Source organism: Blastocatellia bacterium, from assembly GCA_035275065.1.
GTDB lineage: Bacteria > Acidobacteriota > Blastocatellia > UBA7656 > UBA7656 > DATENM01.
In genome coordinates, this window is the sequence record DATENM010000130.1 from 1 (window position 1) to 57,671 (window position 57,671).

36 protein-coding genes and 1 tRNA gene (1 of these 37 running past the window's edge) are annotated in these 57,671 nt (G+C 62.1%); 18 read left to right on the forward strand and 19 right to left on the reverse strand.

Annotated elements, in window-relative coordinates:
* Both VJ464_24370 and VJ464_24375 read left to right on the forward strand, forming a co-directional pair.
* Positions 1-630 (forward strand): FtsX-like permease family protein (locus tag VJ464_24370; protein HKQ08283.1); only part of this gene is annotated, 630 nt, incomplete at its 5' end.
* Between the two features lie 116 nt (positions 631-746).
* The gene (locus tag VJ464_24375) at positions 747-2,399 is read left to right on the forward strand and encodes a M20/M25/M40 family metallo-hydrolase (GenBank protein HKQ08284.1); all 1,653 of its coding nucleotides are present in this window, start codon (positions 747-749) and stop codon (positions 2,397-2,399) included.
* Between the two features lie 141 nt (positions 2,400-2,540).
* On the opposite strand, the gene rpoN is transcribed toward VJ464_24375, so the two are convergent.
* From rpoN to rnr, 6 genes are all read right to left on the reverse strand, one after another.
* On the reverse strand, positions 2,541-4,106 hold the full coding sequence (gene rpoN, locus VJ464_24380) for an RNA polymerase factor sigma-54 (GenBank protein ID HKQ08285.1): 1,566 nt from the start codon (positions 4,104-4,106) through the stop codon (positions 2,541-2,543).
* Between the two features lie 93 nt (positions 4,107-4,199).
* Positions 4,200-4,922: an LPS export ABC transporter ATP-binding protein gene (gene lptB / locus VJ464_24385; GenBank protein HKQ08286.1), complete on the reverse strand. Its 723-nt coding sequence runs from the start codon at positions 4,920-4,922 to the stop codon at positions 4,200-4,202.
* Between the two features lie 97 nt (positions 4,923-5,019).
* The gene (gene lptC / locus VJ464_24390; GenBank protein HKQ08287.1) at positions 5,020-7,491 is read right to left on the reverse strand and encodes an LPS export ABC transporter periplasmic protein LptC; all 2,472 of its coding nucleotides are present in this window, start codon (positions 7,489-7,491) and stop codon (positions 5,020-5,022) included.
* A gap of 147 nt (positions 7,492-7,638) precedes the next feature.
* A complete protein-coding gene (gene recJ / locus VJ464_24395; protein HKQ08288.1) occupies positions 7,639-9,348 on the reverse strand; it encodes a single-stranded-DNA-specific exonuclease RecJ in 1,710 nt (569 codons plus the stop codon).
* Between the two features lie 99 nt (positions 9,349-9,447).
* Positions 9,448-11,835 (reverse strand): hypothetical protein, encoded by a 2,388-nt coding sequence (locus VJ464_24400; GenBank protein ID HKQ08289.1) that lies wholly within the window; start codon positions 11,833-11,835, stop codon positions 9,448-9,450.
* A gap of 143 nt (positions 11,836-11,978) precedes the next feature.
* Positions 11,979-14,171, reverse strand: a complete 2,193-nt coding sequence (rnr, locus tag VJ464_24405; GenBank protein HKQ08290.1) for a ribonuclease R — start codon at positions 14,169-14,171, stop codon at positions 11,979-11,981.
* A gap of 219 nt (positions 14,172-14,390) precedes the next feature.
* Here rnr and VJ464_24410 point away from each other — a divergent pair.
* Positions 14,391-14,473: transfer RNA gene (locus VJ464_24410), tRNA-Leu, on the forward strand.
* A 54-nt stretch (positions 14,474-14,527) separates the two neighbouring features.
* Here VJ464_24410 and VJ464_24415 read toward each other — a convergent pair.
* Positions 14,528-15,562, reverse strand: coding sequence for a hypothetical protein (locus VJ464_24415; protein ID HKQ08291.1), 1,035 nt, complete (start codon positions 15,560-15,562; stop codon positions 14,528-14,530).
* A gap of 218 nt (positions 15,563-15,780) precedes the next feature.
* Here VJ464_24415 and VJ464_24420 point away from each other — a divergent pair, with 218 nt between their 5' ends.
* Complete coding sequence (locus VJ464_24420) at positions 15,781-17,853, forward strand: S9 family peptidase (protein HKQ08292.1); 2,073 nt, start codon at positions 15,781-15,783, stop codon at positions 17,851-17,853.
* A gap of 28 nt (positions 17,854-17,881) precedes the next feature.
* Here the strand turns inward: VJ464_24420 and VJ464_24425 are convergent, their stop codons facing one another.
* Positions 17,882-18,157: a hypothetical protein gene (locus tag VJ464_24425; GenBank protein HKQ08293.1), complete on the reverse strand. Its 276-nt coding sequence runs from the start codon at positions 18,155-18,157 to the stop codon at positions 17,882-17,884.
* A gap of 294 nt (positions 18,158-18,451) precedes the next feature.
* On the opposite strand from VJ464_24425, the gene VJ464_24430 reads away from it, so the two are divergent.
* The 4 genes from VJ464_24430 (at position 18,452) to cydB (ending at position 23,337) form a co-directional block, all read left to right on the forward strand.
* Entirely contained in the window at positions 18,452-19,456 is a 1,005-nt protein-coding gene (locus VJ464_24430) for an SRPBCC family protein (GenBank protein ID HKQ08294.1), read from the forward strand.
* Positions 19,457-19,477: 21 nt separating this feature from the next.
* Positions 19,478-20,647, forward strand: a complete 1,170-nt coding sequence (locus VJ464_24435; GenBank protein ID HKQ08295.1) for a zinc-dependent alcohol dehydrogenase — start codon at positions 19,478-19,480, stop codon at positions 20,645-20,647.
* 232 nt (positions 20,648-20,879) lie between these two features.
* Positions 20,880-22,262, forward strand: a complete 1,383-nt coding sequence (locus VJ464_24440; GenBank protein ID HKQ08296.1) for a cytochrome ubiquinol oxidase subunit I — start codon at positions 20,880-20,882, stop codon at positions 22,260-22,262.
* 31 nt (positions 22,263-22,293) lie between these two features.
* Positions 22,294-23,337: a cytochrome d ubiquinol oxidase subunit II gene (gene cydB / locus VJ464_24445; GenBank protein HKQ08297.1), complete on the forward strand. Its 1,044-nt coding sequence runs from the start codon at positions 22,294-22,296 to the stop codon at positions 23,335-23,337.
* Positions 23,338-23,347: 10 nt separating this feature from the next.
* Here the strand turns inward: cydB and VJ464_24450 are convergent, their stop codons facing one another.
* The 6 genes from VJ464_24450 to VJ464_24475 form a co-directional block, all read right to left on the reverse strand.
* Positions 23,348-25,288 carry a protein kinase gene (locus VJ464_24450; protein ID HKQ08298.1) on the reverse strand — a complete coding sequence of 647 codons (1,941 nt, stop codon included), beginning with the start codon at positions 25,286-25,288 and terminating at the stop codon, positions 23,348-23,350.
* 3 nt (positions 25,289-25,291) lie between these two features.
* Positions 25,292-25,903: a hypothetical protein gene (locus VJ464_24455; GenBank protein HKQ08299.1), complete on the reverse strand. Its 612-nt coding sequence runs from the start codon at positions 25,901-25,903 to the stop codon at positions 25,292-25,294.
* A 37-nt stretch (positions 25,904-25,940) separates the two neighbouring features.
* Positions 25,941-30,338 carry a two-component regulator propeller domain-containing protein gene (locus tag VJ464_24460; protein HKQ08300.1) on the reverse strand — a complete coding sequence of 1,466 codons (4,398 nt, stop codon included), beginning with the start codon at positions 30,336-30,338 and terminating at the stop codon, positions 25,941-25,943.
* Positions 30,339-30,435: 97 nt separating this feature from the next.
* A complete protein-coding gene (locus VJ464_24465; GenBank protein ID HKQ08301.1) occupies positions 30,436-31,623 on the reverse strand; it encodes a GGDEF domain-containing protein in 1,188 nt (395 codons plus the stop codon).
* Between the two features lie 359 nt (positions 31,624-31,982).
* Complete coding sequence (locus tag VJ464_24470; protein HKQ08302.1) at positions 31,983-33,932, reverse strand: PEP/pyruvate-binding domain-containing protein; 1,950 nt, start codon at positions 33,930-33,932, stop codon at positions 31,983-31,985.
* A gap of 52 nt (positions 33,933-33,984) precedes the next feature.
* Entirely contained in the window at positions 33,985-35,544 is a 1,560-nt protein-coding gene (locus VJ464_24475; protein ID HKQ08303.1) for a radical SAM protein, read from the reverse strand.
* A 256-nt stretch (positions 35,545-35,800) separates the two neighbouring features.
* On the opposite strand from VJ464_24475, the gene VJ464_24480 reads away from it, so the two are divergent.
* The 9 genes from VJ464_24480 (at position 35,801) to VJ464_24520 (ending at position 48,171) form a co-directional block, all read left to right on the forward strand.
* Positions 35,801-38,698, forward strand: coding sequence for a tetratricopeptide repeat protein (locus tag VJ464_24480; protein ID HKQ08304.1), 2,898 nt, complete (start codon positions 35,801-35,803; stop codon positions 38,696-38,698).
* Between the two features lie 41 nt (positions 38,699-38,739).
* Positions 38,740-40,563 carry a CRTAC1 family protein gene (locus tag VJ464_24485; protein ID HKQ08305.1) on the forward strand — a complete coding sequence of 608 codons (1,824 nt, stop codon included), beginning with the start codon at positions 38,740-38,742 and terminating at the stop codon, positions 40,561-40,563.
* Between the two features lie 253 nt (positions 40,564-40,816).
* Positions 40,817-41,332, forward strand: coding sequence for a hypothetical protein (locus VJ464_24490; protein ID HKQ08306.1), 516 nt, complete (start codon positions 40,817-40,819; stop codon positions 41,330-41,332).
* A gap of 15 nt (positions 41,333-41,347) precedes the next feature.
* The gene (locus VJ464_24495) at positions 41,348-41,734 is read left to right on the forward strand and encodes a hypothetical protein (protein HKQ08307.1); all 387 of its coding nucleotides are present in this window, start codon (positions 41,348-41,350) and stop codon (positions 41,732-41,734) included.
* Positions 41,735-41,838: 104 nt separating this feature from the next.
* Positions 41,839-42,813: a hypothetical protein gene (locus VJ464_24500; protein ID HKQ08308.1), complete on the forward strand. Its 975-nt coding sequence runs from the start codon at positions 41,839-41,841 to the stop codon at positions 42,811-42,813.
* 179 nt (positions 42,814-42,992) lie between these two features.
* On the forward strand, positions 42,993-44,162 hold the full coding sequence (locus VJ464_24505; protein ID HKQ08309.1) for a galactokinase: 1,170 nt from the start codon (positions 42,993-42,995) through the stop codon (positions 44,160-44,162).
* 3 nt (positions 44,163-44,165) lie between these two features.
* Complete coding sequence (locus VJ464_24510) at positions 44,166-45,158, forward strand: hypothetical protein (protein HKQ08310.1); 993 nt, start codon at positions 44,166-44,168, stop codon at positions 45,156-45,158.
* A 127-nt stretch (positions 45,159-45,285) separates the two neighbouring features.
* Positions 45,286-46,281 (forward strand): polysaccharide deacetylase family protein, encoded by a 996-nt coding sequence (locus tag VJ464_24515; GenBank protein HKQ08311.1) that lies wholly within the window; start codon positions 45,286-45,288, stop codon positions 46,279-46,281.
* A gap of 12 nt (positions 46,282-46,293) precedes the next feature.
* Positions 46,294-48,171: a CocE/NonD family hydrolase gene (locus tag VJ464_24520; GenBank protein ID HKQ08312.1), complete on the forward strand. Its 1,878-nt coding sequence runs from the start codon at positions 46,294-46,296 to the stop codon at positions 48,169-48,171.
* A 90-nt stretch (positions 48,172-48,261) separates the two neighbouring features.
* Here VJ464_24520 and VJ464_24525 read toward each other — a convergent pair whose 3' ends face one another.
* Together VJ464_24525 and VJ464_24530 are read right to left on the reverse strand one after the other, a co-directional pair.
* Positions 48,262-48,519, reverse strand: coding sequence for a hypothetical protein (locus VJ464_24525; protein ID HKQ08313.1), 258 nt, complete (start codon positions 48,517-48,519; stop codon positions 48,262-48,264).
* Between the two features lie 60 nt (positions 48,520-48,579).
* A complete protein-coding gene (locus VJ464_24530; GenBank protein HKQ08314.1) occupies positions 48,580-49,053 on the reverse strand; it encodes a hypothetical protein in 474 nt (157 codons plus the stop codon).
* A gap of 323 nt (positions 49,054-49,376) precedes the next feature.
* Here VJ464_24530 and VJ464_24535 point away from each other — a divergent pair, with 323 nt between their 5' ends.
* The gene (locus VJ464_24535) at positions 49,377-49,805 is read left to right on the forward strand and encodes an OsmC family protein (GenBank protein HKQ08315.1); all 429 of its coding nucleotides are present in this window, start codon (positions 49,377-49,379) and stop codon (positions 49,803-49,805) included.
* A 70-nt stretch (positions 49,806-49,875) separates the two neighbouring features.
* Here VJ464_24535 and VJ464_24540 read toward each other — a convergent pair whose 3' ends face one another.
* The 3 genes from VJ464_24540 to VJ464_24550 form a co-directional block, all read right to left on the reverse strand.
* On the reverse strand, positions 49,876-52,398 hold the full coding sequence (locus VJ464_24540; protein ID HKQ08316.1) for a S8 family serine peptidase: 2,523 nt from the start codon (positions 52,396-52,398) through the stop codon (positions 49,876-49,878).
* 95 nt (positions 52,399-52,493) lie between these two features.
* Positions 52,494-56,774, reverse strand: a complete 4,281-nt coding sequence (locus VJ464_24545; protein ID HKQ08317.1) for a M36 family metallopeptidase — start codon at positions 56,772-56,774, stop codon at positions 52,494-52,496.
* Between the two features lie 110 nt (positions 56,775-56,884).
* Positions 56,885-57,671 carry the end of a M36 family metallopeptidase gene (locus VJ464_24550; GenBank protein HKQ08318.1) on the reverse strand. The gene runs 2,729 nt beyond the window's last position, so the window shows 787 of its 3,516 coding nt (coding positions 2,730-3,516); its start codon lies off the right edge, out of view — the gene reads right to left on this strand; the stop codon is at positions 56,885-56,887.

The window sequence follows — 57,671 nt, forward strand, 5'->3', positions numbered from 1 at the left end:
GTGGGCGTAGTGCGGGATGTTAAATCCTTCGGGCTGTCGGAAGAGACTCACATTGACATATACAGGCCGTATGACCAAGTGACGTTTCCGCTGATAGCATTCACCATACGCAGCGCCTCGGACCCTACGAGCCTGGTCGCCGCCGTGCGTAACGAGGTGTGGTCCGTGGATAAAGACCAGCCGTTTTTCAACAAGGTGCTCCCGATGGAGCAGCTTGCTTCGGACTCGATCACCTTGCGGCGCGTCAGCATGTTATTGCTCGGCGCTTTCGCTGCCCTCGCTTTGACGCTGGCTGCGATGGGTATATACGGCGTGATAAGTTATTCAGTCACGCAGCGCACGCAGGAAATCGGCATTCGCATGGCGCTGGGCGCGAGCCGTGGCGATGTCTTCAAGCTCGTCGTGCGGCAAGGCATGCTGCTCGCCGTCATGGGCGTCGCGATAGGGGTTTTAATCGCATTCGCCGTTACGCGCTTGATGTCGAGCTTGCTCTACGGGGTGAGCGCGACCGACCCGCTTACGTTCGTATTGATACCGCTCGTGCTGACAGGAGTGGCTCTGGTGGCCTGTTTCGTGCCAGCCCGCCGCGCTACGAGGGTAGACCCAGGCATAGCGCTCAGGTATGAATGAAGAGAAACGGTGAAGAGAAGCGATGACGCGGGACGACGAACGACGAATGGCGGATTTCAGATTTGAGATTCTTAAATCGTTCGTCCCGCGCTCATCCTTTTAAAAAGGGAGACAGCTTGAAAAAAATTAGTTTCACTCTATTAAGTCTTATACTGACCGGCGCGCTCGCGATGCCCGCCGGGAACGCCTACGCCCAGCGCAAAGGCGAGAAGCCCACTCCTGCCGCGACGCCTCACGGCAACGCCGACTATATCAAAGCAGAGCAGTTGAAAGACTACCTTTACTTCGTCGCCTCGGATGAGATGGAAGGCCGCGACACGCCATCGCGCGGGCTGGACACCACAGCGAAGTTCTTAGCGATGACGCTCTCGCGGTGGGGACTCAAGCCCGCCGGTGACGAGGGCACATACTTTCAGCGCATAATGCTCAGGCGAGAGAAGGTCGTGCCCGCGCAGACACACGCGGAGATAAACGGCCAGAATTTCAGTTACGGCGATGACTTCCTGGCCCAGCCCGTCAACGGGACCGCGAGCGGCCCGCTCATCTATGTCGGCCACGGGTTCATGTTCAAAGCGAAAGACGTGGACGCTTACAAAGGCATCGATGCGAAAGACAAGATCGTGGTCATAGCCGGGTCGGGGCTTCCAAAGGGGGTGAGCTTCAGCGATTTTAAGGGCAAGCAGGGCGTCGATTGGGAAGAGCCATTCACCAACGCGATCAAGCATGGGGCGAAGGGAATTATCTTTGCCGCCAGCTTTCAGACGATGGCGAACTGGGACAGATCCCGCCATCTCGATCTGGAGCGAGGCTCAATATCCGTAGAGAAATTCCGCACGCAGGGCGGCACTGCGATACCCGCGATCAACGCTTCGCCGAAGATGCTCACGGCGCTCTTTCAGGGGGAGAAGGAGTCTGGCTCTGTCGTCTTCAACCGGGCGGCAGCGGGCGACCCGGTCGAGCCATTCGATTTCGTCGCGACCAAGAAGGTGAGCTTTACCGTCACGACGGGGGCCGAGCAGGTGGGCACTCAAAATGTGGTAGCCGTGCTCGAAGGCGGCGACCCTGTGCTTAAAAGCGAGTACGTCGCCATCGGCGCGCACTACGATCACGTAGGCATCGGAAATCCCGTGGACGGCGACGCAATCTATAACGGCGCGGACGACGACGGCTCCGGCACGGTCTCCGTGCTTGCGATAGCCGAAGCCTTCGCGCGAGGGCCTCGCCCGAAGCGGTCGATTCTTTTCATCTGGCATTGCGGCGAAGAGAAAGGGCTGTGGGGGTCGAGGTACTTTACAGAGAATCCCACGATCCCGATCAACCAGGTCATCACACAGCTCAACATAGATATGATCGGGCGAACGAAGACGGAGAATGACAAGCCCGGTAATCAGCCGCTGCCAAGACCGGGTGAAGTTTTTCTCATAGGCTCTAAGCTGATGAGCACGGAACTCGGCGAGATAAGCGAGGCGGTGAACAAGTCTTACCTCAACCTCGCGTTCAATTATCGCTATGACGATCCGAAGGACCCTAACCGTTTCTTTTACCGCAGCGACCATTTCAACTACGCGCGTAAAGGAATCCCCATCATCTTTTACATGGACGGCGAGCACGAGGACTATCACCGCGTGACTGACTCCGTCGAGAAGATCGATTATCAGAACATGGAAAAGATTGCGCGCACGATTTACGCGACGGCCTGGGAGCTGGCCAATCGAGCGACACGCCCGCGCGTAGACAAGCCACTGGCGGATGAGGTCACGAAGCCATAGGGAATTGCGGATTGCGGATTATCGAGCATTGAATTAGCAAGAACTGCCGAATTTTGGCTTATCAAAGCTAACGGATGAAGTCTGCGCATCGACTTCAATCCGCAATCCGCAATCCGCAATCCGCAATCGAAACGTGGTTCATCATACGATGGCGCGGCGTTCGCGCGAGCCAGGGATGCGCATCTGGTCGCGGTACTTGGCAACCGTTCGGCGACTCATCTTCACGCCCTGTCTCGCCAGCCGCTTGGCGATCTCATCATCGGTGATCGGGTGGTGGGGATCTTCGGCCTCGATCATCTTCTTGATCTGTAGCTTGAGCACGCGCGTCGAGACGTCTTCGCCCGAATCGCTCTTCATGCCTTCGGTGAAGAAGCGCCGCAACTCGTAGACGCCTTGCGGCGTGTTGACGTACTTGCGGTTGACGACGCGCGATACCGTGCTCAGGTGCATGCCGATGTCTTCGGCGACGTCTTTGAGCATCATCGGGCGCAGGTACTCGATGCCCTTGTCGAGGAATTCTTGCTGGCGCTCGACGATGGATTGACAGACGCGGTAGATCGTCTGCCGCCGGTGCTCGATGTTCTTGAGCAGATCAACCGCCGAGCGAAAGCGCTCTTTGATATAGTCGCGCGTCTCTTTGGTGGCGTCTTTCGACTCCATCATCTGGCGGTACGTGCGGTTGATGCGCAGGTGCGGCATGCCCTCGTCTTCAAAGCGGATGACGTAGCTGTCGCCGACCTTTTCGATGGTGACTTCGGGGACGACCGGCTGCGCCTCTTCGGCGGAATACTTGCGCCCCGGCTTCGGGTCGAGCTGCTTGACGATCTCCATCTCGGCGATCACCTGTTCGAGCGGCACCCCCAGCGTCTTAGCCAGCTCCGGCAGCTTGTGCGTTTGCAGGCTCTCGAAATGGTCGCGCACCATGCGCGTCGCCAGCGTGTCGCCCATGCCGCGGACATCGAGTTGAATCAGCAACGACTCGCGCACGTCGCGCGCCGCGACCCCCACGGGATCGAGCCGCTGGACAATGTGCAGGGCGCGTTCGACGGTTTCTAGAGGCCACGGCCCCATGGCGGCAATCTCTTCGAGCGTGGCGTCGAGAAAGCCGGTATTGTCATCCAGATTACCAATGATGGCTTCGCCCGCCGAGCGCACATCCCCCGGCACATCCGTCAGGTGGAGCTGCTCGATCAGTTGCTCGTAGAGCGACTGTCGGCGGGTCAACATATTCTCGAACGAAACGTCGTCTTTGGCCTCGTACTCGTGCGTCTTGTAACCGGGATCGAGGTACTGCTCCCAGGTTTCGCCAAAGTCAATCTCCTGGAACGGGTCGCGCTCGCGCTCGGGCTCGACTTCCGCTTCACCGCTGATCGGCGCTTCGACGGCGTTAACGGTGGCGGTCTCGGCTGAGGTCGTGAAATCGCTCATCGCCTGCCCGTCAACCGGCCCGGCCTTGCTCGCCTCGGCGCCGGCGTAATCCGCCGTCACCGCGTCAATGGCGGCGATGTCGTCGGAAATCGTCGTGTGCTCGTCCGGCCCGTCGCCGGGCGCGACCTCTTCGAGGACCGGGTTGGCGGACATCTCAGTGGTGACCATATCCGACAGTTCGAGCTTGGTCATCGCCAGCAGCTCAATGCGTTGCCGCATCTGCGGCGTCAACACCAGCCGCTGTTGAAGACTCGTTGTAAGATGTGGCTTGACAGACATAATAAACCCGTTGCCAGTTGCCAGTTGTCAGTTGCCCGTTCTACAGAAAACATTCGCTTCTTGAACGGGCAACTGGCAACTGGCAACTAATAACTACATTTTGAAATTCTCTCCCAGGTAGACTCGTTTCACTTCTTCATCACCGGTTAACTCATCGGGCGTCCCCGCGCGAAAAATCTGTCCGTCATTTATTATATACGCTCTGTCGGTAATGGCCAGAGTCTCGCGGACATTATGATCGGTGATCAGCACGCCGATGCCGCGCTCGCGCAGCTTTTGCAAGATGCGCTGAATATCGATGACGGCAATCGGGTCAATGCCGGCAAACGGCTCGTCAAGCAGGATGAAACGCGGCTCGATCACCAGGCAGCGGGCGATCTCTGTGCGCCGCCGCTCGCCGCCCGACAACTGGTAGGCTTTCGTGTGCCGCACGTAAGCGATGTCTAATTCGTTGAGCAAGGCTTCGAGCCGGTGCTCGCGCTCGCGCCTGGTGAGCGGCAGCGTCTGCAACACCAGCAGGATGTTCTCTTCGACCGTCAGCTTGCGAAAGACCGAGGCTTCCTGCGGCAGATAGCTGATGCCGTTGCGCGCCCGCAGGTACATCGGCAGCCGCGAAATGTCTTTGGCGTTCAGGAAAATTTTGCCGCGGTCGGGCCTTTCCAATCCGACGATCATGTAAAAGACAGTCGTCTTGCCGGCACCGTTCGGCCCGAGCAACCCGACAATCTCTGCTTGCCTGATTTCCAGCGAGACGTCGTTGACGACCGTGCGCTTGCGGTAGGACTTGCGCAAGCCGATGGCGCCGAGCACGCTGATCGCTTTGGTCGGAGGGCTCGCCTCTGGGTCGGGCGCAGGCGTCGGGCTTTCGGGAGGCGACTCAATCACAGCGACATCTTCTACCATTGGCTTGTTGCTAATTCTCTTTGGATTTTGTCAAACGATGAGTAGATCGAACCCGGCCCGTGCCCTGTCTGTTTTCGACCTGAATCCTATCATCGCGACTATAGAAAGTCAATTCAGTGCCCATGGTCGAGCCCTGCTCGGCGTCGTCGACGCGGGCGTTTTTGCCGCTCAAAACCGCGCGCCCGTCGCTCGCGGTATAGACCAGATGATCGCCCGTGCCGCGACGCGCCGGCTGGGTCAGGGTGACGTTGCCGTCGGCCAGCATGCGGTCAACCTCGTTCGTCTCTTTCTGCAAGTAGACGTCTACCTTCGCCGCATCGATGCGGTCGGCGCCTTGCCGCGCATGGACGTTGCCTTCGTAGTGGACAAGGCGCTCGGTGTCCGAGTAATTCATGCGCTCGGCGGTGGCGAAACCAGGAACGGTTTCGCGCTTACCGGGCGTGGTTTCGCGCTGCGCCTGATAGAGCGCGCTTTCGACGTTGCCCGTCGCCACCATGCGCTTGTCATCTTGATAAAGTTCGATGCGGTCGCCTTTGACGAAGTTGTCGTCCTGCCAGCCGCGCGCCTTGCCGGTGTAGATGGCGATGCCCTCGTCATTGCGCGCATCGGCGCGCTCGGCGGTGATGAAGACCGGCGACTTGGTGTTCTTAAACGGCGTCGCGTCGTTCGTCGTTTCGCGGCTGTAGTAGGTCGTGCGCACGTCGCCGCGCGCGTGGCTCTCGTCTTTCTGGCGGTCGTAATCGATCTCGTCGGCCTGTGTGCGCGATTTGGCGTCCCATGCCTGCGGGCGCTTGCCGCGCAGGTTGAGAATCTCTTTCTGCCCGTCGTAGATGGCGCGCTCGGCAAGGCCGTGGCGGTCGCCTTCGTTGTACTTGAAATCGCCTTCCTGTAGCGCCTGATCAATGTCCTGCGAGTCGGCTAGAAAGTCGGCCTTCAAACTCTTGCTGGTGGTGACGCGCGGCGGGTGCGCGTCTTTAACGGTCGCTTCGATGTCAATGCGGACGCCGCCGGTCGCCGTGTAAGTCTTAATGCGGTTCTCCTGCTCGTAGAAGACCGCGTTCATCTGCGGCGCGTGAATCGTCTTCTTGTCGGCGCCTTTGACGGCGCGCACCGGCGTCACCGTCATCACGGCGTTTTCGCTGGCGTCGGCGGCGCGCAGGTTTTTGCCGTCGGGATGAAATTCTAACGTAATGTTGTTGGCGGTCAGTTGACGCTCGGTCGGGTTCTGCTGCGCGTTGGCGGGCTGCGGCGCATGCATTTTTACATCGGCGTTGCCGGTGGCTTTGATCGTTTCAGCCAGGCTGCCGGCGGCGGTCGGATTGAAGAGAGCTTCGAGCGTGTCGGCGCGCGCTTCGCGCAAAGGCTCCTGGCCGAGCGAGCGCGTCTGCGCGCCGCCCGTAGCGACGGCGCGTTCGAGTTGATGCGACGCGCCGAAGAAAAAGTCCATGTCGGGCGATTGCACCTCTGCGCGGTCGCCCTGTTTGAGGTAAGCGTTGCCGCGCGCTTCGGCACGCTCGATGTGATTGGTGTCGTCTGTGTGGGCGACGATCTTATCGGCGCGCATCTCGTCGGCCTTCTGCGTAATGTTGGCGCTGCCGTCGAGCGTGATGCGATGCTCTTTCTTTTCAAGCAAAGCGCTGCCGCAGCGCACCCGTGTCGGTTCTTTCGATTGAAATTGCGGCGCGCCACCGCGGTCGCCGGCTCTGGCGGTGGCGGCGGGCGCGGTGGGGTTGCCGGCGGCGGCATCAGGGTTGGCTTTGGCGAGCGCCGCCGCTTCGGCTTGCTTGCGAGCCAGCTTGCGAGCGCGTTTGCGCGCCCGCCGGGCTTCGCGCTCGGCGGCAGTCTCTTCGCGCTGCCCAGCCGGCGCGGCGCTCTTGCCGGTCGCCGGCTCTTTCTTTTCGTCGCCCGGCTTGATCGTGAAGTCAACGTCAGCGAGCAGGTGCGCGCGCTCTTCGGTGGCTTCAATCAGCGCGCCAGTGCAAGTGCCCGTGTAGTTGCGCCCCTCGAACGCCACCGGCTTATCGGTTTCCACAGTGTTCTTGACGCTGTCGTAGCGCATGTAGTCGGTCTTCACCGTCAAGCCATCTGAGGTTCGGACGACGACGTTGCTGATGAACTCGCCGATCAGCTTGTTGAGGTCACTGGTGTCGCTGACGTTGGCGCGCTCAGAGGTGACGAAGTCGTGGCGGTTGCCGTCGGCGCCGAACGATTCAAGCTGCACCTGTTCCAGCTCGTGCCCGCCGTTCTCGTAGGTCTTATCGGTGCCGGCGGTCAGCACGAAGCGCACCTTGCCTTCGACCTCATGGGCGTAGCGCGTGTTGTTGAAGACGGCGACGATCTTGCCGTCAATGAGATGTCCTTTGGCTTCCGGCTCGCTGCGCTTATGGCGCATCACCAGGTAGACGGCGAGCGCCGCGGCAATCGTGACGAACAGCGCCAGGGCTATCAATCTTCCTGCGGATAAGAGCTTGACTCGTAACATGGCTTAACAAAACTCGGAACGTGATAATGAAGCGATGGCCGCTCGCAAGGATTCTTACACGCCGGGCGCGGCAGTGTCGAACGAGAAAGAGAACAGAGATCAGAGGCCAGAAGTCAAAGGCACTGTTTCCCGACCTCTGACCTCTGGCTACTCGATCTTCAAGTCTTTGAGGATCAGTTGCGCCTGGGTGTTGCCGTTGTAGGTGTTTTCGGAAAGCGTGAAGGCGAGGCTGACGCGGTCACCTAAGAAAACGTCTTGGGCGCGATGGCCGGCGCCCCACCAGAGGCAGTCGAGCCAGCGGCTCGCTTGCTGCACGCGGAACTTCAGGTGCTTCTCTTTGAGGACGCGCGGCGACTGGACGATCTGCGCGCCGTGCGCTTCGAAGATCGGCTGGGGATTGCCCGGCCCGAACGGCTCTAGCCGCGCCAGCTCGGCCAGCGTTTCCAGTGACGCTTGCTTGAGCGGCAGCGTGTAATCGGTCTCGACGATGGGCACCAGCGCCTCGTCGTTTAAGACGCCGGCCGCATGATCGTTCAAGCGCCGCCGCAACTCATCAATGCGGTCGGCGGCTATCGCGAGGCCGGCGGCGTGCGCGTGGCCGCCAAAGCGCTCGAACAACTCGCCACAACTCTCCAGCCCATCGAGCAGGTGAAACGCTTCAATTGAGCGCCCGCTGCCATGCCCGACGCCGTTTTCAATCGAGATGACGATGGCCGGGCGGTGCAGGTGCTCGACGACCTTCGAGGCGACGATGCCGATGACGCCGCGGTGCCATCCTTCGCCGGCAATGACCGCGACGCGCGACTGGCGCACGCTGGGGTCGCGCTCGATGGCCGCCATGACCTGAGCCAGGATGTCTGCCTCGGCCTGCTGCCGCGCCAGGTTCTGCTCGTTCATCTGCATGGCGAGCTTCATGGCGGTCTCCAGATCGGGCGCGTCGAAGAGGTCAACCGCCGCGCTCGCGCCGGCCATGCGACCCACCGCATTGATGCGCGGGCCGATGCGAAAGCCGACATCCACGCACGACACCGGGCGGCCCGCGACGCCGGCGACTTCGAGCAGGGCGCGCAGCCCCGGATTATTCGGGCGGCTCAGGCCCGCCAGCCCATATCGAGCGATGACGCGATTTTCACCCGTCAACGGCACGATGTCGGCGATGGTGCCGATGGCGGCGATCTTGATGAACGGCTCGATCAGGTTGGTGCGCCCGGTTTCAATGAACAGTGCCTGCGCCAGCTTGAAGGCGACGCCGCAGCCGGCGAGGTTTTTGTTGGGGTAATTACAATCGCTGCGCTTCGGGTTGAGCACGGCGTTGGCGCGCGGCAGCCCCTGTTCCGGCAGATGGTGGTCAGTGATGATGATGTCGAGGCCGAGCGCGCGCGCATGTTCGACGACCTGGCGGGCGCGAATTCCTGTATCAACGCTGATGATCAGGTGATAGCCCTGCGCCTTGGCCATGTCCATCGCGTCTTCGCGCAGGCCGTAGCCGTCTTTCAAGCGCTCAGGGATGTAATACGCCACATCAGCGCCTACGAGCGTCAGCGCCTTCTTGAGAATGACCGTCGAGGTCGTGCCGTCAACGTCATAGTCGCCGTAGATGAGAATCTTCTCTTTGCGCGCCACGGCTTCGAGGATGCGGCGCACGGCCGCGCGCATGTCCTGCATCAGGAACGGGTCGTGCAGATCGTTGATCGATGGGTGGAGAAAGCTGTGCGCGGTCTGCGGGTCGGTGATGCCACGATTGGCGAGCACCGTCGCGAGAACGTCGGACAGGTGCAGGTCGCGCGCCAGCCGCGCAATCTGCGCGCTGTCGGCGTGTGTTTGCACCCATCGTTTGTTCGGGACTCTTGATGTCATTTGCGCTTGATGGTAACACGGCGGCAGACAAACGACGAAGGCGGAAGCCCATCCGTCGTCGGCACTGCCGAGTCGGGCTCGACGCTCAATCGCTCGATGTTAATGCGGCGCGGACGCGGAAGGCGCGGACGGCTGTAACAGCGATTTCGGGAAGAAGACAACCTCCTCACCCGTGCTGAAGGCGAACTGATCGTTGCCCCAGGCCCAGAAGCTCACGATGTTCTTCAGTCCATCAAGCGCCCTGTACGACGCTACCTCCATCCGTGTGCTCAGGTCGTAGGCCAGGACGTAGACGCCACCGCCCGAATTCGAATCGAGGGCGATAATGAAATAGACGCGGTTATGCGCCACGTCCGGCAGCACCATGTCGGTGCCGCCGATGTGCAGCGGCGAGAGGTCGAAGCGAAATCTGCCGAGCCGCGTTTGCGTTTCCGGGTCAATGATCAGTCCGGTGTTCGTAAAACAGAGGCCGCCCTGACAGCGCATCTTCGAGACGCCCTCTTCGCCAACAAACTCGCGACTGGCCGTGATGTGAGCCCCGCTCGAATCAAGCCCCATGCGCGTGAAGGTGTGGTCCGAGCTGTCGGTCGTCAGGCCATAGACGGCGTTGGCCGACGCCGACAACTGAATCGTGTTGATCCTTGGCGACCCAAAAATCCAGTTGGGCGTCGAAGCGGGGCGCTTGACGCCGTTATCGTAGATGGCAACGCCATCGGAATCGAACGGGTCGTGGTTATGATCGCCCCAGCGGGCGACGACGAGCGATTCAGGATGACCGGGCACGGTTAGAATGTCGGCGGCGGTCGTGCTCATCGGCCCCTGGAACAAGGCTCCGTCATTAAACAATGGGTAGCGCAGATCGAGCGCCAGGTCAGGCAGCCGCAGGCGTTGAACGGCGCGCCCGCCGAACAGCACCGTGTAGAGATACTGCCCGTCATCGGTGACCGCCATCTGCCAGGGCTCGCTGCCCGCCCAGACCGGCTCGCCGACCGTGCCGGCAATCGGATCAATCGGCACAATCGAATTGCCATACTTATCAAACACGCTCGGCACGCTCGCATAAAACCGTTGCCGGCTGGCGTCATAAGTGATCTCGTAATTCGGCAGCGGGATGCGCCGCACGCCGCCGTTGATCGGCAGCGGCGGCGGCGGCTCGTATGTCGGCCCCGGCTTCATCAGCGAGAGCGGGAAGATCACGATCCGGCCCGTGGTAACCAGCGGCGGGACCAGCAGCGCCAGGCCCGCCGAACCGCAGCTCACCATCTGCCCCAGCTCCGAGACCAGCCCGTAATAGGCTTTGTAATACCGGGTCAGGCGGTAGGTCCGAATATCAAATTCCGCAATGGCGAAATCATAGCCGTCGCGCTGCCCGAAGTAAGCGCGCCCGGTACTGGTATCCAGGGCAGAGGCGTTAGCGCCGAACGCCTCCTGGGTGAAAAATCGCCCATCAAAAGTGCGCAGCTCCGGGCGCACGACGCGGCCATTGGTCGCATAGATCAGCCCGTTGTGAAGCACCAGCTGCTGACGGGCGTAGGAGAGCAGGCCCTCGAACGGCTTGTCGACCAGATGGACGCCCTGCGCGTCAATTTGATACTGCGACACGTTGGTGCTGCCCTCCTCGTAGCCCCACAGCGTATCCGTGGTCGCGCCAAAGCAGAGTGTGCTGCCGGTGAATATCCCGGTGACGATGGCGGGTCGCCGGACACCATTATCAAAGATGGCAACGACCGCGCCAATGGTATATTGATTACATTGAAGCGCGACGGCGATGGTCTCCGGATGGCCGGGCATCACGCGCAGGTCTGTGCCCGCAAAAGCACAGCCGTCAACGCCGAACGCCGTCTTCAGATCAATCTGCAAATCCACGCGGCTGGTGCCGAGGTTGACGCGCTGCGCCTTCAGCCCCTCCTCGATCACGACATAAATGAAGCGGTAATCGTCAGAAAAAGCTAGCGTGCGCGGCTGGTGCCCGACGGCGATGGTCGTTTCGACTTGCGCCGTGCGCGCATTGACGATGGCAATTGAATTGGCATACTGCGCGGCCTGGCTGTTGACGCTGACGTAGAGGCGGTCGGTGACGGGCGAATAAGCCACGTCATTTGCCATAACAGAAATTTCGTAGGGCTCTTTATAATAGAGAAGCTCCGGCGAGGTGGTGCCGTCAGGATTACGCACTTGAAGGTTATCGCCGGGATGGATTCGCTTGCCGGATTTCTTCGCGGTCAACTGCGTCGGAGAATCAAACCGGGTCTTTTGCGGTTCGCCATTGAGCAGGATTTTGGCGCCACTGCTGAAATTCGCGCCGATAACGGTCAGAACTTTTCCATCGACCTCGATGTCGGTGATCACCGGCGCGATTGTTGGAGTCTCGGCTTGAGCCGTGACGCCGGCGCGCGCGCGGCTCCCGTTAATTGAAAGGATGAGAATGAAGCTAATCGCCGCTGCCCGTATCAAGTTTTGCGCACCCAACTGACGCTTGCCCATCATGCTGCTCTCCTATCCCATCGCGCACCGCCGGCTTGATCTCCTGTTATCTGCGTCTGACCGGTTACGAACCTGAGGTGACCAAGCTTACATCAAGCGCTTGCCGGCGTAAATCTTTAATCCTCCAGGGCGGCAGTCCGCTCGCTCTAATCCGAAAGCGCAAAGTCAATCAAGTGGCGCGTGCGGTCTACGCGGCTGACAACGACGCGCACGGCATCGCCGAGCCGGTACTTGCGATTCGTGCGCCCGCCACTCAACCGGTGCTTGCGCTCCTGGTATTCGTACTCGTCGTCCGTCAGCGTCGAGATATGCACCAGCCCTTCAACGAAGAAGTCATTCAGCTCGACATAAAATCCGTAATCCTTAACCGAGGTGATGACGCCGTCGAAGACTTCGCCGACCCGCCCGGCCATAAACTCGGCCTTGCGCCAATCCATCAGCTCGCGCTCGGCGTCGGCGGCAACGCGCTCGCGCTCGCTGGCGTGTTCACCGATGTTGACCAGCCGGCTGCGCAGCGTGGTTTCGCTCTCCTCGTCAAGCACCGGCGCGGCCAAGCGCTTCAAGGCGCGGCGCTCGCCAAGATCGATGGCAAAGTCTGCGGCGTTCGTGCGCCCGCGCTCGACCACTTCGCGCAGAACGCGGTGGACGATCAAGTCGGGATAGCGGCGGATCGGCGACGTGAAATGCGTGTAGGTCTTCATCGCCAGCCCGTAATGCCCTTCGTTCTTCGCGGCATACTTGGCGCGCTGCATCGAGCGCAGCATTAAGTAAGAGAGCATACGTTCTTCGGGCAGGCCGCGAATCTGTGTCGCCAGGTGTTGAAAGCCGCGCTGCGGCACCGGCCCGTGCATGGAAAACTTGTGGCCGAATGAGGCGGCAATCTCAGCGAACTCTTCGACCTTCACCGGGTTCGGCTCTTCGTGAACCCGGAACAGCAGCGGCACGCCGAGCCCATCAAGATGACGAGCGACGGTTTCGTTCGCCAGCAGCATGAACTCTTCGATCAAACGGTGCGCGATGTTGCGCTCCGAGCGCAGGATGCCGCCGATCTGGCCCTCGTCGTTGAACCACAGCTCGGCTTCGGGCAGATCAAAGTCAATCGCGCCACGCGCCTCGCGCTGCTCGATGAGCAGCAGCGTGAGCTGGTGCATTCTGAGGACCATATCGCGGATGTGAGCATAGCGCCGCGCCGTTTCGCCTTCGGGATGGGTGATGATCTCGTTGACCTGCGTATAGGTCATGCGCTCGCGGCTGTGAATGACGCTTGGCGCGAGCCGGTAATCTACGACACGCCCGCGCGCGTCCAGCTCGATGAGCGCCGACATCGTCAGGCGATCCACCCGCGGATTGAGCGAGCAGATGCCGTTCGACAATCGTTCCGGCAACATCGGGATGGCGCGCTCAGGGAAATAGACCGAGGTGCCGCGCCGAAATGCTTCTTCGTCGAGGGCGCTCGCTTCGCGCACATAATGGCTGACGTCGGCGATGTGGACGCCGAGCCGCGCCCGCCCGTTCGGTAAGCGCTCTAAAGAGACCGCGTCGTCAAAATCTCTGGCGGTTTCGCCGTCAATCGTGATCGTCAGCCAGTCGCGCAGGTCAACTCGCCCTGTGAGGTTTTCATTACTGATGCTTTCCGGTATGACTTCGGCTTGGGCGAGCGCCGCTTCCGAAAAGACATGCGGCAAGCGATGTTTGCGGATGATGATCTCGATATCGATGCCGGGCGTGTCGGGCGGGCCGAGGACTTCGACGACGCGGCCCCAGGGCGGGCGACCGGCAATCGGCGGGCGGGTGATCTCGACGTTGACGATATCGCCGTCGCGTGCGCCCCTGGCGTCAGCGGCCGCAACACTCACTTCATGGAGAAAGCGCTCGTCAATCGGGGAAACGAAACTCTCCGCCGGGAGCTTGATAAAGCGGCCAACGACCGTCGGCGCCGTGCCGCGCAAGACGGCTTCGATGCGGCCTTCGCGCCCGCGTGCTTTCTGTGCCGTGACGCGGGCGATGACCATATCGCCGTGCAGCGCCGCGCCCATCTGGCGCTCGCCGATAAAGAGGTCGCCGCGCTGCCGCTCGCGCTCATCTTCGGGCACGACGAAGGCATGGCCGGAGCGCGTGCCGCGCAGCGTGCCGATCAACAGCCCGTCGAACGACTTGCGCCAGTAGCGATGATTCTTCATCGCCGCCAGGCCGGTTCGCGCGAACTCTTTCAAATACTCGCGCAGCCGCGCCGTTTGGGTTTCGCTTAAGCCGAGGGCTTCGGCCAGGCGATCTACGGTGACGGCGCGCTCGCGTGATTTCGGCAGCGCCTTCAGGACTCGTTGCGGTGAAAGATCCATACTGATTTTGGATTTTGGATTTTAGATTTTAGATTGTCAAAAGGTCGCGGCGGCCCTGGCGCGCTGTGTTTCGTGATTACGGACTGATCGCGCGATGAATGGCGCGAAAGCGCCGCAAGAATCCAAAATCGAAAATTGAAAATCCAAAATCAAATTGACACATTTTGCGGTTGCTCGGTAGACTATTTTTGCTTCGATTGAATCGCACTCGCACATCATGCGGATGTGGCGGAATGGCAGACGCGCAGCGCTCAGGACGCTGTGGGAGCAATCCCATGGAGGTTCAAGTCCTCTCATCCGCATCCTTTCTTTTCCTCTTTCCCACAGTCGATTAATCAACGCTTCGGTCAAGCTTTTCAGATTCGCAGGCGCGTCGTGATGTCGAGAAATTCCAGCTCGCGGGCGGTGCCGCGCGCCCGCCCGCGCCGGTGCTTGACCTGAAAGGAAACCACCGTCGCGCCATCAATGCGCAGGCCGAACTCCGACGCGATGGGGTTGCCGCGCGGGTGCGATGGCAGGAAGGTGATGCGCTCCGGCGTCAGGCGCTCGATGTCTATGCGGTCGAGCAGCGATTCCCATTTCACCTCGCCGGTCGCGCGGTCGAAGATAATCACCCGGCTGTCATCCTTGCCGTGCTTGAAGTAGCGCAACTGGCGCAGCAAATACTTCAGCGCTTCCATGTCGCCGACGCGCGCCCGGCTGAAGTCGGTCGGCTCGCAGTCGGCGAGTTTCAGCTTATGAATCAAGACCTGCGCCACCAGCCGCGCGACGTTCAAGTAATGTGATTTCAGCTCCGTAAGCGACGAGTAGCCGAGATCACGAATCATCCGGTCAAGCTCGGGCGGCGTGACGCGAAAATAACGCGCCGCCCACTTGGCGCCGATGTCGGGCGTCTGGCCTTCGGCGACCGCAACCTTGTGCGACTTGTCGGTCTTAACAGAGACCGGCAGCGGCGCGCGCCCCGCGAACTCAAGCCGCAGATCGCCCGCATGCGCGTCCGCATAGTCGCGCGGCGTGTGGCGCACGCCGACGAGCCGGGCCGGCGCGGCGAGCCCAAGTAGCTCTGCGGCGCCGCGCCGCGTTGCCGTTTCGATGTGGCTGATCTCTTGTTGAAACACTGTGCGGTGCGCGTCCGATTCGGGCAGGCGGCGGATCGCCTCGCGCATTTTGGCGCGGCTCGGCGCGGCGTCGAACAGTGGCTGTGAGAGGTGCGCCTGCGCGATCAATTCGTTGGCAAGAGCGATTTCCGCGAACGTCCCAAGGCCATCATGAAAAGCGCCTTCGATGGTATCAAAGTCTGCTTTCCGGGCAGTCGCCTGGGTCGCTTGAAGCGCCGGCAGCGCGGCGGCCTGAGCGAGCGGTAAGCAGGCGAGTAAGACGGCCGCCAGCAAACGCCTGCGCTTCGTGTGAGGACGCAAAGATTTGAGGCGCGCGAAAAGCGTTTCAAGCAGGATGGGCGCGGCCCGTCGCGGTATTCTTTTGACGGCGCGGGCCGGGGTTGCTAATCTTAATATTTCCTTATGCTGCATATTTTGCACCCATCTGAAAACCTTTTGCCTGTGCCAGGAGTCTTATCATTCGTACAGCCGGTTCGTCGGAGGAAAAATTCATGAAGCGCACCTGCGCCGCATTCGTCGTTATCGTTTTATTATCGCTCGCTGCTGTGTCGAGCGGTAAAACCACGCCGCCCGCCAGGGGCTTCACCATTGACGACCTGATCACGATGCGGCGCGTCGGCGACCCGCAGATTTCGCCCGACGGGCGCATGATCGCCTATACCATTGCCGACACCGACAAAGCCGCCAACCGCCGCACGACGCAAATCTACTTGATCCCGGTTGATGGCGGCGAGCCGCGCCAGCTCACCAATGAAAAAACTTCGTCGAGCGCGCCGCGCTGGTCGCCCGATGGCCGCCGGCTCGCCTTCGTGTCAGCGCGTGACGGCGAGGCGCAAATCTGGACGATGGACGTTGACAGCGGCGAAGTCAAAAAGATGACCAACCTCGCGCTCGGCGCGGCTGATCCCGTCTGGTCGCCCGATGGGCACTTGATTGCCTTCACCTCCGAAGTCTATCCCGATTGCACGAGCGACGACTGCAACCGCCGCCGCGCCGAAGCCGCTGCCGCGAGCAAAGTCAAAGCGAAGATCACTGAGCATCTGCTCTACCGTCACTGGACGGCGTGGAAAGAAGGCAAGCGCAATCACGTATTCGTCGTCGCGACTGAAACCGGCGAGGCGCGCGACCTGACGCCCGGCGACTTTGACGCGCCGCCTTTCAGTCTCGGCGGCATGACCGATTACGCCTTCTCGCCCGACTCGAAAGAGCTTGCGTTCGCGCGCAACACTGACAAGGACGAGTCGCGATCTACGAATGGTGACCTCTTCATCGTGCCGGTCACGGGCGGCGAGGCGCGACGCATTACCAGTGATAATCCGGCCAACGACCTGTCGCCGCGCTATTCGCCTGATAGCCGCTACATCGCTTACCGGGCGCAGGCCAAGCCCGGCTTTGAGGCCGACCGCTGGCGCTTGATGCTCTATGACCGCAAGACCGGCATGAGCCACTCGCTGACCGAATCGCTTGATGCCAGCGTCGAGAGCTTTACGTTTACGCCGACAGGCGGACGTCTGCTCGCGGTCGTCGCCGAGCGCGCGCGCCAGCCGATCTATGAAATCTCGCTCGAAGGCGCGCCGCTGCGCCGGCTGGTGAGCGACGGCTTCAACGACGACGTGCAAGTGAGCGCCGACGGGCGCAGCATGGTCTTCACGCGCCAGAGCCTGACGCGCGCCGTCGAAGTCTATCGCGCCAGCGCCGCGGGCGGCGTCGTCAATCAGGTAACGCGCGTCGGCGACGCGGCCTTCGCGCAGTACGGCTTCAAGGCGGCGGAAGAGCTGACCTGGGACGGCGCCGGCGGCGTCAAGGTGCAGGGCTGGCTGGTGAAGCCGGCGAACTTTTCGGCGGCGCGCAAATACCCGATGGTCGTGCTGATTCACGGCGGGCCGCAGGGCGCATGGAACGATTCGTGGAGCTACCGCTGGAATCCGCAGATCTTTGCGGCTGCCGGCTATGTGGTCTTCATGCCGAACCCGCGCGGCTCGACCAGCTTCGGCCAACGCTTCACGGACGAGATTTCGGGCGACTGGGGAGGCCGCGTCTATACAGATATCATGAACGGTGTGGCCTATGTCGCGACGCTGCCCTTCGTTGACCGCGAGCGCATCGGCGCGGCGGGCGGCAGCTATGGCGGTTACATGGTCAACTGGATCGCCGGCCATAACGATGATGCGCGGGTCAAATTCAAGGCGCTGGTGTCGCACGCAGGGCTGTTCAACTTGATGAGCATGTATGGCGCGACCGAAGAGCTGTGGTTCCCCGAATGGGAGTTCAAGGGCACGCCGTGGACGAACCCGCAGCTCTACTTGAAATGGTCGCCGCACATGTCTGTGAAGAATTTCAGCACGCCGACGATGGTGATCGCCGGTGAGATGGATTATCGCGTGCCGGTCACCGAAGGCTTGCAGATGTTCACCGCTTTGCAGCGGCAGGGCGTCGAATCCAAGCTGCTCTATTATCCCGACGAGGGCCACTGGGTATTGAAGCCGCAGAATTCCGAGCTGTGGTACACGACGGTGCTCGACTGGTTCGAGCGCTACCTGGTGAAGCCGAAAGCGCAGCCATAAGGGGCGGCCATAATGCGCCGGCCACTGGCTAGGGCTTTGATTCAAGGTCGCTGACGCGATGTTCAAGGCCGGTGACGCGCTGGCTGGTCTGCAAGGCGAGCTGCGCCACCTCTTCGGTGAGCCGGCGCGTCACTTCGTTCGCCTGGATCAGCTTATCGAAGCTTTCGCGTGTCTCCTCACGCGTTGCGTCCATCTCTTCGCGCATCGCCTCGACAGCAGCCGTCAGCTTGCTGATGTCGGCGCTGAGTTGAGCATGATGATTGAGCAGAAACTCGATGGCGCGTTCCATCTCTTCGTTGGTCATTCGTCCTCCAATTCACTATCCACCGCGCCAGGTACCGGAATCATTCTACAACAGAACGCCGGATTGACGAACGCCTTTCGCCCGCCGCGCTGACGGCTGCCGGCGCGATTTACCCAACGCGCCGCTAAAACACCCCACGCGCCATGCACTCTGCCCTGCGCTGTCTTTGCTCGCAGACGCATCGCAAGCGTCCGCATGGGCACACTCCTTGCTCAATCAACTCTTCATGCACAATCAAACAGAGTCTGTCATCAACATGCTTAGATTAAGCACAAGCAAGAGAGGAGAGTGAACATGGCAGTTCAGCAAACACGGCAGGCGCTCGCGCCGGATCAAGAGGCGCAGACGCCGCAAGGCCAGGACGTGCGGCAGCGCGACCGGCATTATCTTCACCTACAGCGGCTGCAAGCCTCCAACGCCGCGCCCGAAGAGCGGCTGGCCAGCTTCCTCGGCTGGTTCAGCATCGGCCTCGGTCTCGCAGAGGTGCTCGCGCCCAAAGCGCTGGGCAAACTGATCGGCGCGAAAGGCGAGCACACCAACTTCATTCGCTTCGCCTGCGGCCTGCGCGAGATCACTGCCGGCATTGGCATTCTCACGCAACGCCGGCCCGCCGCCTGGGTCTGGGCGCGGGTGGCCGGCGACGCAATGGATCTGGCGGCGCTCGATGTGGCGCTGATGTCGAGCGGCACCGACAAGCTCAAGCTCTCGGCGGCGATGGCTTCGGTGATCGGCGTGACGGCGCTCGATCTCTACACCGCGCAGCGGCTCAGCACCGTGCGCGGCCCGCACGGCGCGGTCATGGCCGTCAACACCGTCACCATCAACCGCGCGCCCGAAGAGGTCTATCGCTTCTGGCGCGACTTCGAGAATCTGCCTCGCTTCATGAGCCATCTTGAATCCGTGCAGGTGTCCGACCAAAAGCGTTCACACTGGGTGGCGAAAGCGCCCGCCGGCACGACTGTCGAATGGGACGCCGAGATTATCGAAGACCGCCCGAACCAGTTGATCGCCTGGCGCTCGATAGAAGGCGCCGACGTAGACAACTCCGGCACGGTGCGCTTTGACCGCGCGCCGGGCAATCGCGGCACCGAAGTCCGCGTCGAGGTCGAATACAATCCGCCCGCCGGCGCTTTAGGAGCCGCCGTCGCCAAGCTCTTCGGCGAAGCGCCCGAACAGCAGATCAAAGGCGACCTCCGCCGCCTCAAACAGGTGCTCGAAGCCGGCGAAGTCGTTCATTCGGATTCAAGCATTCACCGCGGCCCGTATCCGCACCAGCCGCCTGCGGACGGCGCGGCCTAGGCGAAGAGAAAGGAGTAACACATGAGAGCAAATTGTTGGATGAGTCCCAAGCTGGTCGAAGTGCAGGAGGTGCCGGACCCTAAAATCCTCAACCAGCGCGACGCCATCGTGCGGATCACCTCGACGGCCATCTGCGGCTCGGATCTGCATCTTTATAACGGCTTCATTCCGGCGATGGAGCCGGGCGACGTCCTCGGCCACGAGTTCATGGGCGAGGTCGTCGAGGTCGGCAAAGAAGTGAAAAACTTGAAAGTCGGCGACCGCGTCGTCGTGCCGTTTCCGATTGCCTGCGGCCACTGCTGGCACTGCGAGCAGCAGATGTTTTCGCTCTGCGAGAACTCGAACCCGAATGCCTGGATGGCCGAAAAGCTGATGGGCTATTCGCCGGCGGGCATCTTCGGCTACTCGCACCTGACGGGCGGCTATGCCGGCGGCCAGGCCGAGTATGCGCGCGTGCCGTTCGCCGACGTCGGGCCGCTGAAGATCGAAAACGGCTTCACGGATGAGCAGGTCTTGTTCCTGACGGACATCTTCCCGACCGGCTACATGGGCGCGGAGATGTGCGACATCAAGCCGGGCGATGTCATTGCCGTCTGGGGCTGCGGCCCGGTCGGCCAGTTCGCCATGAAGAGCGCCTTCATGCTCGGCGCCGGGCGCGTCATCGGCATTGACCGCTTCCCTTACCGATTGAAGATGGCGCGTGAAGAGGTCGGCGCCGAGATCATCAACTATGAAGAGGTCAACGTGCTCGAAGCGCTCAAGGAGATGACCGGCGGGCGCGGGCCGGACGCCTGCATAGACGCCGTCGGCATGGAGTCGCACAAGCCCGGCCTGCTCGGCGCTTATGACCGCACCAAGCAGGCGCTGAAGCTGGAGCAGGACCGCCCGCACGTCATCCGTGAAGCCATCATGGCTTGCGGCAATGGCGGCACCGTGTCGGTCATCGGTGTCTACAGCGGCTTCATCGATAAGTTCCCGATGGGCTCTTTGATGAACCGCTTGATTACCATCAGGAGTGGCCAGTGCCACGTGCAGCGTTACCTGAAGCCGCTGCTCAAGCGCATCGAAAACGGCGAGATCGATCCGAGCTTCGTCATCACCCATCGCATGAGGCTCGACGACGCGCCCAAAGGCTTTGACATCTTTCTCAACAAGCAGGACGACTGCATGAAGGTGGTGCTGAAGCCTTGAGCGTCACGAATAACAGGGCCATTCCATTCCGCAAGTCAAGAATGGAATGACATACGGAGGCACGGGGACACGGAGGCGCGGAGTCTTCTCCGTGCCTCCGTGTCCCCGTGTGTCATTCAGCTTTTGAATGCCCGCCCCTTTGTGTTAATCTCCGGGTGCTGCTGAGCCGCTGTCATCAAAGAAGCAGCCGTGCTTTAATCAACCGATGAAGCCGGACGCTCGGAGATGAATAATGGACAGTGCGCTCACGATCCACCGCCTGCACTTCGCTTTTACGATCACCTATCACTACCTCTTCCCGCAACTGACGATGGGGCTGGCGCCGCTCATCGTTCTCTTTAAATCGCTCGCCCTGTGGAAAGGTGACGAACGTTACAATCGCGCGGCACGTTTCTGGGCCAAAGTCTTCGCCATCAACTTTCTCTTCGGGGTCATCACCGGCATCCCGATGGAGTTCCAGTTCGGCACCAACTGGGCCAAGTTCGCGCAGTATTCGGGCGGCGTCATCGCCACGAGCCTGGCGATGGAAGGCGTCTTCGCCTTCTTCCTGGAATCGTCATTCCTCGGCTTGTTCCTCTTCGGCGAAAAGCGCTTCGGGCAGCGCATACACTGGCTGGCCGCCTTCATGGTCTTGCTCGGCTCATGGCTGTCGGGCTATTTCATCATCGTCACCGACGCCTGGATGCAGCGCCCTGTCGGTTACGAGATCGGCCCTGACGGCATGGCGCACCTCAACAGCTTCTGGGCGCTGTTAACCAACGAGTGGGCCTTCTGGCAGTACCTTCATAACATGAGCGGCGCCGTCGTTACGGGAGCGTTTGTGATGGCGGCGGTCGGCGCGTTCTACCTATTGTCGCAGCGGCAGACGGAATATGGCCGGCTGTTTCTTAAGATGGGCATCACCGCCGGCGTTGTCGCTTCAATCTTTCAATTGTTTCCTTCGGGCGACGGTCACGGCAAATTGATCGCCGAGCATCAGCCGGTGACGCTCGCGGCGATGGAAGGCCATTTTCACACCGAAGCCGGAGCGCCCATCGCGCTGATCGGCCAGCCGGACGTTGAAAAGCAACAACTCGACAACCCGATCCGCGTGCCACGGATGCTCAGCTTCCTGACCTATCGCCGATGGGAAGCGGTCGTCCGCGGGCTCGACGAATTTCCGCGCGATCAGTGGCCCGACAACATCCCGCTGCTTTATTACAGCTATCACATCATGGTTGGGCTGGGGACGATCTTCATTCTCGTCATGGCGGTGTCGGCATTCCTGCTGTGGCGGCGGCGGCTCTTTGACGCGCGCTGGATGCTGTGGATTCTGATGCTGAGCTTTCCATTCCCTTACATCGCCAACACCGCCGGCTGGCTGACCGCCGAGCTGGGCCGCCAGCCGTGGGTCGTCTACGGATTGCTGCGCACCGAGCATGGTTTTTCGGCGAATGTCTCGGCAGGCAATGGGCTGTTCACGCTGCTCGGCTTCATGGGCATGTACATGGTGTTGGGCATCCTGTTCCTGATGTTGATCTGGCGCGAGATCATGCACGGCCCCGATTTTCTAAACAAGCCAGAGCAAGCAACGCCGGTGAGCGCCAAGATACTGCCCGAGACGGCGGAATCATAAGCGCGGAATCATAAGAGAGGAGGTCGGCATAATGGAAACAGTCTGGTTCATTCTCGTCGCGCTGATGTTGACGGCTTACGTCGTGCTGGATGGGTTCGACCTCGGCGCAGGGATCATCAGCCCCTTTGTCGCCAGGGATCACACGGAGCGCCGTCTGGTGCTGCGCACCATCGGGCCGGTGTGGGACGGCAACGAAGTCTGGCTGCTGGCCACAGGTGGCGCGCTCTATTTCGCTTTCCCGCTGCTTTATGCGTCGAGCTTCAGCGGCTTCTACCTGCCATTGATGATCGTCCTGTGGCTGCTGATGCTGCGCGGCGTCGGCGTCGAGCTGCGGTCGCATGTGAGCGACCCGCTGCTCTGGTCGCTGTTCGATTTTCTGTTCGCCGCCGCCAGCCTGTTGCTGGCCATCTTCTTCGGCGCCGCCATCGGCAACGTCGTTCGCGGCGTGCCGCTCGACAGCACCGGTTACTTCTTCGCGCCGCTGTGGACGAACTTCAGAGCGGGTTCGAGTCCCGGCATTCTCGACTGGTACACGGTGCTGACCGGCGTGCTGGCGCTCGTCACGCTCGCCCTGCACGGCGCGCACTATGTCGCCTTAAAGACCGAAGGCGCGATCCAAGCCCGCTCCCGGCGCGTCGCCGCGTCGGCCTGGCCGGCGCTTGTGCTGCTAACCGTCCTGAGCCTTATCGCCACGCTTTATGTGCGCCCGCAGGTGGTGGATAATTTCCGCGCCCGCCCGTGGGGCTGGGCCATTCCCGCCGCGGTCGTCGCGGCGCTTGCGGCCATGCGGTTGTATCGAGCCAGGGGGCGGGACCTGGCGGCGTTTCTCGCGTCGTCGGCTTTTCTGGCCGGCATGCTTGGCGGCGCGGCCTTCGCGCTCTACCCGACGCTGCTGCCGGCGAGCACCGATGCGGCTTACAGCCTGACAATCTATAACGTCGGCAGCGGCGCTTACAGCCTGCGCGCGGGTCTCGTCTGGTGGGTGATCGGCATGGCGCTGGCGGTCGGCTATTTCACCTTCCTCTACCGCTCGTTCCGCGGCAAAGTCGCGCTGACGGATGAAGGCGGCTATTGACGGAGGTGAGTCACGGCTGGTCTTCAAGGCGGCGCAAGTCGACGGCGATGTCTGCCGCTGACTGGTAGCGATCCGCGGGCGCCTTCTTGAGCATGCGCTCGATCACCGCGACCAGCGCCTCGGGCGCGTCCTTGCGCAGCTTCTTCACGCTGGATGGCGCGCGCCGCGTGATGGCTTCGATGGTCTGAAAATAGGTCTCGCCCTCGAAAGGCAAACGTCCGGTGGTCATCTCGTAGAGGACGACGCCGAGCGAGAAGATGTCCGACAGGTGCGTGACCTCGCCGCGCCCCGACGCCTGCTCCGGCGACATGTAATTCACCGTACCAAGCAGCACGCCCGATTCCGTCAGTCGCGTCTTGCTGACCGCGCGGTTGAGCAGCGGGATGGGCTTGGCCAATCCGAAATCCAGCACCTTCACTTTGCCGCGCGGCGTGATCATCAAGTTCGATGCCTTGATGTCGCGATGAACGACGCCGTGCTCATGCGCTTCAAAGAGGGCGTCCGCGGCCTGCGCGCCGATGTCGCTGATCTCGTGCAAGCCGAGCGCGCCGCGCTCGATGCGCGCCGCCAGGGTCTCGCCGGCGACGTACTCCATGACGATGTAAGGGTTGCCGGCGGCCTCGCCGATCTCGTAGATCGTCGCGATGTTCGGGTGGTTCAATTGCGACGCCATGCGCGCCTCGCGTAGGAAGCGCTGCTTCATGGTCTCGTCTTCGATGTGCTTGGCGGCCAGCACCTTGATGGCCACAGGGCGGTGCAGGTCTGTGTCGTAGCCCTCGAAGATTTCGCCCATGCCGCCGGCGCCGAGCGACGAGCGAATGTCGAAGCGCCCGATGTGACCGTGAGCTTCGAGCAGCGGCGGCGCAATGACCTTTTCGGTCTTGCCGTCATGCACGGCGAGGGCGGCGCGATCCGTGTCTTTCAATTCGGTGGTGATGACGCGCGGGCGCGAGATGATCGTCTCAAACAGCGTCGAAAACAGTCGCGGCCCGCGCTCCTCTTCGATGAAGTAACCGGCGCGCTTCAAGTCTTCGTAAGCCTGCGCCTGCTCTTTGCCGACCTGCTCCTGCTCGGCGAATTCGCGCACGCAGCGGCGGTGGCTGTCGCTCATGTGATCCCAGATGAAGCGGAACTGGCCGCGCGATTCGTCGAGAAAGACCGCCTCGACCTCTTCGCGGTTGAGCTTGCCGTCGTTTTCGTCCAGGTAATCGAAGTAGGCCGAGCAGGCGATCTGCAAAAAGTAGGGGAAATAACCGGCAATATCCATGACGCGGCGGGCGTATCCGCCGAGCGGCAAGCCCGCCTCGGCTGACGGGCGGGTGATCAAGTCGGTCGCTTCTTTGCGCGTGAAGGCGCGCAGGAAGACGTTGGTGAAGATGTTGAAGAACGGCGAGTCGGCAATCAGCTGCGTATGACAAAGCTCTTGCAGGTCGCGCGCCGAGCTGGTCACATAAGCCACGTCATAGTTGTTGGCAATAGAGCGCAGGAAAGAATAGAACTCCAGGTCGAAGGCGCGGTTCGTGGTGATGGCGTCGAACTCGTCGAGCAGCACGATGAGCTTGCGCGAGCGGCGGCGGAAGCGTTCGAGCACGGCGCGCATCGCATCAAAGCTCGCCTCCTCGGCGGCGAGCGCGTCGTCGCCGGTCTCTTTGGCCATCAACTCGAAAAGCTCTTTGAAGAATTCGACCGGCGTGATGCGGCGCTTCTGTTGCAGATCGATGAAGGCGAAGACATACGCGTCCGGCTGATCGAGTTGGCGGGCGCGCACCTGTGGATGGTTGACGTAGTTTAAGAGCGACGACTTGCCGATCCTGCGTTCGCCGACCACCGAGATTGATTGCGGGCGCGAGGCGGTCAGGCGCGAGAAGATTTTCGACACCTCGCGGGTGCGCCCGAAGAACTGCGCCGGGTCTTTGATGGCAACGCGATTCAGGTACGGATTGCGCGACATGATTTATTCGCCTGTCGTAACGGTTGCCGCCGAGCCGAGCTGCTTGCCGATCTTTTCTTCCTGTTCGGGACAGGGCGGCCCGCCCACCTTGACCGAAGATAGAACGCGCTCCGACATGGACTGCGAAGCCTTGTCCGCCTGCTTATAGATGGTTGCGACGACCCAGGCTTGTTTGCCCTGGCTGAGGGCGATGCCGTTGAATTCCAGGGCAACGCCATTCTGTTTGTAGCTGCCCTTCAAGGGCGCTTGCGTTTCCGTACTCGGTTCGGTCGAGTAGGAAAAATCGGTTATTTGCGCGTTGATGATGATGCCTTTGACGACACCCTCGGCGAGAATCTTCGGATTGAGGAGGGTCGGCGCAGACACATGGGTAATGAGCACGCCGAAGCCTTTGCCGATACTGGAGTAGCCGTGGAGATAATAAATGTTGCGCGAAACATCTTCCGGCAGCGGCAGGTCCATTTTCTGAGGCTGCGCCCCTAACTCCAGCGACAAGCCACAGCCCTCGGGGCTATACCTTTTCGATTCGCCCGACTGCGCCGGCGGTTTTTGGTATCCGGTCGCTGCTGCCGCAATCCACATGACCGCGAGCAGCGCGAGTGTAAGTTTTTTCATATTGAATCCCGACTCGGTTTTGAAGCCAAAATCCAGTTTAAAGCGTTCTGACCTCTTTGACCACTTGCCAGATCGAATGCGAGCGGCGAATCCACAGGCGAAACAGATCGATCTTGAAACGAAAGCCGTCGGCGGCGTCTTTCTCTAACAGCTCGCGGCGGAACATCTCTTCAAGGGTCAGCCGGATGGTCGTCTCCGACAGATTCACCGGGTACTCGTTGGCGCGCACCGCCGCGCGCAAGTCCGCCGCCGGCGCGTAGTCGTTGCCATCCGGCAAGACTTCGGCAAGCAGCGACAGCACCAGCTTTTCGTCGTCCGACAAGCCGTCCCAACTGTAGATCATCTGCGGCAGCGGATTGTCAACGATCTCTTGAATGACGTGCGTCAGGTCGCCGAGCGTCACCCAGTTCTGCTCGTTCTCGTTCAAATAATCTACGGTGTTCTGGCAGATCACCTGCGTATAAAATGGCTGCCCGGCGGTCAGGCGATAGATCACCTCCATCACGCCGCGACCGTAGACGACGCGCTCGGCGACCGGCTCGCTGATCAACCGCCGCGTGTCGTTTTCAGACAAGAAGCCGACTTTGCGGAAAAGTGATCTTCGTAACAACTCGCGCCAGTACTTCTTATCGCGCTCTTCCAGGCGGCGCGAGCCGGTGAAGATCAGCGCCAGCCGTTCTTTGTTGTCCATCAAGCCGGCCAGAAACGTGAATAGCTCCGGCGACAGCTTGCCGTCGTCTACCTTGGCCTCCATCAATTCGTACTCGTCCATCAGCAACAGCAGGGTGCGGTCGCCGAGCGTTGCAAGCACCTCGTCAAGGAAATCGAGAAAGATCGGGTAAGGATTGCGCCCGTCGAATGACGGCACCCGGATGTCCGCGCCGCTCGCGCCTGGACTGCCGCTCGTTCCGGGGCTGCCGCTCGTCGAGCGCCCGGCGCTGCCGAGACTGGTGTCGCCCGAAAAGCTGGTCTCTGCCGCCGCGCTGCCCGCCGCCAGCGCCGCCGCGCGGCGGTTGGCGCGCCCGACGCATTCGGCGATCAGCCGCGCAATGCGCGCGAAGAATTCCGAGTCCGATGACACGACCATCTCTTGCAGATCAATAAAGACCGGGATGAAGCGCTCGCCCAATCGCCCGTTCAATACCTGGTAGAGGATCGAGCTTTTGCCGGCCCGCCGCTCGCCGCAGAAGACGATCAGCACGCCCTGGCTCGCGCCTTCGAGCTTGGTGCGCACGTAGCGGAAATCGTCTTCGCGGCCAAAGAACATCTTTTCGGTGCGGATGGGATTGCCGACGACGTAAGGGTTCGGCTCAATCGGCTGGAACAGGCGCAGGTGCTTGGGCAGCACGTACTCGCGCTCGCGCAGCCTGTGTGCCGTGAAAATGGCTCCCAGAGCCATCCCCAGCACGGCAATGGCGAGCGCGTAGAACCACCAGCGCTTCCAGAAAGGCGAGCCGACGCGCAGCCGTAGCCGCGCCGCCGCTTGCTGCGCGCCATAGAGGTCGCGGTTCAAGGCAATCAGCTCGAACAGGTGCGCGCCCTCGCTCAAGTTCGCCCGCGACACTTCGCGCTCGACGCCTTGCTGCACGGCCAGCACTTCCCATGCCGCCGCCTGGTCGTCGTCGGTCAGGCGATAGAGGTAGCGCACCTGGCCGCTGACGCTGACGGCGGCGAAATGAAAGGTCAGCTTATGCTGGCCGTAAGGCACGTGCACGAAGTCTGACTCGGCATCGGTCGGCAGATCGGTGCGCCCATCAACTTCGAGCCACAAGACGGTCGGCGGCGGAACCTTGACCGGGGTGTGGCGGATCGCGCCCTTATCCGTGGCAATCCAGATGTGGCCTTGCGTGTCTTCGGAGAATGAATTGACCCGGCTGCCGGTCACCGCAAAACTCTCACTCGGATAGACGGTCGAGACGAGGTAGCCGCCGATGGCCGCGAACTTTTTCACCTGGCCTTCATCTGTGCCGACGATGAGCGCGAACTTTTTCACCTGGCCTTCATCTGTGCCGACCCAGAGGAAGCCGTCGCGGTCAGTAAACATCGTGTTGGCGGCTTCGCCGTCGAAGGTCGAGAAGCTCGCGCCGCCGCCGTCGCGGCGGTTGCAGACCTGTATGCCGCCGCGCGTCGCCACCAACAGCCAGTCATTGAATCGCAGCGTCCAGCGCGCGTCGTTGTCGGCCAGTCCGCGCGACGTGTCGAACCATTCCGACTCGCCGGTCTGGGCTTCATAGCGCATCAGGCCGCGCGCCGTCGCAAACCACAGACTGCCGTCGCGGTCTTCAAAGACATGGCGCACGTCTGTGCCCGCCAGCTGGTCAATCGCCTGTGCCTCGCCGTCTTTAAACGCCGTCGCGCCGCGCGCCGTGGCAAAGACGACCATCGCGCCACCGGCGGCGCTGGTCACCCAGCGCGTGTTGTTCGAGGCCAGCTTGTTGCCTTCGTTGAACTGCATCAGCGTCTGGCCGCTCAGGCGGAACGCCCCCTGCTCGGTGGCCAGCCAGATGGCGCCCTGCTTATCAAAAGCGATGGCGCGGGCATTGATGTTGGCGCTCAATCGCTCGACCGCGGCGATGCGCTCGCCTTCAAGTCGCGACACCCCGGCGGCAGTCAGAAACCAGAGCTTGCCCGCCAGATTGGCGCCGAGACTGGCGGGCAATTCGACGACTGCCTGCACGTCATTGTCGGCCAGCCCGCGGCTGGTGGTGAAGCTGACAAAGCTGTAAAAGTCGGCGCTGACGACGCCGTTCTCGGTGGCGAACCAGACGGCGCCTTCGCGGCCCGTGTAGACCGCCGCGACATGGTCGCGCTCGACGAAGCTGAGCCGTTGTGATTCGCGGCGCTCGGTGTCATAAAGCAGCGCGCCGCCCTGCGAGAGCGCAAACCACATGCGGCGACGCTGATCTTGATGGATGGCGACCGCCGGCGGGCGCGCTTGCGAAGTGCCCGCGGCGGCGCGCAGCCCTTCGATGTCGAGGCGGCCCAGGCGGGCGCCATCATAAAACAACACGCCGGCATCGGTCGCCATCCAGACCGCGCCGCTGGCGTCAACGAAGATGGCTTGCGTCTCGCGCGCCGCATCGCCGCCGTTTGCGACAGGCGTTTCGTTGGCGGCGCGCTCGCCTGATTGTGGGCGCGCGGCGGGCCTGCGGGCGCCGCCCGCGTCGCGTCGCGGCGGCGGCTTGGCGGGCATTGGCTCGGCGGGCGGCGGCTCGGCATTGGCGCTGGCCGGGTGCGCCGTCAGCCATTGCGCGAACGGGCTGACGTGGTCGTTTTCGATGACCGCCGCGCCGGCGGCCGTCGCAATCCATAAGCGGCCGTTCTGGTCTTCGGCGACCTGCCGCGTGTCGTTCGACGGCAAGCCCTGCGATGTAGTGAAGGTCACATAGTCTTTGCCGTCGAATTTGACCAGGCCGTCGGCGGCGGCGATCCAGACGGTGCCGCGACTGTCAACGAAAATGCTGCGCACCTCGCGCCCGGCAAGCGCCGCGCCGTCGTCCGCGCCGCCTTTGGTGACGCGCCGTATGCCGTGCGGCGTGCCGAACCACATATAGCCGCGCCGGTCTTCGGCGATGGCGCGCACGTCTTCGCCGGCGACTTCGTCGTAAGGCGTGGCGGCAGCCGATGACGATTTGAAGTCGGTGCCGTTGAAGCGCGCAATGCCTTTGTCTGTGCCGAACCACATCCAGCCTTCGCTGTCCTGAAAGACCGCCTGCACGTTCTTTGACGGCAGGTTGGGCGGGCCATAGCGCGTCAGCGCTTTTTCGTTGATCGGGATGACCGGCGCGGCCTGTAGCTGAATCACCAGATCGGTGGTGATGCCGGGCGAGATGAACACATCGTTGCGATATTCTTCATAGCCGCGCAGCGTCGCGGTGATCTGATAAGCGCCCGGCGCCAGCCTGCCGAAATAAGCGTCGCCGGCTTCGTCTGTTCCCTTGCGCTCAGCGACCGCGCCGACCGCGCCGCGCTCCCTGGTGTAGAGGGTCACGCCGACGCCGCGCAGCGGTTGGCTGCCGACATCAACGACGGCGACGTGCAGCGAAGTCGGCGTCAGTTGAATGGGCGAGTTGATCGTTTCAGCGGGCTGAGTGATGGTGATATCGGTTACCGATTTGCGAAAGCGCGCCGCTTCAGCGGTCAAGCGGTAAGCGCCCGGCTTGAGGCCGCGAAACTCGAAGCGCCCATCGTCTTGCGTCAATTTCGAAGACGAATAGATCGGCGACGACAGCGTCACCTTTACATCGGCGACCGGCTGATTGCGGTCATCCTGAACGACGCCGAGGACGGCAGCGCCTTCGGGCTGCTGTGCGGCGCGGCTGTCGTCGAGGCCACGCAGCAAGGCGAAGGCCGCGAGCAGCGCCAGCGCGGCGGCGACCAGGCGTGCGAGCCTGGCCGCGGCATTGACTTGCGTGTGTGGTTTGCGTGTGATCACGGCGATGCCGGATGAGCAACACGAAAGCGGGAGTTGCTCTCACGGTCGAGTATACACGGCGGGCGATGGCCGGTTCAATGCAGAGGAATGGGCGGTCTTAGCCGACGAGCTGACCGGCCTTGCGCGCCTGCTTGCGGGCATACATCGCGCCGTCGGCCAGGTCAATGGCGCGCTCGATCTCGTCGGTCGCGGCGAAGGCTGCCAGGCCATGTGAAACGATCACCGGGGCGTCGGCTTCGGGCACATGGGCGAGGGCCAGTTGCACTTCAATGTCAGTGAGGCGACGGCGCGCTTCCAGCTCGTTGAGGTTGAAGAAGAGAATCAGAAACTCATCGCCGCCCCAGCGGAACAACAGGTCGTCGGCGCGAATCATCGAGCGCACGGTACGCGCCACGGCACGGATCGCCGCATCGCCCGCCGCGTGACCGTGCGAATCGTTAATCGGTTTCAGGTTGTCTATGTCGAGCACGACAACGCAGCCGCGCTGCGCCGCCCCCGGACCGCGCTGCCGGCCAATCAGCGAATAGAACGCATGACGGTTGAGCGCCTCGGTCAGCGGGTCAACTTGTGCTAGCCGCTCCAACTGCTCGTGGGCGCTGCGCAACTCGCGGTTGGCGGCTTCGACTTCGTGGCGGGCGCGCTCCATCACCAGCATCAGCGAGCCGAAGCCGAGCAGGGTTTCGAGAATCAGGTCGTAGATCGAAGTGTATTGCAGATACTTTCCGGGAATCGAGCCGTGAAAGAATTCGGCATAAGCGACGACCGGCACATAATGCATGAAGTCTGCCGCCAGCAACACCAGGGCGATGTTTACGGCGCTCAATCCCAGGCTGCGCCGCCCCCACAGCCGCGCCGGGCGCAGCGCGCGAAACGCCAGAGCAAACAACACCGCCAGTATGCCCGCGTGCGGCACGAAGGCGGCGCTGAAGCTGGTTGACAGCCGGGCCAGGCCGAACGATAAGCCGGCGCTTGCCGCGAGCCAGAGCCAGTGCGGCCGCGCCAGTCTGCCGCCCGTTGCATAGTTGTGGCAGCCGGCGATGAACAGAAATCCGAAAGCATATTCGCCCAGAAAATAGAGCGCGAAATAGATCGTCGCGAGCGACGGCGTGCGGAACCCCACCGCCAGTGAAATCAGCGCCACAGACATGCAGACCCAGGCGCTTGTCCAATAGTCGAGGAAGGGACGCCGAATCGAGCGCGACATGAAGAACGACAGGCAGGTGATCAGGACAATGCCGGCACATTGAATTGTCAGGCCGATAACGCTGAGGCTGTTTCCGTCCATCAAAAGCTCTTGCTTGCCCGAGGCACGCCGCCGCAAACCGGCCATCAGCCAATCGCAGTCGCGTAATCGAGATTCGAGAAACCTGGCGGCCAACGCCGTGTGTGTCTGTTAACCCGAGGGGCAGCCAATAAGTGTGATTAAGATAATAGCCGCCACTTGCGAAATCAATACTAATCCACAGCGGCGGGCAAACCCGACGCGGGGACACGGCGACGCGGCGACGCGGTGAGGGAAAAAGCAGACGCGGGGACACGGCGACGCGGTGAGGGAAAAAGACAGCGCTAACCGCTTGTCTTTCTTTCCCCGCGTCGCCGTGTCCCCGCGTCTCCGCGTCACTCTTCCCGCGTCGCCTTTGCCAGCTAGCTGCCGGCGATGTAGGGACGCGACTGCACGATGTAAAGCTGGCCGCCGGCGTAGACCCACTCGATGTCCTGATCGCGCCCGCCGAAGGCCCGCTTGATGGCCAGAGCGGCGCGCGCCAGCCGCCGCACCATGTCGTCCGTCAGCACGGCGCGGCGGGCTTCGATGCGCACTTCTTTGACGCCGCCGCCTTCGTCAAAGGCCAGCATGGTGTCTTCGTCCGAGCGCGTCAGCACTTGAATCGTCAGCGAGCGCGGGCGGTAGATGACCTGCTCGGCGACGCGCTTGCCCTCGACAACCTTGATGCCGAGCCCGCGCTTGGCATTGATGTAGACCGCGCCGCGATCCTGTGGGTCGAACGGATCAGTGGTGATGGCGACGCCGGCGCTGTCGGCATTGATGCCTTCCTGAATCAGCACCGCCGGGTAGACGCCGAAGTGATTCATGCCGAAGCTCTCGCGTGCCTCGTAGGCTTCATAATTCCACACCGAAGCCCAGACCGTTTTGATGGCTTCCATCAACTGCTCGTCTGTGCGCACGTTCGGCACCGTCGTGTAGAGACCGGCGCCGCTGAAGTTCGGCAGGTCTTCGGCGTTCGTCGAGCTGCGCGCAAAGAGCGGCTTGCCGGCGTATTCGCGGTGCGCTTTATTGAGCACGGCTTTCTTGAACGCCGGCATCGGCTGGCCGGCTTGAATCCAGCCGCGAATCTCGGCGAGCCGCGCCTTGCGATAGACCGGGTCGTGGACGAAGCGGTCTTCTTCGACCGCGGCAGCGATGCGCTCTTCGAGGCGGTTGGCGCGAATGAAATCCTGATAATAGCGAAAGGGAATCGTGAAGCCTGCCGGCACCATCACGCCGGCGCGGGCGTAGATCAACTCGCCGAGGTTCGCTGACTTCGCGCCGAAGCGAATGGCATCACGCGCCCGCTGATCGCGCAAGTCTGTTAGCTGGTCTTCGCTGAGATCGGCGCGCGGCGTCACCAGGTCTGTGCGCTTGATCCATTGGCGGTTGCGCTCGGTCACTTCACGGGCATCGGCAGGCGCCAGTTTGTAATCGTTCTCGCTGACGTCGAGGCGCACGTACTTGCCTTCGAGCTGCTTGAAGAGCCGGTCGGCGTTCTTGATGTGAGCGACCGGAATGCCCCAGGACTTGGCCAGCATGTTGACGTGCGACAGCGGCGACGCCGGCTCGGTGGTGATGATGCCTGAGAGCGGCGTCAGTTGCACCGGCACCTCTTTGAAGATGACGATCTGGTTGCGGTCAATGACGGTGTCGGGCGTCAGGTGATCGACGATGCGAAGCTGGCCGATGCCGCCGCCGAGGTTGAGCGGCTGATAGTCGCGGTTGCCGGCCATCTCTTGCGCCGTCAGCACCGGCAGTTGCGGCGCGGCCTCTTTGTTCAGCGCGGCGGCGACTTCTTCGTGCAAGCTGGAATTGGCCTTGAATGTGAGCGGCGCGTAAAACGACTGGCGCAAGGCCGCAAAGCTCGCGGCCAACAGCTCTCTGGTCAGATGGTCGCCTTCCCAGAACTCGAAGGTGAAGCGGTCGAGCGCCGGCTGGTAAGCGACGGTGCCGAGCAGAAAGCGGCGCTCGGCTTTCAGGTAGTTGTTCTCGTAAAACGCCCGCCCGCGCTCAAGCGACAGGTAGGTGGCGTTGACGAAATCCTTGTGAAAAGCGAAGCGCTTCGAGTTGACGTAATAGACGCGGTCGTGGTCGCGCCGATCAATGACGAACATCAGGTGTGGCAAGGCATAGAAGCGCCCGCGATAGTAGATGCGCGCCAGGCGGTCGAAATCATTGCGCGACGCAATGCGCCCAAGCGATTTGACTTCGCCGGCTGATGGACTGGCGTCAGGGTTTGCGCCCGCCGGCTGGCGCGCGGCCGCGCGCCGCGCGCCCTGCGGCAACACCTGGCTCGGGATGCAGGCGATGGCGAGCAGCGTTAACACAAGCGCACCGCCGCGGCGCTTCAGGGAAGAACCAGCGTGGCTGCGGAGAACTTCATTCATCCTGGGTGATTGGCACTTCATTGCTGACCGTTGCGGGTCGTTGCCGGGCGCGCTTTCTGGGACTGAGCCCCTCGCCTATCAGCCTGAAGATGACGCCACTATTTTGCGCGATGACTTTGACCCAGGCCCACTTGCCCATCTGCGGAAAGTAGATTCCGCGAAAGCACAGGCGCGCGATGAAGATGTTGATGCGGTGGCCGATGGGCTTGTCGTTCATTGAGGCCACGGCTTCCCCTATGGCCTTCGCGCTGTACGAGCTGGCCCACGCATGATTGACTTCGGCATGAGCCTGATCAATGGTCATTTTCAGCGGCGTGTGGGCCATATGGTAAGGCTTAAAATCGAGCCAGTGCTTTGGCCGCGTCAGTCGCCCGCCCACCTCAAGCCGCTTGTAGAGCGGGGTCGAAGGGAAGGGGATGAGCATACCAAAAACCGGCAGGCCGGCAGGCCAGTTGCGAATCTGCTCCAGCGTTCGCTCTGCCGCGCCGGGCTGGTCGTTGTCTAAGCCAAAGATGAAAGAGGTGATCGCATGAATGTCGCGCCGCGCCAGTCTTTCGAGCACGGCTCGATATTCATCCGGCTTATTGAACCCCTTGTTGGCAATCGCCAGGTTGGTCGCGTCTATGGACTCCATGCCGATGAAGATCCATTTGCCCCCTGATTCCGCGATCAGGTCAACAAGCTCCTCATCGCGCAACAGGTTGGCGCTGATCTGTGCGACCCAATAAACCTGCGCATTGGTGGCGATAATGTCGCGCAGCAGCGACTTGGTGCGCTTGATGTTGATGGCGAAATTATCATCAATGAAGAAGACCGCGATCTGCCCCCCCTCGCGACGGGCACGGGCTTTCAGTCGCAGCAACTCATCGACCACGCTTTCGTTTGACCGAAAGCGGATCGAATCACCGAAGAAACCGGTCACCGTGCAGAATTCGCAACCGTACGGACACCCGCGCCCGGATTCGACCGGGATCAGTCGAAAGCTCCCCCAGCCATTGCTGAAGCGTTTGAGCAGTGGGGCGAAGAATCGCGGCACCATGTTGAATTGATCCAGGTCCATGGATTCCCAGGGAATCGCCGGGTAAGGCTGGAGACTGGGCTTGCGCTCCTTGCCGTTCTCATCGGTCGGCGTGTAAACCTCTTTGAGCTCGCCGCGCATCGCGTCCTCGACGATCTTCGGCCACGTTTCATCGGCTTCACCGAGAGCCACCGCGTCGGCGTGGCGCGGGCCTCCATCTCTGCCCAGCGCCTCGTCCGGCACCTCTGTGACGTGTGGCCCACCCATGACAACCGGCACCCCGGCGGCACGGATCGCATCCGCCATGCGGTAGGCTTTGGCGATCATTCTGGTCATGGCGCCGATGCCGACCAGGTCGATCTTTTGTTCGCGCACAAAGCGGGCAATGCCTTCTTCATCCATCGGCTGGGCGTTGCCATCAATCAGTATCACTTCATGTTCGGGAGGGGTCAGCGCCTGGAGAAGAAACATCCAGAGATGCGGCATAAAATTGCGGGTTACTCCGTTATCGGGATTGAAAAGTAAGATTCGCATATCGGCCTTTCTTTGATTAACCACTGACTCGTAAACGTAGAGAGCGTAGACAGAAGCGTAGAGAGCATACACATTTGAGGGGGGCTATGCCAGGGCCGCGTGATAAACAGAGGCGCCGCGGGGTTTGCCCGCCGCCGCCCGACCGTCTATAATTTCCTACGCTCTACAGGGGAAAGAACGTTCAGCACGTCTTACGCTCGCTTCATAATGTCGCTGCTTTTTCAGCGCGAAGCATTGGATAGGGGTGTCAGCAAAGATGACCTTTAGCAGTATCGGCGACCGCGCCGCCCGGCTCCTCGCTATCGCTTTTGTCATTCAACTGGTTAACAGCTCATACTTGGCGGCCTATGCCAGCCCGACGCTGTTCTACTTCGGCAACATCGCGCTGCACATCCTGTTCGGCGGCGCGCTCGCCGTGGTCTTTGCCGGGTATGCCATCAAACGCTTCAAGGTCTTTTCCTGGCTGCTGCGCATCGCCACCGTCTTGCTGTTGGCGGGGGCTGCCTTTGGCGCTTACGTGACTAAGTATGGCGCGACGCGTCCCTACCGCTGGGCTTTGTACACCCACATCGCGCTTTCGGCGACCGGCTCGGTGTTGCTGCTCGTCGTGCTGCTGCGCCACCTGAGTCGCGTGTCGGCGACCCGAACGCGGACGATGATCTATGTCGTCATGGCGGCGCTGGTGTTTGTTTTCCCGTTCGCGACGACGGCTTACAATCGCTACGCGGGCGCTGACCGTTACAAGATCGTCAATCCGGCCCTGGTGCCGCTGATGATGGAAGAAGAGGGCGCCGGGCCATCAAAGCCCTTCTTCCCATCGAGCGCCGAAACCAATATCGGCGGCACGATTCCTTCGACCTTTTTCATGACGAGCAAGGATTGCGCTCGCTGCCATAAGGAGATTTACGAGCAGTGGAACTCGTCAGCGCACCACTTCGCGTCGTTCAATAACCAGTGGTATCGCAAATCCATCGAATACATGCAGGATGTCGTCGGCACGCAGCCGTCGAAATGGTGCGCCGGCTGTCACGATCACGCGGTCTTCTTCAATGGCCGCTTTGACCGCCCGATCAAAGAGCAGATCGAAACCCCCGAAGCGCAAAACGGCTTGGGCTGCACCTCCTGTCATTCCATCGTTCACGTCAAGAGCACGATGGGGCAGGCCGATTTCACCATCGAATACCCGCCGCTGCACGACCTCGCCGTCAGCGAGAACCCCATCTTGCAGTGGGCGCATGACAAGTTCTTACGGCTCGACCCCGAACCGCACAAGCAGACCTTCTTGAAGAGCTTTCACTCGGAACAGACGCCGGAATTCTGCTCGTCCTGCCACAAGGTGCATCTCGACATTCCCGTGAACAGCTATCGCTGGTTCCGCGGTTTCAACGACTATGACAACTGGCAGGCGTCGGGCGTGTCGGGGCAGGGGGCGCGCTCGTTTTATTACCCGGCGAAGCCGAGCAAATGCGCCGACTGTCACATGCCGCTGGTCGCCGCCGACGACCCGGCGTCAAAAGACGGCAAGATCCATTCGCATCGCTTCCCCGCGGCCAACACCGCGTTGCCTTACGTCAACGGCGACGCGGAGCAGTTGAAAGTCGTGCAGGATTTCCTGCGCGACGGGCAGATCTCTTTAGACATTTTCGGATTGTCGCGCGCCGCCGCGACCGCGCCGCAAGAAGTCAAGAAGAACGCCGGCGCTGATGAGCCGCAACTCTCCAGCACGTTTGCGGTCGGCGAAGAGAGCCTGAATTTCGGGGCGCAGCAGTCGGTCATCTCGACCCCGGTCGAAGTCATCGCGCCGCTCGATAAAGTTGACGCCGTCGTCAAGCGCGGCGAATCGGTCCGCCTCGACCTCGTCGTGCGCACCCGCAAAGTCGGCCACTTCTTCCCCGGCGGCACCGTTGACGCCTTTGATGTCTGGGTCGAGCTTGAAGCCGTTGATGACAAGGGCCGCGCGATCTTTCACAGCGGCTATTTGGAGAATGGCGACAAAGGGCCGGTCGAAGAAGGCGCGCACTTTTACCGTAGCCTGCAACTCGACGAGCACGGCAACCGCATCAACAAGCGCAACGCCTGGATGGCGCGCTCGGTCGCTTACGTCAGATTGATCCCACCGGGCGCGGCGGACACGATTCATTATCGGCTCAACGTCCCCGAAGACTGCGGCGATAAGATCATGCTCAAAGCGAAGGTCAACTATCGCAAGTTCAGCTGGTGGAACACGCAGTGGGCGTTTGCCGGCGTGCGCGACCCGAATCAGAAAGAGTTCGGCTTGTCGAAGAGCTACGACGACGGCCACTGGGTCTTTACCGGCGACACCTCGCAGGTGTCGGGCCAGATCAAAGCTATCCCCGACATCCCGATCACGGTGATGGCCACAGCCGAGGCGTCGCTGCGGGTCATTGCCAAGAACGCGCCGCTCCCTGATGTGAAGCCTTATCTCGACAAATCTGTGCGCGAGCGCTGGAACGATTACGGCATCGGTCTGCTGTTGCAGGGCGATTTGAAGGGCGCGGAAGCGGCATTCACGAAAGTCACAGAGATGGAGCCGGAGTACGCCGACGGCTGGGTCAACATCGCCCGCGGGCGCATACAGGAAGGCAACATGCAGGCGGCTGAAGAGGTCTTGCGCAAAGCCCTCGACGTCAACCCGATGCTGGCGAAATCGCATTTCTTCCTGGCCATGGCGATCCGCACGTTTGGGCGCTATGACGAGGCGCTCGAACATCTGCGCACGGCGGCGGCACAGTACCCGCGCGACCGCGTCGTCGTCAACCAGATCGGGCGCATCCTGTTTTTGAAGCGGCAATACAATGACGCCATCGCCGAGTTTCAAAAGGTCTTGCTGATCGACCCCGAAGACTTGCAGGCGCATTACAACCTGATGCTCTGCTATCAGGGGTTGGGCAATGCCGAGATGGCCGGGCGCGAGCAGACGCTTTACCGGCGCTTCAAAGCCGATGAAGCATCGCAAGCCATCACCGGCCCCTATCGTCAGTTGCACCCGGCGGACAACAACGAGCGCCAGCAGATTCACGAGCATGTGTCTGGGTCAATGGTTAATTCGCCGAAGGCCGCGCCGCGCGGTCAGCCCGGCTTCACGGCCCAGGGGCGCAGACGCAAGGGCCGCGTCAACGCGCAGTCGAAATGAGCCTGATCTCTTATCGGAGTTTTAATTCGAAGGTGATTGTGATGCAGAAAAGATTCATCGTTTCCGTCCTCATTCTTCTCGTAAGCATTCTGCCGCTCGCCGGCTGCGTGCAGACGCCATCGGCGGACGACACGGCGGGCACGGCTGAAGCCAAGAAAGCCGCCGCCGAGCGCGCCGCCGACCCGGCGGCGGCGGCGGCGGCGCAGGTGCAAGCGCCCGCGCCGACCGAAGCCCCGCGCTATAGCGGGCCGATTCAGTTCAGCGACGTGACGAATCAAGCCGGCATTCACTTCAAGCACAATAGCGGCGCGTACGGCAAACACTACTTGCCGGAAACCGTCGGGTCGGGCTGCGCCTTTCTCGATTATGACAACGACGGCTGGCAAGATGTGCTGCTCGTCAACTCGACGAACTGGCCCGATCACAAAGGCGCGAAATCTTTCCCGGCGCTCTATCACAACAACCGCAACGGCACCTTCACCGATGTCACCAAAGACGTGGGCCTTGCGGTCGAGCTGTATGGGTTGGGCTGCGCGGTTGCCGATTATGACAACGACGGCAACCCGGACATCTATATCACCTGCCTCGGCGGCAACCACCTGTTCCACAATGCCGGCAATGGCAAGTTCGTTGATGTGACCGCGAAGGCCGGCGTCGGCAACAACGGCTTTTCGACGAGCGCGACGTGGTTTGATTACGACAAAGACGGCAAGCTCGACCTCTTCGTCTGCAACTACGTCGAGTGGTCAATCGAGAAAGACCTCTTCTGCACGCTCGATGGCAAGAACAAATCCTACTGCACGCCAGAAAGCTACAAAGGTCAGAGTGCCGTGCTCTATCACAACCGCGGCGACGGCAGCTTTGAAGACGTGACCGAGCGCGCCGGCCTGAAAGACCCGACCTCGAAATCGCTTGGCGTCGTGACCTTCGATTATGACAACGACGGCTGGACGGATCTGTTTGTCGCCAACGACACACAGCCGAACAAGCTCTACCGCAACAACGGCAATGGCACCTTCACCGATAACGCCATGACGGCCGGCGTCGCCTTCAGCGAAGAGGGCAAAGCGCGCGCCGGCATGGGCTCGGACGCGGCGGATTATGACGGCTCGGGCCGCCAGAGCTTGATCATCGGCAACTTCTCGAACGAGATGATGGCGCTCTATCACAACGAAGGCACCGGCCTGTTCATCGATGAAGCGCCGACTTCGACCATCGGCCAGGCGTCGCTGCTGACGTTGTCGTTCGCCTGCTTCTTCTTCGATTATGACCTCGACGGCTTGCCTGACATTTTTGCCGCCAACGGCCATGTCTCCGACGACATCAACACCGTGCAGCCGAAGGTGAAGTACGCCGAGCCGCCGCACCTGTTCCGCAACCTCGGCAAGAAGAAGTTCGAAGAAGTCGGCGATAAAGTCGGACGCGCCATGCAGCAAGCGCTGGTGGCGCGCGGCGCGGCTTACGGCGACTTTGACAACGACGGCGACCTCGACGTGTTGATCTCGACCAACAACGGCGCGCCGCACCTGCTGCGCAATGACGGCGGCAATCAAAACAACCTGCTGCGCATCAAGACCGTCGGCACCGCGTCGAATCACGACGGCATCGGCGCGAAAGTGACGTTGAAGTTTGCTGACCAGCGCAAGCTCTGGGGCATGGTGAAGACCGGGTCAAGCTACTGCTCGCAGAGCGAGTTGCCGCTGACGTTCGGCCTGGGCAAAGCCGACAAGGTGGCGAGCGTCGAGATCAGCTGGCCGAGCGGGCGCGTTGACACGCTAACAGACGTTGCCGCCAACCAGACGATCACTGTGCAGGAAGGCAAAGGGCAGGTCGCGGCGCAGCCCGTCATGTTTGCCACGCCTTAGGTCTGAGAGCCATTCAATTCTCAATGTTGAGGATGGGAAATTAAACACGGAGACACGGAGGCACGGAGGCACGGAGAAATCCTCTGTGTTCCCGTGTCTCCGTGCCTCCGTGTCTCTGTGTTTTTCTTTCATCCCTGTTTCGCAGAACGGAATGGCCGTGTCGCAGGCCGCGGGTTACCCATCGCGCGAACGGGCTACAGCTTTATCCGAACGCTCTGCTATAATCGCAGGTATGAAAAGCGTAGAGTCATTCATGAGTCGTACGCTAAGCGTGCCACTGGCTATTGTCCTATGCCTCTTGCTCGCACCTGCCGCAGCGGCGCAGAGCCGACAAAAAGCTAACGCGAAAGCCAATGCGCCGACGCCTCCGAAAGCGACCGCGCCCGCTTCGCAAGCTTCCCGCACCGATACGGACGCGTCCTTGCCCGATCTGGAAATCAAGGCCAACGTCACGGTGCGTGAGTTGAAGTTCGAGCAGGTCGGCAATGCTAAAGTCGAGTTCCCCGGCAAGCCAGAGCGCGTCACGGTTAACGAAGCCGAGCGCCAGAACCTGCCGCGTCCCGTACAGCCCGGTGTCACCTACCGCGACATCGGCGTGCGGCTGGTGATTACCAGCGCCTTCGCCGACATTGATCGCATCGTCTCTGAAGCGCTGGGCGAAACTCAAGCGCCCAAAGAGCAGGTCGAGAAGAAGCCTGCCGACGCGAAACCGCCACAGGAGAACCTTCCACCGAAAACTCCCCCCCAGAAGTCAAGCCGCAAGCCTTGAGGGAGGAGCCAGTCAGTGAAAGGACAATCGCCGATTCTCTTCGTTCTTCTGATGATCGCGGTGGCCGCGCCGGCGTTCGCGCAAACTGGCAGAAAGCCGGCGGCGGACCGTCCGCCATCAACGCAAGCGCCCGACGCCGCGCCACAGGCGAGCGCCGACGAAACCTTCGACCTGGACATTCCTGAGCGCCAGATCACGCGAAGCCATTACACGGCTTCGACCGCCGTCGCCATTCAGAGCGCGGCGGCTCAGGGCTTGAGCCTGCAAGTCGGCGTCGCCGTCAGCGCCGCAAACATCGATGTGCGCATGCACAACGTCAGTGGGCACGTCCGCTTCAAGGCGACGCTCGAGCCGGTGCTGGCGCGCATTCGTTCACGCCCTGCGCCTGCGGTGATTCGCTGAAGTCACGCCTGATTTTCGTGGGACGCTCTAGAGATATTGCTTCTTTGAAGTTTGGCGGAAGCATTCCGAACTCTCCACATTGATACTTATGGAGGAGAGGACTCGTGAAAAGCTTTATTCACCTCAGCCTTGCCCTGATGTTATTGTCGCTGGCCGGCGCGGCCCGCGCCCAGAGCAGCAACACCAGCCGACCGCCGACAGACACATCGGTCACCACTCGCTCGACCACAGACCCACAGGGCGACCCCACATCCCAGCAAACTCGGCCGCCGCAGCAGCGCCCGGGCGTGCAGCCGGTGACGCCCGTGCGCCCGCTTTCCGAAGAAGACCGTCAACGGCAACAGGCCGCCAGCCAGCGGCGGCAGCGCGAAGCCGCCACCGGCGACCCTGACGTGTTGCTCGACGTGCCGAACGTTTCGGTCGAAGCGATCAACCTCGAAGTTGACAACCTGCGCGCCCACCTGTCGTTGGACGCGCGACTGGCCAACCTGCTGCAACTGACCGCGGGCGTAGATGTCGGCATAGATAAGGTCAAGCTCGACATCAAAGGTGTGCGCGCCGAAGCGCTGCTCAAAGTCCGCTTAGACAACGTCGCCGCCATCATTGACCGCACGCTGACGACCATTGACCGCAACCCGCAGATTCTCGAACGCCTGCTGCAAAGCGTCGACAAAGCCGTCGGCACAGTGGGCGGCGTCGCCAACACGGCGTTGCAGCCCGGCGGCGTCGTCGATAAGACGGTCGGCACGGTCGGCCAGACCTTGAACAACGTCACGCAGCCGGGCGGGCTGCTGTCGCAGACGGTGAACACGTTGGGTCAGACCGTGCAGCGCACGCTCGACACCACCGGCAACCTGCTGGAGCGGACGCTCGACACCACAGGGAAGGTAGTGAACGAACGGACGCTCGGCAGCGTCACTGACCTCGGCCTGACCGTGTTGCGCGAAACCACCAACACGGCGGGACAGACCGTGCGCCAGCTCAGAGACACATCAGGCGCTGTCTTTGAAATAACCCTCGATCAGGCAGGCAAGATCATCAACACGCGGGTGCTGCAACAGGCGACGACCCGCAGGTGAGCGCGACGCTGAGGAGTGGCGCGGCGACGCGGAGGAGTGACGCGGGGACGCGGCGACACGGCGACACGGTGAGGGAAAGACAGAGAGACTGACTGCTTGTCTTCCTTTCCCCGCGTCGCCGCGTCGCCGTGTCGCCGCGTCGTTTCCCTCAGTGGCTCTGTCAGCGTATGATAGCGCCTATGGACTATCCGGCAGACTTGCAGCAAAAGTTCGAGGTGGCGTTCGGTGTTCCGCCACGAGTGTTCCGTGCGCCGGGGCGGGTCAACCTGATCGGCGAGCATACCGATTACAACGATGGCTTTGTCATGCCGGCGGCGATTGATCTGTCCACATATGTCGCCATTGCGCCGCGCGACGACCGTTCGCTGCTCATCGCTTCGGAAGGTTTTGATGATGCCGCCGAGCTCAATCTTGATCGCTACCCGCCACACGGCAACGGCCACTGGAGCGATTATGTGCGCGGCGTCGCCGTCGAGCTGCTCCAAGCCGGATTCGAACTGCGCGGCGCCAGCCTGCTGATCGCCAGTACGCTACCGGCCGGCTCGGGCCTGAGTTCATCAGCGGCGGTCGAAGTCGCCTCGGCGCTGGCGCTGCTCAGTGTAGCCGGCGCTACGCTGGACCGCGTGCCGCTCGCCCAGCTCTGCCAGCGCGCCGAGAACGAATATGTCGGCGCGCGCGTCGGTATTATGGATCAATTCGCCTCGGCGAACGGGCAGGCCAACCACGCGCTGATGCTCGACTGCCGCTCGCTGGCTTTCCGCTTGTTGCCGCTTCCCGACCACATCCGTCTGGTCATCGCCAACACCATGGTCAAACATTCGATTGCCGGCGGCGAATACAACGCCCGCCGCGCCGAGTGCGAAACCGCCGTGCGCTTGCTGTCGCGACACCTCCCCGGCATCCGCGCCCTGCGCGACGTGACCCTGGCGGAGGTCGAGCGCTATCGTCACGACCTGCCGGATACGGTTTATCATCGCGCCCGCCACGTCACCGGCGAAGATGAGCGCGTCGAGCGCGCCGCCGATGCGCTCGTCTTCGGAGACCTCGCCGCCTTCGGCCAGTTGATGCGCCAGTCGCATCTCAGCCTGCGCGACGATTACGAAGTGAGCTGCGCGGAGCTGGACGTGATGGTCGAGATCGCTGAAAAGCTGCCGGGCGTCTACGGCGCGCGCATGACCGGCGGCGGCTTCGGCGGCTGCACGGTGAATCTGGTCGAAGCCGATGCGGTCGAAACCGTAACCACGGAACTGGCGGCGCGCTATGAGAAAGCGACCGGCCGCGCGCCGCAAATTTACGTCTGCGCCGCCGCCAACGGGGCTGAAGAAGTTACAGGAGAAAGGAACGCTTAAACGATGAAAAGCCTTTTACGCATTCGCTTGCCGCTCACCATCATGGCCATGGCCATCTGTGTCACGGCAGCGCGCGGTCAGAACGTCATTGCGAATCTGCCCGAATCCGACGGCGTCGTGGCGGTCAATATGCGCCGCATCGTCAACGAGACTTTGCCGCGCGTGCTGAGCGCCGAGCAGATGAGCCAGGTGCAAGCCGCGCTCGCCAAGGCCAAGCAGGTCGCCGGCTTCGACATTGCCAACATCGAAACGGCGGTCGTCGGCTTGCGGCTCAACCGCGGCAAGCTGATGTCTGTGCCGAGCATGCTGCTGGTGATGCGCGGCTCGTTCAATGCCGACGCGCTGGTGTCGCTGCTGAAGGTCGGGCTGGCGGGCAAGAGCCGCGACGAAAAATACGCCAACAAAACACTGACCTTGTTAAAGCTGAGCGACTTGATGAAAGGCAGCCCGCCGTCGGCTACCGAGCTGGCCGTCGTTGCGCTCGACGGCGGCACGCTGGCCGCGGGCGCGACGGCTTACGTCAAGGCGGCGCTCGACCCGGACAACGGCAAGAACCGCATCAAGCCGGAGCTGGTCCAACTGGTCGGACGCGAGCCTGACGCTTTGATCCGCCTCGCCGCGCTGGTGCCACAGGGGGTACTCGCTGGCCTGCTGCCGCACGACGCGCAGGGCAGCGAAGAGATCGGGCGGCTCGTCGGCAGCATCGAGCAGGTTTATGTCGGCTTGAGCATGGACGCGCAGGCGTTTCCGCTCTCAGTGATGCTGAAGATGAACACGGCAGAAAATGCCCATGCCATCGCCGGACTTTTGCAAACCATCGCGCAGTTCGGCGCAAACGTCACCGACAAGAACATCAAGCCGATCATTGACGCCCTGAAGATCACTTCGGAAGGAACCGAAGTCCAGGTGCGTACGGTGCTGCCACAAGACTTGATCGGGTCATTCTTGCGCGGCCTGTTGTCGCCCGCAAAACCCGCGGAACCGAAGAAACAGTGAAAAGAAGGAAGTCAGGAGCCAGGAGCCAGGAGTCAGAATAAAAACCGGAGGCGGAGCCGACTTCCTCTCTGTCTTCTGACTCCTGACTCCTGACTCCTACTCCTCGGTCCTACAATTGGAGAACCTCATGAAAAAACTCCCCCTCCTGTTGCTGCTGCCGGTCTTAACTCTGCTGCTTGTTGCCCCCACGCCGCGGGCGTCAACGCGCGCCAGGGCGGTGAAAGCGCCTCGCGCCTCGCTGGCCGAGCGCCTCGGGTTCAAGGCGACGGATAAGATTCTCATCGTCAACGTGGACGACATCGGCAACAGTCACGCGGCGAATGCGGCGGTCATGGATGCCATGCAGACCGGCCTTGCGACCTGCGCGACAATCATCGTCCCCGGCCCGTGGTTCCCGGAGATTGCCAATTATGCCCGCAAGCACCCGCAGGCCGATTTCGGCGTCCACCTGGCGCATACCAGCGAGTGGGCGACGCTCAAGTGGTCGCCGGTTGCCAGTCGTTCAGAGGTGCCGGGGCTGTTTGACCCGCAGGGCTACCTGTGGCCTGACATCATGAGCGTCTATAAAAACTCGACGCCCGAACAGGCTTATATCGAGGCGCGGGCGCAGATCAAGAAGGCGCAGGCCGCCGGCATTGACGTGACCCATCTGGATTCGCACATGGGCACGCTGCAATATAACGAAGCTTACTTTCAGGTTTATCGCCGGCTCGCCAAAGAATTCGACCTGCCGCTGCGCATGGGATCGCAGGAGTTGCTCGCGGCGCAGGGCGGCGGCCAGCAGCGCGGCCAGTTGGATGAAGACGGCACCATCTATCCTGATTACCTGATTCACGGCGGCCGCAAGCCGGGCGAATCGATGAGCGATTACTGGAAGCGCATGCTGAGCGATTTGAAGCCGGGCGTCACCGAAGCCTACATCCACGCCTCGGCGGCCGGCGACGAGCTGTCGGCCTTCACCAACACCGCAGGTGATCGCGCCGAAGAGTACCGTCTGTTTACCCGTGACCCGGAGATTCGCCGCATACTGGATGCGCAAAACGTCAAGCGCGTCGGCTATCGCGCGCTGCGCGACTTGCAGCGCAAGTCGCGCGGCAATGCCCGGACGGCAGGCACGAAATAAAGAGGGAGCGCCATGAGATCACTGCGAGCCATTGTGATTCGCTCCGTCGCCGCGCTCATGTCGCTCGCGGCGCTCAATGTCGGCGGATCGCTGCGCGCCCAGAGCGCCGACGATGTCAAAGCCGCTTACACCAAGCACGAATATCAGGTGCCGATGCGCGATGGCGTCAAGCTGTTCACCTCGGTCTACGCGCCGAAGGACACGTCGCAAAAGTACCCGATCCTGCTGATCCGCACGCCCTACAGCGTCGCGCCTTACGGGGCCGACGAGTACAAGATGACGATTGGCCCGTCGCCGCTGTTTCAGCAAGAGGGCTACATCTTCGTTTACCAGGATGTGCGCGGGCGCTGGATGTCCGAGGGCACCTTTATGGACGTGCGCCCGCACAACCCGAAGAAGAGCGGCCCGGCAGACATAGACGAAAGCAGTGACACTTACGACACGATTGACTGGCTGATTAAAAACATTCCCAACCACAATGGCCGCGTCGGCATGTGGGGCATTTCGTATCCCGGCTTCTATGCGGCGATGGGCTTGATGGAAGCGCACCCGGCGTTGAAAGCGGTGTCGCCGCAAGCCCCCATTGCCGACTGGTTCATCGGCGACGACTTTCATCACAATGGCGCGTTGTGGCTGCCGCACGCCTTCAACTTTTTTTCGGGCTTCGGCCAGCCGCGCCCGCGCCCGACGACCGAAGGCCCGAAGCCTTTCGTGCATGGCACGCCTGATGGCTACAAGTTCTTTTTAGAGATGGGGCCGCTGGCGAACGCGGATAAGAAGTATTACAAAGGCAACATCGCCTTCTGGAACGAGATGATGGCGCACCCGAACTACGACGAGTTCTGGCAGGCGCGCAACACACGGCCGCACCTGGTCAATGTCAAGCCCGCGGTGATGACCGTCGGCGGCTGGTTCGATGCCGAAGACCTGTTCGGCGCGCTCAACACCTACAAGGCCATCGAGCGGCAGAATCCCGGCGCGCAGAACCGCCTGGTGATGGGGCCGTGGTTTCACGGCGGCTGGTCGCGCTCGGACGGCGACGCGCTCGGCAACGTGGAGTTCGGCTCGAAGACCGGCGTCTTCTACCGCGAGCAGATCGAGCTGCCGTTCTTCAATTACTACCTGAAAGACAAAGGCGAGATGAAGCTGCCCGAGGCCTACCTGTTCAACACCGGCGCGAACCAGTGGCGCACGTTCGATCAATGGCCGCCGCCGAACAGCGAAGCGCGGAGCATCTATCTCGACGCCACTGGCCGCGCGTCAATGACCGCGCCGTCCGGCAAAGAATGTTTTGCCGAATATGTCAGCGACCCGGCCCGGCCTGTGCCGTTCATCAACTCGACCAACATCGGCATGACGCGCGAGTACATGACCGACGATCAGCGCTTTGCGGCGACGCGGCCCGACGTGCTGGTTTATCAAACCGAGCCGATGACGGATGAATTGACCATCGCCGGGCCGATCAAAGTCGGCCTCGACGTTTCGACGACGGGTACGGATTCGGATTTCATCGTCAAGGTGATTGACGTCTACCCCGACGACGCGCCCGACAAGAAGTTCAACCCGGCGCAGGTACGGATGGGCGGCTACGAAATGCTGGTGCGCGGCGAGCCGTTCCGCGCACGCTTCCGCGACAGCTTCTCGAAGCCCGAAGCCATGCAGCCCGGCAAGGTGACGCACATCGCGTTCGAGATGCCTGACGTTCTGCACACGTTTATGAAGGGCCACCGCTTGATGATCCAGGTGCAGAGCACATGGTTTCCGCTGGTGGATCGCAATCCGCAGAAGTTCGTCAATATCTACGCAGCGACGGAAGCCGATTTCCAGAAAGCGACCGAGCGCGTCTACTGCTCGTCGCGCGTCTCGTTCAACGTTCTGAAAACGCCGTAAAGCAGCAGACCTCACCCGGCGGCGGTTCATTCTCGTGTCAGGCACGCTCGCGCCGGCGATCTTCGACGGCCGGCACAAAATAGGCGGGGCCTAATTGCCGCCGCCCGACGAGCCGCCGCCTTGCAACTGCGCCAGGTCTGCGAGCAATTCCTTTTCGTTATCGTCAAGCGTTGTCCCGGCGCGGTCAAGGATCTGGTCGGTGGTCATGCCGCTCTGTTGCTGGATGTAGGCAAGGAGCTGAGCGACGATGCCCGCAATGATGCCGACCTCGCCGGCTTGCGGGGCGACCGACGCCGCGATGGGCGCGAGTTGGGTGATAAGCGTCAAGAGCTTGTTAATGTCAGCCAAGGTGTCACCTCCAAGTAGTCATAATCCGTCCGGAATTTCCGGGCCATCGGCTCGCCGCCATCAGGACTGGAGAAAGCCGGCGATGATCTGCGCGGACGCGTTGATGGCGTTGAGGATGTTGGTCAGCTTCGTGCGCGCGTCCGGGTTCTTTACCCCGAGCACGCCGTTGGTATTGAGGTCGCTGATTGCCGACGTAACCGCACCAAACAAGTTGGCCAGGTTCGTCTTGCTGGCCGCGTCGGGGGTGCCTTTCAACGACTTGAGCGTCGTGACGAAAACCTTGTCAGCCGAGTTCAGCTTGAGCAGCGCGTTGGTCAACGTCAGGTCTTCTTCTTTGGTGATCTGTCCTTGTTTGGCGAGCTCGCGCTTGAGTTTGATCATGGCGCTGACCGAGCCGGCGATGTCGTCGCCGGCCTTGGCGGCTTTGCGCCGCGGGTCGTTGTCGGCGGCGCTGTCGGAAGGGCACCCCTTGAACGACATGGCAAACAACGCGAGAGCCAGGGTTAAGCCGGAGGCAAGGACTCTACGTTTCATATGGTCTCCTTGGGTTGAGGCTTCAGGTCATGGTTGACGCGCAATCGGAGGGCGCGCGTTATATTTCTAAGGGAAACCTATTTGAGGAGAACTTACAAAAATAGGCAGCGGCCATTCTATCAGCTTCGCCAGGCGTGTCAAGCGAGCGAACAGCGTCAACAGCGGCTTAACCGGGCTTCACCGGCGCGCGGGCCGCGACCTGCCGCAGGCAAGCTCTGATGGTATACTCAGTGGCTTGAGGCGCGGCGATGGCCTGGTGTCGCGGTGGGCGCCGTCAGGCAGTTTCGCCATGCGCGAAAATCTATTTGACCGGGAGGACAGAGATGGCTACACGCAATGGCAGCGCGGTTTGGGAAGGCACGCTCAGAGAAGGGAAGGGCACCGTCCGCCTGGGGAGCGGCGCTTTTGAAGGGCAGTACTCGTTTGCTTCGCGCTTTGAAGAAGGCACCGGCACCAACCCCGAAGAGTTGATCGGCGCGGCGCACGCCGGCTGTTTCTCGATGGCGCTGGCCGCCGGATTGACCAAAGCCGGCTATTCGCCCAATCGCGTTGCGACAACCGCCAAAGTTCACCTCGGCCAATCGGGCGGCGGGTTTAAAATCACCTTGATCGAGCTTGAAACCGAAGCCGATGTCCCAGGCATTGACGAGCCGGCGTTTCAAGAGCAGGCCGAGACCGCCAAGAAGAATTGCCCCGTCTCGCAGGCGCTCGCCGCCACCGAGATCACGCTTTCCGCCAAGCTCGCCTCCTAAGCGCGCGGCGGGGACGGATGGCCGAACACCGTTCGCTTACAACCACCCGTCCCCGCCGGCCAGCCCATTCTTACCTTACCGTCGCCGGGCCGGTGAAGAAGTTATCCGCAAAGCGGTTGATGGCCGCCGCCAGGTCGGCGCGCTTGACGACCGTTGCCGGCTCGAAGCGCGGCCCCGGCACCGCTTGGTAGACGCCGGGCGAGACTTCCTGGAGACTGGCGGGAAACGTGGCGAGCAATCCCAAGTCGAGCGCGACGGCGACAAAGCCGCGCGCATCGGCAGGAATCTGCGCCGCGTCAATGGCGCGGGCGCTCAGGACTTCGCCCATGCGCGCCTGCGCCTGCTGCTCAAGCCCGAGGGCGCGCACCAGCACGACCGCGAGGTCTGCGCGACTGACCGTCGCCGAAGGGTAGAAGTTCGCGCCGCTGGTGCCGCGCGCCATCACGCCGGGGTAGCGCTGGAAGGTGTCTTTCAACACAGCGCCGCGCGCCGCGACCGCTGAAGCAATCGGCGCGAAGTCAGAGGCGACATCGGTGAAGGCCGGCGCGTCGAACTGGTTCTGGCGAATGTCGGCGCTCAAGACCAGCGTGCGCGCCAGGTCTTCGCGGGTCACCGCGGCGTCGGGCCGGAACGAGTAATCAGAGAACGAATCCATGAAGTGGCCGATCAAGGCGCGCTCGATCTCCGCGGTGTCGGCGCGGCCCCCGATGTCTGTGACGTTGCTGCCGGTCGGGAAGATGACGTTGATCGTCCCATCAATCGTGTCGGGCAGCGAGCCGGCGTTGTTGTCTGTGCCTAAGGGCGTGAAGCCGCTCACTTCTAAAGTCCAGTCGCCGGGCAGCGGGTCTTTCACTTCGAGCGTGACGTTGTTCGCCGTCAGCCCCGGCAGGATCAACTGGTCGTAGCGTGTGCCGTTGGGGTCGAACAAATTCAAGATCAGCGTGTTGCTGGCGCTCGCCGGATCGCCGACATAATGCATTCTCGCCAGCACACTCGACGCGCCCGCCCGCACGGTGAACGGCTTGGTGTAGGTGCCCGGCGTCGAGGCCGGACTGAAGTCAAAGTGATAAGGCGTCACGTCGGCATTCGTCGTGAAGGCGGCGTTGAAACGCAGGTGGGTGTTGTTGAACGAGCCGTACGCTTTGTTGCGATTGGCGGCGCGGTCAACCGCGGCGGCGACGTTGATGTAACCGGCGCCGACTTCCCACGGCGCGTAACCGGGCATCGCCGTCGCGGTGTCTTCATACAGTTGCTTGAGATCGTCGGGCAACAAGTTCGGATCGGCTTCGAGGGCCAGCGCCAGCGCGCCGCAGTAAGATGGCGCGGCAAAGCTGGTGCCGCTCGAATAGGTATAAGACGGGATGAAGGCCGGCGGGATCGAGCCATCCACGTCCGTGGGGAAGGTGCCGGTGCCGTCGTCGGAATTGCCTTCGATGCCGAGCGCCCCGATGATGTTGATGCCGGCGCGCATGCGCGCATTCACCAGCGCCGCGCCGGGCGCAACGACCGATGGCCCGGAGGCTTGCGGCAGCGGCGTCTCGCCGGTCGGCGCGCCGTTGCCTTGCGAGCCGCTGGCAAAGCCGCGCGACGAGAAGTTCGCCAGCCGCCCATCTTTGGTGCCCGCGCCGACGCCGATCACGTAAGGCGAGCGCGCCCAGATGCTCAACGTCTCAGGGCTTGGGCCGTCATTGCCCGCGGCAAAGACGACGGCGATGAAATTGTCGTGCAGCGCTTTGACGGCGACGTTGGTCGGGTTGTCGGGATCGAGCGACACATTGCCGCCCCAACTGTTATTGACGACGCGAATGTTGTAGTCGAACTGGTGGACGAGGATGTAATCGAAGCCGGCCAACGCCACCGAGACGACGAGCGTTTCGCCGCAGCCGACGCCGACCAGATGCGCGCCCGGCGCGACGCCGCCATAGACGCCGCCCGATGCCGCGCCCGACCCGGCGACGCACGATGAAACGAAGGTGCCGTGACCCGATGTGTTATCGGTGTTGACGACGTTTTCGACGAAGACATCGGGGATGATGCCGCCGCCGACGCCTGTGTCGAGCAAGCGGCCTTCGACTTTGACGTTCTGGCGGACTTTGCTGGTGTTACTGAGCGGCGTGAAGGTGACATCGGGGTGGGTGCCGTCAACGCCGCTGTCAACGACGGCGACGCCGATGCCTTTGCCGGAATAAGGAATGCCGCCGTTGCGTCGGGTCAGCGTCGCGTTGGTCTGCAAGCGTTGCAAGCCGATCAAGGGGCGCGACTGGTTGGTGTAGTAATGATATTGCGTGTTGGCCCACACCGAGCGGACGTTTGACAGGTTGGCGATAGACCGCGCCTGCGCCGGCGTCGCCAGCACGGCAACCATCGGCAGCATGCGGTAACGGATGCCCGTGGTGATGCCGAGCCGCGTCAGTAGCGCCACGTCGGCGGCGGTCGGCATTTTGAAATAAGTGATGACGACCTGAAGCTGGTCGGTCGGTCGCGCCTGCGCCATCTGCTTGCTCAACGCCGGATCGATCTTCGCCGCGAGCGCCGTGTTGGCCGCACAAGCCAGAGCCGCCAGCAACATCAGCAATCTCAGTTTCGCTTTCATCGGCTTCTCCTTATATGTGGCGCAAGCTGTTAGCTTGCGCAGAGTCATGGCGCAAGCCAACAGCTTGCGCCACATCGGCGGCCCGGCCTTATGCTTCAGCCGGCGAGCTGACGCCGTCGCACAGCAAGACAGACCTGGTTCTGAGCGTATGCATCGGGCACCTCCATATGGTCGTTGCTCAACATCGCCAGCCCGGTCGGGCAGCCCGCCGGGTTCAGGTTGTTGATCACCAGATTGTCGACGTACCAGCCGCCGCCGCCGCCGATTGCCGTCGCAACATCCGACGTCATACGGAAGCGCACGAAGACCGGCAGGCCGTTGGGGTTGTTCGCGCCGCCCGCCGCGAACGAGCCGAGCGCGATGCGGACGTGATGGTAGCCTTTCGTGCCCGTCCACGCTCTGCGGCCTTGCAGCACCGAGCCGATGGCGACGCCTTCGAGCGTGCCGTCGAGCTTGGCGTTGTAGCCGCCTTCGATGATGTAGTTGCCGACATCAAACGTCGTCGTGTTGTTCGGGAAAGGCGTCGCGTCGAAGACCGGCGCGCCGACCGCCACCTCGATCACGCCGCCATCAAAGAAGGCTTCGGATTGTATGAAGTGGTCGAACTCCATCAGCGAAGTCTGGGTTAGCGTCAGCGGCCCGATGACCGTCGAGAAATCGCTCGGCCCGCCATGCTGTGTGCCCGCAGGGTCGGGCGTGCCTTCGCCGGGGCTGAAGTCGGGCGCGTACATCATCCCCGTGGGATTGCCGTTCACCTGAATGCCCGAAACGTGCTGGAAGGCCGCCAGCGCCTGATTCGGCGTCGCTGAATCAACCAGCGGCGGCAGCGAGCGCGTGTTGGTCGCGGCCTCGAAGGTCTCCATCGCAAAGACCGGCGTCGGCATCATCGAGTTCGACGTCGGCGCGCTGTACTTGACGATGGTGTTGCCGGCGTTGTTGGCGTCCTTCTTGCCGTTGCTCAGATCGCGCGCCTGCACGATGTAGTAATAGACGCGGCCCAGCGTCAGGCCCGCGTCAACGTAAGAAGTGCCGCTGACGCCTGTGGCAACGCGGTTGCTCGACGATGGCGCGAAGGTCGGGTTCTGCGTGCCGTCCCCGGCGGCCACCGAGCTGACGCGGTAAACGTCATAGACCAGATTGGCGTTCGGGTTGGCCGACGCCGCGGGCCGCCAGCTCACGGTCAGACGGTTGCACTGCCGCATATCGCTGACCTGGTCAACGCCGTCGAAGAGCGGCGACGGGCTGACGTTGATCGCATCACCGACCGTGATGGCGACGCTGACGGTGTTCGCAGGCGAGACGCAGTCGGCGTTGCGGCTGGCGCGCACCTGATAGAAGTAGGTCTGGCCGACCTGGAGCTTCTGGCCGCCGTTGTCGTCGCGATAGACGGTAGTGATCGCGGGAATCTCGGCGATCTTCGCGAATGGGCCGTCGGTGCTGCTGCCGCGCGAGATGATGTAGGTCTGCGCGTTGGCCACGCGGACGCCATCGTTGACGTTGATAGTGGCAGTGTTCTTGATGAGGTTCGAGGCCGTGAACGGCGGCGCCGGCAGCGGCCCCAGGGCTTCGCAATCGGTCACGGTCGCGGGCACCGTGAAGTCTTCGACGACGACCGGCGCCGACTGCGTGGCGATGTCATCGGCAGCGCCCGAAGTGGACTCGGCCTGAACGCCGACGCCGTGACTGGCGAAAGCGCGCCAGATCAAGGCGCTGTTTTCGCCGCCGGTCAGCTCGCGGTCTGCGAGCAGGATCGAATCGCGCGAATCAACAAACGACGGGTTGAGCGGCGAAAGCTGCATGCCGCGCATCACCAGCATGTCCGACAGCCGAGCGCCGCGGCTCACGGCGGTTGCCAGCGGGCCGTTGCGGTGGCCGAGCTGGGCGATCTCTGCCGCGACCAGTCCGGGCCGTTGGATGGCCTGGCTGGGGTTGATCGTTCCGGGATCGTTGGTGCTGAACGAGGCGCGATAGTTGATCGGGTGGAGGCTGTCTACGGAATGCACCAGCCGGCTGCCGATATAGAAGCTGTTGCCGCCGCCCAGTCGCCGCGTGCCGTCAAAGAAGACGCCGTTCGGGTCTTTCATGATGATCAGCTCGCGCATATCCCAAAGCACCGCGCTCCACAGCTCGCCGATATCGTGGACCTCGAAGGGGATCGCACCGGCGTTGATGTCGGGCGCCGAGCCGTCACGCAATCGCATCGTCGTGCCGTTGAGCGAGCCATACGACCAGCGATAGTTGGTCACAGGCAGACGGCGGATGCCCGAATCGAACGTGCCGGTGACGTATTCGCCTTCGCAGTCGTCATCGGTGATCGAGCTGGCGTTGTAATCCGACCAGCCTTCGCCCTGGCCGCCCGATTCGCCGACCAGCGCGAAGCCGAGGCCGCCCGAGCCGCCTTTGGCAATCGAGCGGTTCGAGACACCGTGATAATGCTCGTGGGCGACAACGTCGAAATCCAGATCGCCATCCGAGCGGCGGAACGAGCCGGAGGTGAACAGGTACATCTGCATGCGCGGATAGGCGCCATCGTCGGGCGTGCCGAAGTTGGCGTTGTCTGTGCCCGAGCCGTCCTGCACCTGCGCGCTGATGGCGTCGTTGCCGGCGCCGCCGCGACCGAAGTTGTCCTGCTGGAAGTTCCACAGCCCTTCGGTGAAGCCGACGCTGTAGAGGTAATCGTGAATCAGGTTGTTGTAATAGAACAGCGTCACCGCGCCGGGATAGACGTCGGCGTTGGCGCTGGCCGGGAAGAACGGCGTGCCGCCGGCATCGGTGCCCGCGAACTCGTAGCTGTTGGTGTAATCGTAGTACGGCGCGATGAACTGGCGATTCGGGCTGTAGCCGCGAATGCCCTGCGTCGCCTCGTCATCGTCTGCGCGGTCGTCCGCCGTCAGCACGTTGTTGCCTTCGGTGTAGTTCGACTGGATGACCGATGAGAGCAAGCGACCGTCGGCGAGCCGCACGCTTGACGCCAGCGGCGTCAGCGTCGCCGAGTAGGGCTGGCTCTTGTCGGCTGCGGGAGAGTTGGCGGCGAGGTTACGGCTCTGCGCTTCCGGCGTCATCGTGTAACCGAAAGCGCGAGTCGCGGCGCGGTTGCTGTTGCCGTTGGCGATTTCCGCGCCGCCGCTGTCGGTCGGCAGGTAGAACCAGCCGAAGGGCGATTCCGCCGAAGGGCTGGTGGCGTCGGGCAGACCGCGCGTCACCTGGCCGAAGCCGAGCGAGTAGATCAGCGGGTTGGCGTTGCGCGCATAGACCAGGCTCTGGCGGAAGCCGCGCCCGCTGCCCGAAACCGTCGAATCCGGCGCGTAGGCCGGCGTTGCGCCCGGCGTCGTCGCGGCCCCGAATTCGCCGGCTCCCGCCAGCGTCGTCGGCATGCCGTCAAAGACTTTGCCTTGCGCCGTGCCGTTCGGGTTCATGGCTTCGACGCGATCCTGTATGTCGGGTCGGAAGGTCGGAAGGCGGCCGGCGCCCTGGCCGCCGCCGCGCGGCCCGTTGAACGAGGTCAAGCTGATGCGGCGCAGCACCTGGCCGGTCTGCGCGTCAACGACGTTCTCCCACATGATGCCGTTGTACTGTGGCGTCGTCAGCACGAAGCGATAAGCGAGCCGCCCTGTGTCGCCGAGCGGAAAGACCATGCGCGTGACGACGATCTCGTCGGTGAAGACGCCGCCGCCGCTATAGGCCGGCGCTTGCGCGAACTCGGGCTTGAGGTTGCCGTAAGTCGTCAGCACCTGGCGGTTGCCGGTCGCGTGCGGCGCGAAGTTGTTGACGCCGAGCGCCGAGGCCGCCGAAGTGATGGCTTGCTCGGGCGTCAGCGTCGCGGCGTTGGTGATCTTCATCTGCGGAAAGCTTTCGCCGCCGACGCTGATGATCTGTCCCAGGCGGTTGACGTTGACCAGCACTTCGCCGTGATAGACCGGCAGCCCGGCGGCGCGCTGCTCAAAGAGCATGACGGTCGTGCCCATGTCGGGAACATAACCGCGGCTCTTGAGGCGGAGGTTGCTCAGGTCTTCGTCGCTGAAGCGGAACAGCTCGCGGTTGCGGCTGATGAAGTCGCGGGCAATCGTTTCGGGCTGATTGGCGCTCTGCGGCGACAGGTAAGACGAAGTGCTGAACATGAAGCGCGGCGTCGCCGTCAGTCCGTTGTAGCGCACCTGCACGCTGTTGCCGGCGGTCGATTGCAGCGCCGTCAGCGCCTTGACTTGCGCCAGCGTCGGCTTGTGCAGCGCCGTGCCTTTGGGGACGCCCAAGGGGCCGCGCACGTCGAATTCGGCGGGCCGCGTCGATTGGGCGGACGACTTGAATAAGAAATTCGCCGAAGCCAGCGCGACAAGCAAGCACAGGCCGAGCAGGAATGATCGCGTGAATCTTTTCATGATCTTATCTCCTAATGAGAATGATGTGGCGCAATCCGGTTAGCTGGCGCGCCCCGATCTCTTGGCTTCAGGGCGCGGCGCAACCCGGCGGATTGCGCCACATCATTTCTTTAATGAAGCACCTGCACGGTGACCGTGCGCGTGATCGGGTTGACCGTGAAGCGCACCAGGTTGGTGACGGTTCCGGTGCCCGGCAACAGGTTGCTGCCGCCGCCCGATGACGAGCCGCCCGACGCCTTCGGCACGAGCAGCGATTGCGTGCTGACGATCTGGAAGTCAGAGGCCACGCCCGCCCAGCCGATGACGCGATAGATGTACTGCGCGTTCGGCTGGATGGCCGCCGTGACGGTTTCCTGCGGCGTGTCGCTGGCCGAAGACGAGAGGACGCGGCCCGATGAATCGAGCAGCTCAAGGTCGAGATCAACCGCGAGCGTCGAGCTCAGGTTGCCGGACACGGCATAGGCGCCGTCCTTCGAGGTGAACGGCACGTCTACGTAATCCAGGCCGCTGGCGGCCGCAAGCCCTGTGTCGCCCACCGGCACGATGCCGCTCAGAGTCTCGCTGAACTGCCCAACGTCGTAGCGCGAGAAGTCAATGCCCGGCTCCGGCTGGTAGCGCGTCGCAAACGCCGGATCAACCTGAACCCGCGCTTTGACGACCGCGTCGAAGGTGAACAACTGCGCCATCGGGTCGCTGAAGGAGAAGTGGCGGGCGCTCGATGTCTGCCCGGTCTGAAGAAGCTGGTGATAGTAGAAGCTCGCCGGATCACTCGCCGTGCCCTTGCCGCCGTTGTCGGCGTTGGCGACGGTGACGCCGTTCGAGACCGCGACGATGCGGAATTCGACCGGCGTGTAGATCGTGCCGTCATAGGTGCCGGCGCCGAGGTTCTTGATCGTC

Excerpts from the sequence above, each read along its gene's own strand:
- rpoN (HKQ08285.1), bottom strand. The coding sequence starts at position 4,106 with ATGTCTGTCAAGCCACATCTTACAACGAGTCTTCAACAGCGGCTGGTG.
- lptC (HKQ08287.1), bottom strand. The coding sequence starts at position 7,491 with ATGTTACGAGTCAAGCTCTTATCCGCAGGAAGATTGATAGCCCTGGCG.
- recJ (HKQ08288.1), bottom strand. The coding sequence starts at position 9,348 with ATGACATCAAGAGTCCCGAACAAACGATGGGTGCAAACACACGCCGAC.
- VJ464_24400 (HKQ08289.1), bottom strand. The coding sequence starts at position 11,835 with ATGATGGGCAAGCGTCAGTTGGGTGCGCAAAACTTGATACGGGCAGCG.
- rnr (HKQ08290.1), bottom strand. The coding sequence starts at position 14,171 with ATGGATCTTTCACCGCAACGAGTCCTGAAGGCGCTGCCGAAATCACGC.
- VJ464_24420 (HKQ08292.1), top strand. The coding sequence starts at position 15,781 with ATGAAGCGCACCTGCGCCGCATTCGTCGTTATCGTTTTATTATCGCTC.
- VJ464_24425 (HKQ08293.1), bottom strand. The coding sequence starts at position 18,157 with ATGACCAACGAAGAGATGGAACGCGCCATCGAGTTTCTGCTCAATCAT.
- VJ464_24430 (HKQ08294.1), top strand. The coding sequence starts at position 18,452 with ATGGCAGTTCAGCAAACACGGCAGGCGCTCGCGCCGGATCAAGAGGCG.
- VJ464_24435 (HKQ08295.1), top strand. The coding sequence starts at position 19,478 with ATGAGAGCAAATTGTTGGATGAGTCCCAAGCTGGTCGAAGTGCAGGAG.
- VJ464_24440 (HKQ08296.1), top strand. The coding sequence starts at position 20,880 with ATGGACAGTGCGCTCACGATCCACCGCCTGCACTTCGCTTTTACGATC.
- cydB (HKQ08297.1), top strand. The coding sequence starts at position 22,294 with ATGGAAACAGTCTGGTTCATTCTCGTCGCGCTGATGTTGACGGCTTAC.
- VJ464_24450 (HKQ08298.1), bottom strand. The coding sequence starts at position 25,288 with ATGTCGCGCAATCCGTACCTGAATCGCGTTGCCATCAAAGACCCGGCG.
- VJ464_24455 (HKQ08299.1), bottom strand. The coding sequence starts at position 25,903 with ATGAAAAAACTTACACTCGCGCTGCTCGCGGTCATGTGGATTGCGGCA.
- VJ464_24465 (HKQ08301.1), bottom strand. The coding sequence starts at position 31,623 with ATGGACGGAAACAGCCTCAGCGTTATCGGCCTGACAATTCAATGTGCC.
- VJ464_24475 (HKQ08303.1), bottom strand. The coding sequence starts at position 35,544 with ATGCGAATCTTACTTTTCAATCCCGATAACGGAGTAACCCGCAATTTT.
- VJ464_24480 (HKQ08304.1), top strand. The coding sequence starts at position 35,801 with ATGACCTTTAGCAGTATCGGCGACCGCGCCGCCCGGCTCCTCGCTATC.
- VJ464_24485 (HKQ08305.1), top strand. The coding sequence starts at position 38,740 with ATGCAGAAAAGATTCATCGTTTCCGTCCTCATTCTTCTCGTAAGCATT.
- VJ464_24490 (HKQ08306.1), top strand. The coding sequence starts at position 40,817 with ATGAGTCGTACGCTAAGCGTGCCACTGGCTATTGTCCTATGCCTCTTG.
- VJ464_24505 (HKQ08309.1), top strand. The coding sequence starts at position 42,993 with ATGGACTATCCGGCAGACTTGCAGCAAAAGTTCGAGGTGGCGTTCGGT.
- VJ464_24510 (HKQ08310.1), top strand. The coding sequence starts at position 44,166 with ATGAAAAGCCTTTTACGCATTCGCTTGCCGCTCACCATCATGGCCATG.
- VJ464_24515 (HKQ08311.1), top strand. The coding sequence starts at position 45,286 with ATGAAAAAACTCCCCCTCCTGTTGCTGCTGCCGGTCTTAACTCTGCTG.
- VJ464_24520 (HKQ08312.1), top strand. The coding sequence starts at position 46,294 with ATGAGATCACTGCGAGCCATTGTGATTCGCTCCGTCGCCGCGCTCATG.
- VJ464_24530 (HKQ08314.1), bottom strand. The coding sequence starts at position 49,053 with ATGAAACGTAGAGTCCTTGCCTCCGGCTTAACCCTGGCTCTCGCGTTG.
- VJ464_24535 (HKQ08315.1), top strand. The coding sequence starts at position 49,377 with ATGGCTACACGCAATGGCAGCGCGGTTTGGGAAGGCACGCTCAGAGAA.
- VJ464_24540 (HKQ08316.1), bottom strand. The coding sequence starts at position 52,398 with ATGAAAGCGAAACTGAGATTGCTGATGTTGCTGGCGGCTCTGGCTTGT.
- VJ464_24545 (HKQ08317.1), bottom strand. The coding sequence starts at position 56,774 with ATGAAAAGATTCACGCGATCATTCCTGCTCGGCCTGTGCTTGCTTGTC.